Source organism: Pseudomonas xionganensis (genome assembly GCF_009763245.1).
Classification (GTDB): domain Bacteria; phylum Pseudomonadota; class Gammaproteobacteria; order Pseudomonadales; family Pseudomonadaceae; genus Aquipseudomonas; species Aquipseudomonas xionganensis.
This window is the reverse complement of sequence record NZ_WKJZ01000001.1, coordinates 506,225-562,431: the sequence shown is the minus strand read 5'-3', so window position 1 is coordinate 562,431 and position 56,207 is coordinate 506,225. Positions and strand designations below refer to the sequence as shown.

The following is a 56,207-nucleotide window of genomic DNA, read 5'->3' as shown; positions in this document are numbered from 1 at the left end:
CGCAAGGCCAAGGCCATCAACTTCGGTCTGATCTACGGCATGAGCGCCTTCGGCCTGGCCAAGCAGCTGGAAGTCGACCGCAAGCAGGCCCAGGCCTATATCGATGTGTATTTCGCCCGCTATCCAGGGGTGCTGGCCTATATGGAGCGCACCCGTGAGCAGGCCGCCAACCAGGGCTATGTCGAGACCCTGTTCGGCCGCCGCCTGTACCTGCCGGACATCCAGGCCAAGAACCAGGGCCTGCGCAAGGCCGCCGAACGCACCGCGATCAACGCGCCGATGCAGGGCACCGCGGCGGACATCATCAAGCGCGCCATGCTGGCGGTGGATCAATGGCTAAGCCAGTCCGGCCTGGATGCACGGGTGATCCTGCAGGTGCACGACGAGCTGGTACTGGAGGTACGCGAGGATCTGGTCGAGCAGGTGCGCGAGCAGATCAAGACACTGATGAGCAGCGCCGCCGAGCTGGATGTGCCGCTGCTGGTGGAGGTGGGCGTGGGGGATAACTGGGATGAAGCGCACTAAGCGTTTTTATAACCACTGCGTCTAAAACACACTGAACTTTGCCTGCACCGCCCAGTCAGAGGAGTTATGAACGGTCGCGCAAGCCCCTTTCATTGCTCCTTGTTGTGTTAAGTGTTGGCAGATTCTGAACCCCGCCCTAGCGGTTCAGACGTTAAACCTCGAATCTTTCTCCCCATAGAGATTCGAGGTTTTTTTTGCCCGCTACACCTGGCAACTCAGCCTTCAATGCCCTCGTCCTGCTCGCCGCCCAGTTGCAGCCATTGCGCCAGTACCGCCTGGGCTTCTTCAATACCCAGGCGCTTGGGCGCCGAGAACAGCTGGATGCTGACCCGCTCACCCCAACGCTTGCGAATATCCTGCTGCACTTTAAGCAGGGCATTCTTGGCGGCGCCAAAAGCCAGCTTGTCAGCCTTGGTCAGGAGGATATGCATGGGCATGTCGCTGGCCACCGACCAATCCAGCATCAGCACGTCGAATTCGGTCAGCGGGTGACGAATATCCATCATCAGCACCACACCGCGCAGGCTTTCGCGGCTGCCCAGGTAGGCTTCCAGGTGCTTCTGCCAGTGTTGCTTGAGCGGGATCGGCACCTTGGCATAGCCATAGCCGGGCAGATCGACCAGGCGACGCTCGTCGTCCAGGCGGAAGAAGTTGAGCAACTGGGTGCGCCCCGGGGTCTTCGAGGTACGCGCCAGACTGGCGTGGGTCAGGGTGTTCAGTGCGCTGGACTTGCCGGCGTTGGAGCGCCCGGCAAAGGCTACTTCATGACCGAAGTCGTCCGGGCACTGATCGACCTTGGCCGCGCTGATAAGGAAGGTGGCCTGTTGGCAGAGGCCGATAATGGGGTTCTTGAATGACATCCGGGTATCCGCTAAAGCGTGCGTAAAAATAAAGGAAAAGGGGCAGTTTGATCGCAAAAGCCCTTGCGACATTTGCGCGCAGTCTGGCGAGCACCAAGCAGCGTCGTTTCCGTTTCAGTGACGCCAGTATATAATGGCGCAGATTTTGTGTGCGCTTTCTCCCATCCGCTGGACAAGTGTTCACGGGAACGATTTAGATCATCTGCCCCTAGAAAGCAGGACGTTCCCCTCCCTGATGAGGTTGATCTGATGAAAAAATTGCTGATTGTGGCTGGTGCCATGCTGCTCTCCCTGAGTGCCCACGCGGCCCAGGACCCGGAAGCCGTGTATGCCCGCTCCTGTGGTGTTTGCCATAACGGACAGATCCCCACCGCTCCACAAAAGGGCGATGCCGCGGCCTGGGAACCCCGTTTGGCCAAAGGCATGGACGCGCTGGTACAGAGCGTGACCAATGGCCTGGGCGCCATGCCGCCGCGCGGTCTGTGCATGGATTGCACGGCCGAAGATTATCAGGCTGTCATCAAGCTGATGACCGAGTAATCTGCGCCCCTAACCTTCTCTCTTAGCCGTAAATTGGATTAGCTGATGAACAAAGTACTCGTGAGTCTGCTGTTGACCCTGGGCATCACCGGACTGGCCCACGCCGCCGGCGACGCCACTGCAGGTCAGGGTAAAGTGATAGTATGTGGCGCCTGTCACGGTGCCGACGGCAACAGCGCCGCGCCCAACTTCCCCAAGTTGGCCGGCCAGGGCGAGCGTTACTTGCTCAAGCAGCTGAAGGACATCAAATCCGGTGCCCGTCCGATTCTGGAAATGACCGGCATGCTGGATAACCTGAGCGATCAGGATCTGGCCGATATCGCCGCCTACTTCGCCAGCCAGCAGATGAGCGTGGGCGCCGCCGACCCTAATCTGGTAGAACGTGGCGAAGCGCTGTTCCGCGGTGGCAAGCTGGCCGAGGGCATGCCGTCCTGCACCGGTTGCCACTCCCCGGATGGCGCCGGCCTGGCTGCCGCAGGCTACCCCAAGCTGGGTGGCCAGCATGGCGCCTACGTGGCCAAGCAGCTGACCGATTTCCGCGAAGGCAACCGCACCAACGATGGCGACAGCATGATCATGCGCGGCATCGCGGCCAAGCTGAGCAACAAGGATATCGAAGCCCTGTCCAGCTTTATCCAGGGTCTGCACTGATCCCCGCAGCGGGTAACGTGCTGAATAAAAAAGGGTGGCTCAGGCCGCCCTTTTTCGTTTTCGTCCTCGTTACAATGCAGGAACCTTTATCCGGCCAAGGCAGTCAAAGGCCTGGCATTTCCTGCCCCTGTATGCAGCCTAGGAGTCACGCATGCGTAACCTGATTATCAGCGCCACCCTCGCCACCCTGAGCCTGCTGGGTGCCGCCAGCGTTCAGGCGCAAACCCTGGATATCCAGGCCGGCAAGCAGTATGTGGAGCTGAAGAACCCCGTGCCGGTGTCCAAGCCGGGCAAGATCGAAGTGGTTGAGCTGTTCTGGTATGGCTGCGGTCACTGCTACCAGTTCGAGTCGAGCATCAACCCCTGGGCCGAGAAGCTGCCGGAGGATGTCAACTTCGTGCGCATCCCCGCCCTGTTCGGCGGCATGTGGAACGTGCATGGCCAGCTGTTTATCACCCTGGAAGCCATGAAGGCCGATCACAAGGTGCATGCCGCAGTGTTTGACGGCATCCACAAGCAGGGCCGCAAGCTGGCCACCCCGGAGGAAATGGCCGATTACCTGGCTGGCCACGGGATCGACCGCGAAGCCTTCCTCAAGACCTTCAACTCCTTTGGGGTGAAGAGCCAGCTGGAGAAAGCCAAGAAGCTCGGTATGGCCTACCAGATCACGGGCGTACCGGTGCTGATCGTCAACGGCAAGTACCGCTTCGATATCGGCAGTTCCGGCGGCCCGCAACAAGCCTTGCAGGTGGCTGATCACCTGATCGCCAAGGAACGCGCCGCGCAGTAGGCGCTCGCCATGATCAGTCGCTGGCAACCGCGCCGCCTAGCCGGAACCTGTGCGCCACAGGTCAATGCGGGGGGCGCCAGCGACTGCCTGGATGACGGACGTATCCGTCTACTCAGTTTCAATATTCAGGTTGGCATCAACACCCAGCGTTATCACCACTATCTGACCCGCAGCTGGCAGCACCTGCTGCCCCACGCCGGCCGTGCCGGCAACCTGCAGCGTATCGGCGCACTGCTCAGAGACTACGATCTGGTGGCCCTGCAGGAGGCCGATGGTGGCAGCTTGCGCTCCGGCTATATCAATCAGGTCGAACATCTCGCCCACCTCGGCGAATTCCCCTATTGGTATCAGCAGCTCAACCGCAACCTTGGCCATCTCGCCCAGCACAGCAACGGCGTGCTAAGTCGCCTGCGCCCCAGCGCCATGGAAGACCACCCACTCCCCGGCCCGCCAGGGCGCGGCGCCATCCTGCTACGCCTGGGTGAAGATGAGGAGGCCATCGCCGTGGTCATCATGCACCTAGCCCTGGGCGCACGCACCCGCACACGGCAGCTGGCCTATATCCGCGAGCTGATTGGCGACTATCGCCATCAGATTCTGATGGGAGATATGAACACCCATGCCAGTGACCTGCTGCAGTACTCCCCCCTACGTGACCTTGGCCTGGTGGCCCCGCAAATCGCTGCCACCTTCCCCAGCTGGCGCCCGCAACGCTGCCTCGACCATATCCTGCTCAGTCCCGAGCTGCAGCTGGAGCGCTGCGAGGTGCTGAGCCAGCCGATTTCCGACCACCTGCCGGTGGCGGTACAGATTCGTCTGCCCACGTCGCTGAGTCGCGCCACAACGCCTATGCTGCATAAGCCGTGATTGTGGAAGTACGCCATGAGCGATGATGCCCAGCGCTGGAAAAGCAAATACCTGGAAAGCCTGGAACAGCAGGAACGACTCGAAGGTCGCTGGAATGAGCGCCTCGACCTGTTGCGCCGCAGCCTGGTACGCAGTTCCCTGGCCGCCGAGGGCAGCGACAAGGCGGTCGACCAGTGCATGCAGGAGCTGCGCGACATTCTGCGCCGCGACGATATCGATGAGGGCCTGGGCAAGCTGCTGCCGCGCCTGGAAAAGGCGGTGCTCAACTCCGAGCAGCGGCGCCAGGAACGCAGCGAACAAAGCCTAGGCGGGTTACTCCAGCTGACCGAACAGCTGCTGAACCTCGACCCACCACAGGACGTGCGCAAGGCCCTCAAGCATTTCATCCGGGATATCGAAGAACGCGCGGGCCAGCCTGGCCAACTGAGCGCCTTGCTGACCGATCTGGGGCGCCTGCAGCAGCAGACCCTCAGCAGCCTGGCCAGTCATGAAGCGGTCCGCCCGGGCCTGTTGCAACGCCTGTTCGGCGGCCAGGCCAACGCGCCCCAGACCAGCGCCGCACCTGCACCATCATCCCAGGCAGAGTCGGACAGTCCACTCGACGAGCAACAGCTGACCAGTTCCCCTCCACCCAGCACGGCCCCGACGACACCGACGCAAGCCAGCAATAGCCCTGCCCCCAGCGCCGCCGACCCGGACTACGCCCTGCCCGAGCTGCCGGAACCGGGCTACAGCGCCGTGGCCGAACATATCAACGCAAGCCTGCTGGGCCTGCTCGACGAACTGGAGCTGCCGACCCACCACCTGCCCCAGGGTGAAGCCCTGCGCCAGCGCTTGCAGGGCGGCCTGAACTGGTACGAACTGGTGGTGGTGCTGGACGATCTGGCGGTGCTGATTCTCGCCGTCACCGACAGCGGCCAACGTGAGTTCGCCAGCTACCTCAAGCAGCTCAACGAGCGCCTGGCCTCCTTTATCGGCACCCTGAGCGAAGCCCACGAGGGCTACAGCGAATCCATCGAAAGCGCGCGCAGCTTCAATCAGGAACTGCGCGAGCAGGTCAGCGGCCTGCAGGCCAGCGTGCAGACCGCAGTCGACCTGGACAGCCTCAAGCAGGCCCTGGAAGCGCGCCTGGACGGCCTGCTCGACACCGTCAGCGAGCACCAGAAGCTGCGCGACGGGCGCGAGGAGGAAGTGAGCCAGCGCCTGCAGGCCCTGACCCTCAAGGTGGCGGAGATGGAACAGGAAGCCCAGAGCTTCCGCGACCACCTGGAAGAACAGCGGCAAAAGGCCCTGATCGACCCGCTCACCGGCCTGGCCAACCGCGCCGGCTGGAGCGAACGCCTGGAACTGGAGGTGGCGCGCTGGAAACGCTACGGCGGCGAACTGCTGCTGGCAGTGCTGGATATCGACCACTTCAAGCGGATCAACGACGATTATGGCCACCTGGCCGGCGACAAGGTGCTGAAAATCATTGCCGGGGAGCTGAACAAGCGCCTGCGCAAGACCGACTTCATTGCCCGTTTTGGCGGCGAGGAATTCGTCCTGCTGATCCCCTCCACTCCCCTGGATGGCGGTCTGCAACTGCTGCAGACCCTGCGCGAAGGCATCGAGCAGTGCCCCTTCCACTTCCGCAACCAGCGCGTGACCATCACCATCTCGGCCGGACTCACCGCCTTCGCCCCGGAGGAAAGCCCGGATCAGGTCTTCGAGCGGGCCGACCAGGCCCTGTATCGGGCCAAGAACGGCGGGCGCAATCGAGTCGAGCTGGGCTGATCGCCGTTCAGGGCCGCATCAGGCCACATGCTCCAGATAAGGCTTCCAGCTTTCGGGTATCTGCTCCAGCTTCGGATAGTCGAGGCTGCGCAAATGTCCGCCGGCCATCAGGAACGGTGTGTGCCGCAACGCCTGCGGTACCTCGCGCAACTCCGGCAGCCAGAGGCTGACATAGGCCGCCTGGGGGTCGTACTCGCGGGCCTGACGCAGGGTGTTGAATACCCGCTTCTGCCGGGGGTCGTTGCCGACGCCGGCGAGGTAAGCCCAGTTGCCCCAGTTGCTGGCCGCCTCGTAGTCGATCAGGTGCGCCTCGAACCAGGCCGCGCCATGGCGCCAATCCTGTTGCAGATCGTTGATCAGGTAGCTGGCGGCGATCTGCCGAGCGCGGTTGGAGATAAAGCCGGTGGCCGCCAGCTCGCGCATCGCGGCATCCACCATGGGCATGCCGGTGCGTCCCTGACACCACCGGGTAAAACGCTGATCCACCTGCTGCGAGGCGCCGGCCGTGGCCTGCAGCCCGCCACTGCGAAACAGCGCGCTGCCATGGCGCACCAGGGTCCAGCGGAAAAAGTCGCGCCAGAGCAGTTCCAGCCACAACCAGTAGGTGGAATCGTTGCGCTGGTACTGCGCTTCATGGCGGCGCAACTCGGCCACCACCCGGCGCGGTGACAGGCTGCCATTGGCCAACCAGGGGGAGAACTTGGAGGAATATTCGGTGCCGATCAGACCATTGCGGGTGTCCTTGTACTGACGCACGCCCTGGGTCGTCCACAGGTAGTCACGCACCCGCGCCAGACCGGCCGGCTCACCACCGGAGAAGGGAAAGGCACTGGCGGCTACCTGCATCGGTTCACCCAGGCCCAGCTGCGACAGGCTGGGGATAGGCTGCAGCAGAGCCTCGGCGCCATCGGGCAAGGGCGGCACATGCTCCGGGGCACGGCGCGGCTGGAACACCTGCAGGCGTTCCTCCACCTGGGTGCGGAACTGACTGAACACCACCGGCAACTGTTCCAGGGCACAAGGCAATTCGCCGCGCTGCAGCAGGTTGTTGCCCGGCAGCTGCTGCAGGGGCACATCCACCAGCGCCCTGGCCACACGGCCGATCTGCGCCCGCTCCTGGGGGGCGATCTCCTCCAGGGTCAACACCTGCTGCAGGTCGAGCTTGCTCACCAGCTCGGGAATCACCTGCTCGGGCGACCCGGACAACACCAGCAAAGCCGAGCCGCGCCGGCGCAAGCCGCTGTCCAGGGCCGCCAGGCTTTCCAGCAAGAACCGCGCTCGGTGCACACCCAGGCGCGTCATGCCGAATTCATTGCTCTCGAACAGGGCAGGATCCAGAACATAGACGGGCAACAGCTGCCGGGCACTCAGGCCCGCCTGCAAGGCCGGGTGATCATCCAGCCGTAAGTCCTGTTTGAACCAGAGCAAGGTGCGCATAGTGGCCGCCTCTAAACCGTACAAAAGCTGTACAACAAATATGACCTGTACAGTCTAATCCTAGCAGCTTTGCAGCCTGATGTTCTGTCAGCCGACCAACGTTGAGCTTTGTTGATTCAAAGGTACTGCGCTTGCAATCCGCCTGGAATGTACAAGTTTCGTCCAAGGCTTGGTCTGCACAATCCAGCAGCAAGAATCGAACGACCGACTTAGACTATGCACATTCCCAAGGAGTGCAGCATGGACATCTTCGGCATCGCCGTTCTGATCTTTCTGGTCACCGACCCCTTCGGCAATATCGCCATCTACCTCGCCGCCCTGAAAAATGTCGCGGCCAAACGCCGCCTCTGGGTGGCCGGCCGCGAGCTGCTGTTCGCCCTGGCCCTGTTGCTGCTGTTCCTCACCTTTGGCGACAAGGCCCTCAGCGCCCTGGGCCTGTCGCGGGAAGCCATCGCCATCGCCGGCGGCATCATCCTGTTCGTGATCGCCATGCGCATGATCTTTCCCGGCCCCCAGGGCCTGCTCGGTGATACCCCCGACGGCGAGCCGATGCTGGTGCCCCTGGCCACCCCGGCGGTGGCCGGCCCCTCGGCCCTGGCGGTGCTGATGACCCTGCGCAATACCCATCAGGGCCCGCTGTGGGAGCTTTACGCCGCGGTGCTGCTGGCCTGGGCAGCGACCGCCTTTATCCTCTTGCAGGCCTCCTTCCTGCAGCGCTTCCTCGGCCCCCGCGGGCTGACCGCGGTGGAGCGCCTGATGGGCATGCTGCTGATCATGCTCAGCGTCGACATGCTGCTGGATAACCTGCAAAGCGTGCTGCATATCGAATGATCAGACTTCTTCTCCTATCCCTGTTGCTGGCACTGCTGGCCGGCTGTGCCAGCGGCCCGAGCATCAATACCCAGTACCAGGCCCAGGGCCAGAACAGCCGGGTGCAGTACATCATCCTGCACTACACCTCCACCGACCTGGCCCACTCCCTGGAGTTGCTGACCCGGGGCGAGGTGAGCAGCCATTACCTGATCGCGGAGAACCCGGCGACCGTTTACCGCCTGGTGGACGAGGACCGTCGCGCCTGGCATGCCGGTGTCAGCCAGTGGCAGGGGCGTACCTGGCTCAACGGCACCAGCATCGGTATCGAACTGGTCAACCAGGGTTTCTATGACGGGCCCAAGGGGCGTTACTGGCAGCCTTTCGCCCCGGCGCAGATCGAGGCGCTGATTGTGTTGCTCAAGGACATTATGCAGCGCCATGAGCTGGCACCGGGCAGCATCCTCGCCCACAGCGATGTGGCGCCGCAGCGCAAGGTCGATCCGGGCCCGCTGTTTCCCTGGCAGCGCCTGGCCGAGGAAGGCCTGATTCCCTGGCCGGAAGCCGGCGCGGTGGCGCGCCAGCAGGCCCTGTTCGAGGCGCAGTTGCCGGATGTGGCCTGGTTCCAGCAGCAACTGGCCGAACACGGCTACGAGGTGCCGAACCATGGCCAGCTGGATCAGGCCACGCGCAACGTGATCGCCGCCTTCCAGATGAAATACCGCCAGGCCAACTACGACGGCGAGCCGGACAGCGAAACCGCCGCCCTGCTCTGGGTGCTGAACAATAGCGCCAGCCGCTGATTGACCAGGCAGCTAGCGCGGCAGGCTGGCGATCAGCCGCGAGTCCACCAGAGCTGCCGTACGGTGCACAGTGGCGGCCTGGTACTCGGGATCGGCGAGCATGCCGAGAAAGGCCTCCCTGGACGGGTAGCGCACCAGCAGCAGCTCGTCCCAGCACTCCTCGGCCGGCGCGATCAGGGCCAGTTGCACGGCAGCCAGCACCTGCACCTCGCCTCCTACCCCGCGCACCTTGGCCAGGGCGGTGCGACTGTAACGGGCGTAGGCTTCACGGCCAGTGCAGGGCGCCTCGCCACTGTCGCTCGGGTAGGCGGCCTGCTCGCGATAACGCAACAGGTTGAGCATCAGGATCGGGATATTGCTCGGTACGTTGGCAGCGAAGGCGGCCAGTTGCTCGCGGCTCGGGTTGATACTGGACATGACGGGTTCCCATGGATGGCATCGACACTCAGCCTCTGCCATGTCCATGAGCCCTGCAAGCTTCATTCACTGAATGGATGGCCCAGATGCGGCGGGTAGATCCTTGAGCCAGCGACTCAGCAATACCGGCTCGTCGTAGCGGAGCCCCTCCGGGGCTTCGACCACGCGTTTGATCATGTTGTCACCAAACAGCTGCTTGCCCTGGATAAAGTGCTCACCCACCTGCTGATTGGGGTTGCTAACCTGCCAGCCGAGCCGCTGCGCCAGCCAGATCCCGGCTTCGTAGTGGCTGACCCAGCGCTCGTCGGCCAGGCTCTTCAGGCTGGATGCATCGCCCTCGCGGGCCAGCACCAGTATGGGTACTTCGGCCACCTCGGGCAGTAGGTCGTTGTGCCCCCAGCGCCCCTGCTCGCCGAGCAACTGGCCGTGGTCGCCGGTAATCAGCAGGTAGCGTTCGCCTTCCAGCTGCTCGAACTGCTCGATGATCTCGGCCAGTACATCATCCAGATAGCCCACGGCGTTGTCATAGGCATTGGCCTGGCGTTGCTCGCGGGGCAGTTGGCGCGCGGTGGGCCATAGAGGCAAGGGCTCAGGATGTTGGTCGTAGTTTTCTTCATAGGGCAGGTGCGCCGTGCGCAGGTTGAGCACCACAAAATTGCGCTCGGCCCATTCCTGACGTGCCAACAGGTCCACCAGGGCATGGTCGTGACGCTTGAAAAAGAGCAGCGGATGATCCTCGCGAGTGATGGAGACATCCAGGTGACGGCTACCCAGATGGCTAAGCAACTTGGACTCCTGAGCCGACAGCCAGTGAGTCCGGAAGCCCGCCTCGCGAGCCAGAGAAAAGAGGTTGTGTGGCTGGCTGCGCAGCAGCTCGGCCTGACCCGGCTCGCGGATCAGGTTGAGCAGGTTGGGCAGACTGACGGCTGTAGAGACCCCGGCCGCGATGCCGGGACGGGCCAGCAACTGCCCTTGCTCGGCCAGACGATTGAGGTTGGGTGTGGTATTGCGTTCATAGCCCAGGACACCCAGACGATCCGTGCGCAGTGAATCAGCCACCACCAGCCAGACATGACGCGCTTCGCTGGGCTGCTGTTTCAGTACATAGGGCAGGAAGGGCGCTGGCGGCAGTGCATCTGCAGGACGAAAGGCCAGGCGCACGGCGTAAAAGGCAAAGGCGTTGAAGCTGTTGTGCAGACCACTACGGGTCGGCCCCGGCATAAAGGAGCTGAGATCACGGTAGGTGGCGCGATAGGGCTTGGCGCCCAGCACCAGGATGATGATCAGCAGCGCCCAGCGGCTGCGTGGTAGATCCATACGCGACGGTACCCAGCGATGCAGCGTGATCAGCGCGGCGTAAGGCAACAGCACCGCGAGCAGCACATGCCAGTGGTCGGCAAAGCTGTGCCAGCCGGTTTCCCGCACCTCGGCAAAATCGCTGAACAGGCTGGCAATATCGGGCCCGCTCAGAGGCTCGCCAAAAAAGGAGATATGGCTGAGCTGAATCAGCTGCATGCCGCCCAACAGCACCAGCAGGGCGGTGACCAGCCTGGGCATGGCCACCAGCCACAAGGCCAGGCTGAACAGCCAGACCACCACTACAAAACGCAGCTCCAGCTCGGCCTGGTTGGCAGCAGTGAACAGCTGCTGGATGAAGTCGTCTGCCATCAGCAGCAGGCTGCTCAGGGTCGTGAGCGCCATTAGCCGCAGAATACGCTGGCGTGTATCGGATGACGGGTTGAAGGGATTCAGGGTGAAGGACGCAAGGGATAGGGACATACCTGACTGCTCGACTCGGTTTTGGGCGATGCTAGAGACTCAGGACCAACAAGGTAAGTTCCCGCGCTGTAAAAGAGTATGTCAGGCCCCGCCAAGTGTTTATCCTGCACGGCATCGGATTGACCATTGCGGGGGATAGGGAGCAATGCTGAACGGCCTGTGGCTGGGATTTTTCGTGGTGGCGGCAGTGGCTGCCCTGGCACGCTGGCTGCTGGGGGGCGACCCTGCCGTGTTCGGCGCCATGGTGGAAAGCCTGTTCGCCATGGCCAAGCTGTCGGTGGAGGTCATGGTGGTGCTGTTCGGCACCCTGACCCTGTGGCTGGGCCTGCTGCGCATCGCCGAACAGGCCGGCCTGGTGAACCTGCTCGGGCGTCTGCTGGGCCCGCTGTTCGCCCGCCTGATGCCGGAGGTCCCGCGCGGTCACCCGGCCCTCGGCCTGATCACCATGAACTTCGCTGCCAACGGCCTGGGCCTGGACAACGCCGCCACCCCCATCGGCCTCAAGGCCATGCGCGCCCTGCAGGAGCTCAACCCCATCCCCACGATGGCGAGCAATGCGCAGATTCTCTTTCTTGTGCTCAACACCTCGTCCCTGACCCTGCTGCCGGTGTCGATATTCATGTACCGGGTGCAGCAGGGCGCCGAGGACCCGACCCTGGTGTTTCTGCCAATCCTGCTGGCCACCAGCGCCTCGACCCTGGCCGGCCTGCTGGCGGTCGCCCTGGTCCAGCGTCTGCGTCTGAGGGACCCGGTGGTGCTGGCCTATCTGGTGCCCGGCGCGCTGCTCTTGGGCGGCTTTATGGCGCTGCTTGCCGGCCTTAGCGTCACAGCCCTCGGTGCGCTGTCCTCGCTGCTCGGCAACCTCACTCTGTTTGGCCTGATCCTGCTGTTTCTGCTGGTGGGCGCCGCGCGCCGGGTGCCGGTGTACGAGAGCTTTATCGACGGCGCCAAGGAAGGCTTCGACGTGGCCAAGAATCTGCTGCCCTATCTGGTGGCCATGCTCTGCGCCATCGGTGTGCTGCGCGCCTCGGGCGCCCTGGATTTCGGCCTGGACGGGGTGCGCTGGCTGATCGAGGCCCTGGGCTGGGACACGCGCTTTATCGACGCCCTGCCCACCGCACTGATGAAGCCCTTCTCCGGCAGCGCGGCGCGGGCCATGCTAATCGAAACCATGCAGAACTTCGGCGTGGACAGCTTCCCCGCCCTGCTCGCCGCCACCGTACAGGGCAGCACGGAAACCACTTTCTACGTGCTGGCGGTGTACTTCGGCGCGGTGGGCATCCAGCGCGCCCGCCATGCCGTGGGCTGTGCCCTGGTGGCCGACCTGGCCGGGATACTGGCCGCCATTGCCGTGTGCTACTGGTTCTTTGGCTGACAGCCACACCGGGCGCCTTGGCGCGTAGGGTGGACATGGCAAAGCCATGTCCACCACTGCCGGCCTGCATGACGGACAAGCCTGGCGGCATTCCTGCCCCACGCCTGATCGATCGCCACCTGGCACCTTAGGTCAGACTCTTTGGCAGCCCTTGCCACAGCCTGCCGGCGCGCCAGGGCCTAGGCTTGCCACATGGTGGTTGCTGCGCCATGGGCTGAAACACTGGGTAGGCTGCGCCGTGCGCACCACAGGTCAAACTGCGCGGTGCGCGCAGCGCACCCTGCCAATCCGCGGCCAGCAACCTGTGAATGCTTTGTGCCCGGAGTTCCCCATGCGTGTCCTGATTACCGGAGCGGCCGGCTTTATCGGTCGCCAACTGCTCGATCAACTGGCTGTCCAGCATCCGGACTGGAGCCTGATCGCCAGCGATATCCGCCCCCTGAACCGCGCCGGCCTGCCGAGCAATGTCGAGCCCGTGCAGCTGGACATGGGCCAGCCCCTGGCCGTGCAGCAGTGCGTGGCGCACTGGCAGCCCCAGGCCATCGTCCACCTGGCGTCGGTGGTCACCCCGCCGCCGGGCATGAGCGCGGCGCAGCTGCACGCCATCGACGTGGGCGGCACCCGGGCTCTGGTCGAGGCGGCAGCGCGCGCGGGCGTCGAGCAGCTGATCGTCACCAGCTCCGGCGCCGCCTATGGCTACCACGCCGAGAATGCCGAGTGGCTGGACGAGCAGCAGCCGCTGCGCGGCCATCCGCACTTCGCCTATGCCAAGCACAAGCGCGAGGTGGAGGAGTTGCTGAGCGCGGCGCGGCAGCAGCATCCGCAGCTGGGCCAGCTGATCCTGCGTCCCGGCACCGTGCTCGGCAAACGGGTCGATAACCAGATCACCGACATGTTCAAGAAGCCCCGGGTGTTGGGCATTCGCGGCCGCGACAGCCGCTTCGTGTTTATCTGGGATCAGGACGTGGTCAGCATCATCATCCGTGGCCTGGAGCGACGCGCCTGCGGCATCTACAACCTGGCCGGCGACGGCGCCCTGAGCCTGCGCGAGATCGCCGGGATTCTCGGCAAGCCCTACCTGCCCCTGCCCGCCGGCCTGATCCGTGGCCTGCTGGCCGTGCTCAAGCCCCTGCGCCTGTCCCAGTACGGCCCCGAGCAGGTGGACTTTCTGCGCTACCGCCCGGTGCTGGCCAACCAGCGGCTCAAGCAGGAGTTCGGCTATACGCCGCGCTACAGCAGCCGCGAAGCCTTTATCGCCTTTCTCGACGCCCAGGGGATGCAGCATGCGTAACACCCTTCTCAGCCTCACCCTGCTCGCCGTCAGCCTGCCGGCAGGCGCCCTGCAACTGCAGATCAGCGACGCAGGCGGCCAGCCCCTGGCGCAGGCCATGGTCAGCCTCAAGGCCGAACGGCCCTGGCGCGCCGCCGGTGACGACAACGGCTACCCGCGTGAACGCAGCGAGCAGCGCATCAGCCCGGAGATCACCGGCTTCAGCGGCGCCGACGGGCGCCTGCAGATCGACTACGCCGAGCCGGTCAGCCTCAACCTGCGGGTGCGCGTACCCGGCTACCGTGACCTGCAACAGAACGGCGTGGCCCACGACGCCGTGCTGACCCTGCGCCTGCAGGCGGAAACCGACCCGGCCGCCCTGGCCGCCCAGCAGCCAGCCAACGCCTGGTTCGCCGCCCTCGACTTCGGCGGCGACGAGGCCCTGCGCAAGACCGCCCTGGAGCAGTGCGGCTTCTGCCACCAGCAGGGCAGCTTCTTTATGCGCCGCGAGCGCAGCCTGGAGGAATGGCAGCAGGTGCTGGAGCGCATGATCGCCTACGGCGCGCGCCCGGCCAGCAAGCTGGAACAGCCGCTGCTGGAGGTGTTCCACAAGGGCTATGCCGATCTGCGCCAGAACCCGCACAAGGTGCCCCGGGCCAAGCCCTGGGAGGACCACCTGAGCAGCAGCCGGATTGTCGAATGGCCCCTGGGTGATGCCTTCTCGCAGATGCACGACCTGCTGCTGCATTCCAACGGCAAGGTCTATGTCGGCGACAACCTGCAGGACCGCCTGTGGGAGATCGACCCGCGCACCGGTCAGGCCGTGGTCTACAAGACCCCGGTGGATAAGGGCGACGAGATCGGCGGGCTGTTCAGCGGCCGCCTGAAGACCTACCCCAAGCTGGAAACCACCGCCGGCATCCACTCCTTCGCCGAATCGCCGAAGGACGGCCATATCTTTATCACCCCCTCGCTGCAGCGCCGCCTGTTCGAGTTCGACCCGGCCAGCAAGACCTTTACCACCCACTATTTCGACCAGGGCCTGTACCCGCACACGGTGCGGATCGACGCCCAGGACCGGGTCTGGTTCACCCTGGCGCTGTCCAATCAGGTGGCGCGCTTCGACCGGGCCAGCGGCGAGTTCCGCCTGTATGACCTGCCTGCGCGCAGCACCAAGGAGTCCATCGGCCTGGCCCTCAACGGCGTGGTGCGCAGGCTGATGAACTGGGGCCTGCCGATGCACTGGCTGCCGGTGGACGAGCGGGTCAGCGGCATGCCCATGCCCTATGGCATCGATATCGCCCCGGACGGCAAGGTCTGGTTCGCCCGCCTGCATGCCGACTCCATCGGCGTGATCGACCCGGCCGACGACAGCGTGCAGGTGATCGACACACCGTTCCAGGCGCCGCGACGCATGCGCGTGGATGCCGTGGGCGACCTGTGGATCAGCGCCTTCCCCGAGGGCAAGATCGTGCGCTATCGCCCCGCCGACGGCAGCTTTACCGACTTCCCCCTGCCCAGCGCGATCAATGACGTGGAAACCCCCTACTCGCTGAATGTCGACCGCCAGCGCCAGCAGGTCTGGGTCAACGGCACCAGCTCCGACACCCTGCTGCGCCTGGATATTGCCAGCGGCGAATGGCGCACCTACCCGCTGCCGCGCAAGGTCAGCTTTACCCGGGATGTGGAGATCGCCGCCGATGGCAGCATCTACACCAGCAACAGCGCCTTCCCCAGCTGGCAGATCGAAGACGGCCAGCCGACCCTGATCCGCCTGATTCCCGGCGAGTGATGGCAGCTTCGGCGGGTGCCCTGCGCCCGCCTGCCTTGTGGAGATTGCCGTGCCCGTCTACAGCCGCTGGGATCTGATCCGCTTCTTTATCGCCTGCCTGGCCGGCTTTCTCGCCGGGCACCTGACCAACTACACGGTGATCCTCTACGCCCAGGATGTCTGGGGCCGCGATGCCCTGGCCGGCGCCGGCTTCGCCCTGTGCTTCGGCGTGCCGCTGCTGCTGGGCTGGCCGGCCGGGGCCTGGTGCGACCAGCATTCGCCGCAGCGCATCGCCCAGCTGGCCCATGGCGCCTTCGCCCTGGCCCTGCTGGCGCTGGCCGCCGCCCACCGCTTCAACCAGTTTGGCGTGCCGCTGTACCTGCTCGGCGCCAGCTGCGCCGGGGTCGGCTGGGCCCTGCTGGCGCCGGCGCGCATGGCCCTGCTCGGTCGCCTGGCCGGCGCCGAGCAGGCCCGCCTGGCGGTGCTGTTCAATGCCCTGGTAATGCTCGGTTTTGGCCTGGCCCCGCTGCTGCTGGCCCTGGCCCGCCTGCAGGGCGGCTGGGAAGCGGTGCACGGCCTGGGCCTGGGCCTGTTTACCCTGGCCGCGCTGTTACTGCTGGGCCTGCGGGTGCCGGCCCTGGGCGGCGACGGCCATGTGCTGCAGCGCATCCGCCAGGGCCTGGGCTATGCCCTCGGCACCCCGCTGCTGGCCCAGGCGCTGCTCAGCGCCGTACTGATCTACCTGGCCATGGGGCCGATCCAGGTGATGCTGCCGCGCTTCGCCCAGCAGCACCTGCTGCTCGGTGAACTGGGCCGCGGCCTGTTTCTCGGCGCCCTGGCCCTGGCCCTGCTGCTGGGCGGCGCCCTGGCTTTGCCCCTGGCGCGGCGCTTCGGCCAGGGCCGGGTGCTGCTGGCCTGCGCCCTAGTCAGCGGTCTGGCTTTAAGTGCCCTGGGCGCCCAGAGCAGCCTGGCTGGCGCCTTGCTCTGCCTGGGCCTGAACGGCATGGGCGCCGGGATTGCGGTCAGCCTGATCGTCGCCCTGCTGCAGCAGGAAAGTGAAGCGCGGCTGCGCGGGCGCCTGCTCAGCCTCTACACCATCACCAGCCAGGTGGTGCCGGCCGCCGGCGGTCTGGGCGCCGGCCTGCTGCTGGAACAGCTGCCGGCCGACCAGGCCCTGCTCCTGTGCGGCGCCCTGCTCAGCCTGCTGTTCAGCCTGGCCGCCTGGCGCCTGGGGCGGTTAAGGGCCTATCGGCCGGCGTTGCCCGCTGCAGGTCTGGATATGGCCAGCTAAAGGCCCCAGGCTTGGCGCAGCGCCTGCAATGCCTCGGCGATACGCGCCTCCGGCACTGCGGCAAAGCCCAGCACCAAGCCGGCACGCTGGTCTTCCGGCTCGGCGCTATCGGCCAGCCAGTAGCCGCTCAGGGCATTCAACTCCACCCCCACCTCGGCCGCAGCGGCGATCAGCTCGCGTTCACGGGCCAGGCTGGTCACCCGCACGCACAGGTGCAGACCGGCCTCCACCGTCGGCAAGGGCGCGCAGCCCGGAATATTCTGCGGCCAACCGGCCAGCAGGGCATCGCGGCGACTGCGGGCGGCGCTGCGCATACGGCGGATATGTCGCTGAAAGTGGCCGGCGGCGATAAATTCGGCCATCACCGCCTGGCTGCCGATCTCCGAGTGGCGCATATCCAGGGCACGGCGGCGGGCGAAGGACTCAACCAGGGCCGGCGGCAACACCAGGTAGCCCAGGCGCAGCGCCGGGAAGGCGATCTTGCAGAAGGTGCCGACATAGAGCACCCGGCCCTGGCGGTCGAGGGCGGCCAGCGGGGCCAGGGGCGTTCCGCTGTAGCGGTACTCGCCATCGTAGTCGTCCTCGACTATCCAGCCGTCGTGGCCCTCGGCCCAGTCCAGCAGCTCCAGGCGCCGCGCCAGCGACAGAGTGACTCCGGTTGGATACTGGTGCGAGGGCGTGACATAGGCCAGGCGGCAATCCCCGGCACGCTCCAGCGCCGCGGTGTCCAGTCCCTCGCCATCCACCGGGATCCCCTGCAACTGCGCGCCGGCCACGGCGAAGGCATGGCCGGCGGCGCGATAGCCGGGGTTCTCGATGGCCACCCGATCGCCTGGCTCGACCAGCAATTGCGCACACAGGCTGATGGCCTGCTGGGCGCCGCAGGTCACCAGGATCTGCGCCGGATCGCAGTGCAGGCCGCGGCTGTTGCGCAGGTAGGCGGCGATCAGCTCGCGCAGCTGGGCGTCGCCGGCCGGATCGCCATAGCCCAGGCGCGCCGCCGAGGGCTTGCGCCAGAAGCGCGCGCTGAGCCGCGCCCAGGTCTCGAAGGGAAACAGGTCGAAGGCCGGCACGCCGACGCGAAAGGCCCGCGGCGCGCCCTCCAGCGGCTCGGGCAGATGGTGCCGCTGCAGGCGCTGCATGGCCGGGCGAACGGGTGTGGTGCCCACGGCGGCAGGCGCGCGCACCACCGCGGCCAGCTCGGCGACATAGGTGCCGGCACCGACACGGCCCTGCACATAACCCTCGGCATACAGCTGGTCGAAGGCGCGGGTCACGCTATTGCGGGAGATGCCCAGCAGTACGGCGAGGTCGCGGCTGGCCGGCAGGCGGGTGCCACCCACCAGGCGGCCATCGAGAATGCGCTCGCGCAGGGCCTGATACAGCTGGCGCGCCAGACCCTGGGCCGGGTCGAGGCGGATGCCGGAGAGGTCGACGGGAAGCGGCGTGGACAGCGGCATGGATTGGCCCCATGAAAGTCGCAAGAAGTGGATCTTACAACAGGCCAATCTTCTGCCTAGCATGGCCCCACCAGTTCAGGAGCCTACCCATGTACACACCCGCCGCCTTTCGCCAGGACGACCTCGGCGAGTTGCACCGGCAGATACTCGCCTGCCGCCTGGCCACCGTGGTCAGCCAGGGCCCGAGCGGCCTGCAGGCCAGCCATCTGCCGCTGCTGCTGGAGCCAGGCGAAGGCCAGTTCGGCACCCTCTACGGTCACTTCGCCCGGACCAACCCGCAGTGGCGCGACCTGGCCGAAGGTGCCGAGGCGCTGGTGATCTTCCAGGGCCCGGAGGCCTATATCAGCCCCAGTTGGTACCCAGCCAAGGCCGAGCACGGCAAGGTGGTGCCGACCTGGAACTATATCGCCGTGCATGCCCAGGGCCGCGCCGAGGTGTTCGAGGATGGCAAGCGCCTGCTGCAACTGGTCAGTCGCCTGAGCGATCACCATGAGGCCGGCCGCGCCCAGCCCTGGGCCGTCAACGAGGCACCGCGCGAATACCTCGACGCCATGCTGCGCGCCATCGTCGGCTTCGCCCTGCCCATCGAGCACCTACAGGGCAAATGGAAACTCGGGCAGAACCGCAGCGCCGCCGACCAGGCCGGCGTGCGCGCAGGCCTGGCCGCCAGCCTCGATCCCCGCGACCGCGAACTGGCCGCGCGGATATCCGCCGATCACTCAGCCGAGGCAGCCCCATGAATCCACGCCCCCTGACCGACTGGCAGCCCTGCCCGCTGCCGCAACACCAGCCCCTGGCTGGCCGCTTTGTGCGCCTGGAGCCGCTGGATGGCACGCGCCATGGCGATGACCTGTGGCTGGCCCTGCAGGGGCCGGGCAGTGATCCGGCGCTGTGGGACTATCTGCCCTATGGCCCCTTCGCCAGTCGCGAAACCTTCGACGCCTGGCTGACCGGCAATGCGCAAAGCTGCGACCCGCTGTTCTTTGGCGTGATCGACCTGGCCAGCCAGCGCGCAGTGGGTCTGCTGAGCTATCTGCGGATCACCCCCGGGGACGGCTGCATCGAAATCGGTCATATCGCCTTCGGCGCCGCCATGCAGCGCACCCCGGGCGCCACCGAGGCGGTCTGGCTGCTGGCCCGGCACGCCTTCGACGACCTCGGCTACCGCCGCCTGGAATGGAAGTGCAACGCCCTCAACGCCCGCTCGATGCGCGCCGCCGAGCGCCTGGGCTTCGTGTATGAGGGGCTGTTTCGTCAGCATATGCTGGTCAAGGGACAAAACCGCGACACCGCCTGGTTCGCCATGATCGACGGCGAATGGCCCGCGCGCCGCGCCGCCTTCGAACGCTGGCTGGCGGCGGATAACTTCGACGCTACGGGCCGCCAGCTGCGGCGCCTGGAGCAGCTGCGCAAAGGGCTCTAGACAGAGGACTGGTGGTGCGCACGGCGCACCCTACGGGGTTATTCGATTTCGAATAGACCGTGGCGGATCTGCGCGCCGGCCAGGCGCTGGCGGATATCGGCGTCGATGCGCGGATCGTCCGGGCTGTAGAGCATCACCTGGCGGTAGGCATTGACCCGGTTGATCTCCGTGCCCAGGTACTCCCACACCACGCGGGTGCAGGCCGGAGTGCGCAGGTCGCCGCTGGACACGCCGGTCTTGATGCCATTGAGGCGGGTGATACGACTCTTGTAGCTGGGGATCAGGATGGTCTGGCTCATCTCGTTGCCGGTCAGCGACTCGTAGTCCACCAGAAACAGCCGGTCCTGCAGGTAGAAGGCCGCGCCCAGGTAGCGGCAGCGCACCCAGTCCTCGGCCTTGCCCGTATCGGCGCGGGACGGCTCCTGGCGCTCCTGACGCTCGAACAGGTAGCTGCCGCGCTCCTCGCGCAGCTGCACCAGCGACAGCAGGATCTGCCCAGGCACCGACATGCAGTTGGAGTATTCGAAGTAGTAGCCGCAGTAACGCTCCAGGCTGCGCGAGTGTTCGCCCAGGGGCTGGAACAGCTCCAGCAGCGGGTCGACCCGGGGCCGCGCACCCTGGCCACTGCGGGCGCCGATCAGCTCGGCGAACTGCTCCTGCGGCAGGCTCAGCTCATAGGCTTCGACCCCGAAGAAATCGCAGATGCGCTTGAGGTTATGCGCCGTGGGCCGGCTCTGCCCGGCCAGGTAGCGATTGAACTGGGCGCGGTTGATCGACAGCGTGCGACAGACCTCGGCAATCGAGCGGTAGTGACTGCACAGCAGCTTGAGGTTGGGGCCGAAGTGATCGGACATATGACCATTCCAATTGACGCGGGTGACGCGATTCTAGCATCAACTCGCGCCAACTCGCCGCGACCTGCGAAATTGTCCGACCGGGCGCCTTGGCCAACTATTCGCCCCCCGCATTAATTCCTACCAGAACAACAAGAGAGACTCGCCTGCCATGCTCGATATTCTCAATGACCTGATCTGGAGCAAGCTGCTGATCGTGATGCTGATCGGCCTTGGTCTGTACTTCACCCTCGCCTCGCGTTTCGTCCAGTTCCGCTACTTCGGCCGCATGTTCCGCATCTTCAGCGAAGCCTTCCAGCGCCAGCCCGGCCAGCTCAGCTCGTTCCAGGCGCTGATGCTGTCGGTGGCCGGCCGCGTCGGCGCCGGCAATATCGCCGGGGTGTCGGTGGCCATCATGCTCGGTGGGCCCGGCGCGATCTTCTGGATGTGGATCGTGGCCCTGGTCGGCATGGCCACCAGCTACTTCGAGTGCTCCCTGGCCCAGCTGTACAAGCGCCGCGAGGCGGATGGCACTTACCGTGGCGGCCCGGCCTTCTACATCCAGCACGGCCTCGGCCAGCGCTGGCTGGGCATCGTGGTGTCGATCCTGCTGCTGGTGACCTTCGGCTTCGGCTTCAACGCCGTGCAGTCCTACACCGTGGCCACTTCGCTGCATGACACCTTCGGCCTGCCGACCCTGGTCAGCGGCCTGGCACTCACCGCCGTGATCGGCCTGATCATCTTCGGCGGCATCCAGCGCATCGCCAAGTTCGCCGACGTGCTGGTGCCGGTGATGGCCTTCTCCTATATCGCCATGGCCATCTTCGTCATCGGCAGCAATGTCGAGGCCATCCCGGCCACCTTCGCCCTGATCTTCAACAGCGCCTTCGGCCTGGAGCCGGCCTTTGCCGGTGGTATCGGCGCGGCCATCATCATGGGCGTCAAGCGCGGCCTGTTCTCCAACGAAGCGGGCCTGGGCAGCGCGCCCAACGTCGCCGCGGTGGCCGAGGTCAAGCACCCGGTGGCCCAGGGCATCGTGCAGTCGCTCAGCGTGTTTATCGACACCCTGATCCTGTGCAGCTGCACCGCCCTGATCATCCTGCTGTCGGGCGTCTACCAGCCGGGCACCGAGATGGCCGGCGTGGTCCTGACCCAGACCGCCGTGGCCAGCGTGGTCGGCGAGTGGGGCCGGGTGTTTATCAGCCTGGCGTTGCTGCTGTTCGTCTTCACCACCCTGATCTACAACTACTACCTGGGTGAAAACGCCTTGGGCTTCTTCAGCCAGAAGCGCGGCCCGGTGGTGGTCTACCGCCTGCTGGTGGTGGCCCTGGTGCTGTGGGGGTCGGTGCAGGATCTGGGCACGGTGTTCGCCTTTGCCGACGTGACCATGGGCCTGCTGGCCATCGCCAACCTCATCGCCCTGGCCCTGCTGTTCAAGGTCGGCCTGCGCCTGATGCGCGACTATGACAGCCAGATCAAGGCCGGGGTCGAGTCGCCGGTGCTGGACGCCAAGCAGTTCGCCGATCTGGATCTGGACCCGGCTGTCTGGGGCAGCCAGAACAGCCAGCCGGCCGAGCTGGATCGCGCGGAAATCGGCAACAGCGTCTATCAGCGGTAAGCTGCTGGCTATTGCCGTGAAGCAGGGGGCCTAGGCTCCCTGTTTTTTTAATAAGAACAATCAATCGAGACTTTTCCCATGGGTTGCACAAAACTCCTGGTGCTCTACACCGGCGGCACCATCGGCATGCAGGCCAGCGCCAACGGCCTGGCGCCGGCGTCCGGCTTCGAAGCGCGCCTGCGCGCCCGCCAGGCCGAGGAAAACCGGACGCTGCCGGAGTGGATCTTTCGCGAACTGCTGCCGCCGATCGACAGCGCCAATATGAACCAGCACAACTGGCTGGCCATGGTCGCGGCCATTCGCGCCGGCATCGAGCAGGACGGCTGCGACGCCGTGCTGCTGCTGCACGGCACCGACACCCTGGCCTACAGCGCCGCCGCCCTGAGCTTTCTCCTGCTGGGCCTGCCGGTACCTGTGGTGCTGACCGGTTCCATGCTGCCGGCAGGAAGCCCGGGCAGCGACGCCTGGGGCAATCTGTTCGGCGCAATGACCGCGCTGCAGGGTGGCCTCGAACCCGGTGTGCGCCTGTACTTCAACGGCAAGCTGCTGCACGGCGCCCGGGTCAGCAAGCTGCGCAGCGATGCCTTCGACGCCTTCCATGAACTGCCGCGCCAGCGCCAAGGCCAGCGCGCCGAGCAGATCCCCCTGCAGATCGATTACTGCCAGAGCCGGCAGCCGGTCAATCTGGCGGCGCTACCGCTCTACCCCGGCATCCAGGCCGCCCAGGTGCGCGCCCTGCTCGACAGCGGCGTGCAGGGCCTGCTGCTGGAGTGCTACGGCAGCGGAACGGGGCCGGCGGACGATGCCGAATTGCTGGGCGCACTCAAGGCCGCCCACGATCGAGGAGTCGTGCTGGCCGCCATCAGCCAGTGTCCCCATGGCCATATCGACTTCGGCGTATATGCCGCCGGCAGCGCCCTGGCCAGTGCCGGCCTGGTCAGCGGCGGCGGCATGACCCGCGAGGCGGCCCTGGGCAAGCTGTTCGCCTTGCTCGGTGCCGGCCTGAGCCAGGCCGAGGTGGAACGCTGGTTTGCCCTGGACCTGTGTGGCGAACGTGCCGATTGAAGCCTGCGCCTTTGCAGCTAGGCTGTAGGGGTCAGCCACTTAACAGAGGAGAACTGTCATGCCCGTGCGCATTCCCGTCGAGATACGCCCGATCACGAATGCCGACCACGCCGCCTGGCTGCCACTGTGGCAGGGCTATCAGCGTTTCTATATGACCGAGATTGACGCCGCCACCAGCGACACCACCTGGCAGCGCTTTCTCGACCCGGCCGAGCCGATGCACGCCGCCCTGGCCTGGCACGAAGGCCAGGCCATCGGCCTGGTGCACTGGATCTACCATCGCTCGACCTGGACGGTGGGTGACTACTGCTACCTGCAGGACCTGTTTATCGCCAAGGACGTGCGCAGCAGCGGCGCCGGCCGCCAACTGATCGAGCATGTCTACCAGGCCGCCCGCGCCCACGGCTGCTCACGCACCTACTGGCTGACCCACGAGAGCAACAGCCGCGCCATGCTGCTCTACGAGCGCATCGCCGAACGCTCGGGCTTTATCCAGTACCGCAAGCTGTTTTAAGCGGCGGGCGGTTATCGATCCACCTAATGTCACGGTGGATGTAAAAAGCGACATCCACCCTACGATCGCGCCGCATTTAGAACATGGATCAGCAGGCTTCCGTAGGGTGGATGGCGCTGTATCCATCCACCAAATGCCACGGTGGTCGTAAAGAGCACCATCTACGGCCAACTCAAGCCCGTAGGGTGGATCGCGCCTTATCGATCCACCGGATGCCAGGGTGGATTTAAAGCGCGATATCCACCCCAGGCCCCGACCGCTAGAACACCGACCAGCCAATCCGCTCGCTCAGCAGCTCCAGGGCCTTGATCCCGGCCAGGGAGTTGCCGGCGGCATTCAGCTCCGGTGACCACACACACACGCTGAAACGACCCGGCACCACCGCGACGATACCGCCGCCCACGCCGCTCTTGCCGGGCAAACCAACGCGGTAGGCGAAGTTGCCGGCCTCGTCGTACAGGCCGCTGGTGGCCATGATGGCGTTCACCTGCTTGGTCTGGCGTGGCGACAGGATCTGCTCGCCGCTGTGCTTGCAGTAGCCCTGGTTGGCCAGAAAGCAGAAGGCCCGGGCCAGGTCGACGCAGCTCATGCGCAGGGCGCAGCAGCTGAAGTAGCTGCGCAGCACCGCCTCCACCTCGTTATGGAAATTGCCGAAGGACTGCATCAGGTAGGCCGCCGCCGCATTGCGCGCACGGTGCTGGTACTCGGACTCGGCCACCCGGTTATCCACCAGCACCTCGGGGTTGCCGGCCAGGCGGCGGACAAAGTCGCGCATCGACAGTGCCGGGGCGGCGAAGCGCGACTGGTTGATATCACAGATCACCAGGGCGCCGGCATTGATAAAGGGATTGCGCGGCCGCCCACGCTCGAACTCCAGCTGCACCAGGGAATTGAACGGCTGCCCGGAGGGCTCATGGCCCAGGCGCTGCCAGATGGCCTCGCCGCTATGGCCGATGGCCTGCACCAGGCTGAACACCTTGGAAATGCTCTGGATGGAAAAGGCCGTGCGCGCATCGCCGGCGCAGAACAGCTGGCCGTCATTGCTGTACACCGCAATGCCCAGCTGACTGCCCGACACAGTGGCCAGGGCGGGGATATAGTCGGCCACCTTGCCCTGACCGAGCAGTGGGCGGACTTCATCGAGGATTTCATTCAACAGCGCTTGCATGCTCAGGCTCGCCACAAGGTCCGAGCGCGCCTCGGACGATGGCAGGTAGACGCCAACGCGGCACAGCGGATCACACCGCAATGGCTTCCCGGATGCCTTGGCAGCTAGATTCTCTGTCAACGAGCCGTAGGGTGGATGACGCTTTATCCATCCACCAAATTGCGACGGTGGATGAGAAAAGCGTCATCCACCCTACAAATCCCTGGCGTAGCGGAAGGTGCCTGTTAGAACTTTTCCGGGCGTAGCACTTCCACCTGAGCCAGGTAGCAGACCATGGCGAAGTTGGCGTAGTAGCGCGCCTGCAGATGCTCGGCGATGCGTTCGGCCAGATCGCGAGCGCAGATGATCTCCACGCGGATATTGCCCTCGGTGTCCCAGCCGGCGCTGCGCACGCCACGGCCACCACGACCACGGGCGTCGGAGATGGTCCAGCCGGGGGCGCCGAGCTGCTCCAGATCGGTGACCAGTTTCTTCTCCAGCGCTGCCTCGCAGATCACGGTCAGCAGGGTGCGGGTATGTGCGTCCATTTCAGAGCCCCCAGGCGATCAGTTGCTCGGCCAACAGCAGGTACAGCGGTATGCCGATCAGGATATTGAAGGGAAAGGTGATGCCCAGCGAGGCGGTCAGCGACAGCGACGGATTGGCCTCGGGCAGGGCCAGGCGCATGGCCGCCGGCACGGCGATATAGGACGCCGAGGCGGCCAGGGTGGCCAGTACCGCCGTGCCGCCCAGGCTCAGGCCCATAAAGCGCGCCAGCAACGCCCCCACTAGGGCGCCCACCAGCGGCATCAGCAGGGCAAACCCGAGCAGGCGCAGGCCGAACTGCCGGAGCGCACCGAGCTGACCGGAGGCGATCAGGCCCATCTCCAGTAGGAAGAACGCCAGTACCGGCTTGAACATGCTGGTGTACAACGGCTCCAGAGGCTTGATGCCCTCCTTGCCGGCAATCGCGCCAATCACCAGGCCACCGAGCAGCAGCATGATGCTCTTGCCGAGGAAGATTTCCCGGCCCAGCTCGCGCCAGTCGGTGTCCCGGGCCATGCCCTTGGCCAGCAGGATGCCGACCAGGATCGCCGGAATCTCCAGAATGGCCACGAACAGCGGCATATAGCTCTCGAACTCGATGCCCTTGGCCAGCATATAGGCCACCACCACGGCGAAGGTACCGGCGCTGACCGAACCATAGTGGGCCGCTACCGCCGCGGCGTTGATCCGATCGAAGCCCAGGCCGCGCAGCACGGCGAAGGCCAGCACCGGCAGGGCCACGCCCAGGCCCAGCACCAGCACCGACTGGCCGAGCAGCTGCCAGCTGCCCTGCTCGGCCAGCTCCACCCCGCCATGCAGACCGATAGCCAGCAGCAGGATGATCGACAGCGTTTCATACAGCGCCGGCGGCAGCTTCAGCTCGCTTTTCAGCAAACCGGCGGTCAGGCCGAAGACGAAGAACAGCACCACCGGATCCAGACCCACCGCGCACCTCCCCTGCTATTGGTTTCACCATAGACGCCCGCCGCGTCACATGGCCGTGAAGAAAAGGTTATGCCCCCAGCCCAGGCTGTGCTGAAACCCGGACCGTGCACCCTGCACACCAGCGGGGGGAGCTGGCGTATCAGGCTGCGCGGGGCATAACCGGAAAAAAGGGAGCCTTGCGGCTCCCAAGGGACTCAACCCATTACAGCGGGCTATTGCCACTGCGTCTGCAGGGTGCGCCATGCGCACCGCTGCTTCCTCGCCTGGGTTGGTGTGCACGGCGCACCCTACGGAGATGCGCGCGGCGCACGCCGCCCATCAATAAAAAAGAAGCCCCGGCAATCTGTTCAAATGCCTGTTCAACCAGCCCGGGGCTTCGAGGTTAACCTTCGATTTCCACCAGCACGTCACCGGGATTGACCCGGTCGCCCTTGGCCACATGCACCGCTTTGACCGTACCGGCAATTGGCGCCTGCACTTCGCTTTCCATCTTCATCGCTTCGCTGATCAGCACCGCCTGACCGGCCTTGACCACATCGCCGACCTTGACCAGCACCTCGACGATATTGCCCGGCATGCTGGTGCTGACATCCCCCGGCGCGCTGGCCTGCTTGCGCTTGCTGCCGCTACCGGCGACAAAGTCATTCAGCGGCTCGAACACCACCTCTTCCGGCATGCCGTCGATGGACAGGTAGAAGTGGCGCTTGCCGTCGCTCTTCACGCCGACCCCGGTGATATCCACGCGGTAGCTCTCGCCATGCACATCCACCACGAACTCGGTGGGCACACCCTCGCCACCGGCCGGGGCCACGCCACCGGCTTCGGGAATGGGCAGCAGGGCCTCGGGCTTCAGATTGCCGGCGGCGCGCTCTTCGAGGAACTTGCGCCCGATATCGGGGAACATGGCGTAGGTCAGCACATCCTCTTCGCAGGCGGCCAGGGCACCGATCTCTTCACGCAGCTTGGCCATTTCCGATTTGAGCAGGTCGGCCGGGCGCACTTCGATGACTTCTTCGCTGCCGATCGCCTGCTTGCGCAGCTGCTCGTTGACCTTGCCCGGCGCCAGGCCATAGCGGCCCTGCAGGTACAGCTTCACCTCGTTGGTGATGGTCTTGTAGCGCTCGCCGGCCAGCACGTTGAACACCGCCTGGGTGCCGACGATCTGCGAGGTGGGCGTGACCAGGGGCGGGAAGCCGAGGTCTTCACGCACCCGCGGGATCTCGGCGAACACTTCGTTGATGCGGTTGAGCGCGCCCTGCTCCTTGAGCTGGTTGGCCAGGTTGGACATCATCCCGCCCGGCACCTGATTGATCTGCACGCGGGTATCCACCGCGGTGAATTCGCTCTCGAACTGGTGGTACTTCTTGCGCACGGCGTGGAAGTACAGGCCGATCTCCTGCAGCAGGGCCAGGTCCAGGCCGGTGTCGAAGGGCGTGCCGCGCAGCGCCGCGACCATCGACTCGGTACCCGGGTGGCTGGTGCCCCAGGCGAAGCTGGAGATGGCCGTATCGATATGGTCGGCGCCGGCTTCGATGGCCTTGAGCTGACACATGGCGCCAAGCCCTGCGGTGTCGTGGCTGTGCACAAATACCGGCAGGTCGACTTCGGCCTTGAGGGCCTGAACCAGCTCGAAGGCGGAATAGGGGGTGAGCAGGCCGGCCATGTCCTTGATGGCGATCGAATCGATGCCCATGGCCTGCATGGCGCGGGCCTGCTCGACATAGGCCTTGACCGTATGCACCGGGCTGGTGGTGTAGGCGAGGGTGCCCTGGGCATGCTTGCCGGCGGCCTTGACCGCCTCGATGGCCACGCGCAGGTTACGCACATCATTCATCGCATCGAAAATGCGGAACACGTCGATGCCATTGACCGCCGCCTTGGCCACAAAGGCGCGCACCACATCGTCGCTGTAATGGCGGTAGCCAAGCAGGTTCTGCCCACGCAGGAGCATCTGCAGGCGGGTATTGGGCAGCGCCGCCTTCAGCTTGCGCAGGCGCTCCCAGGGGTCTTCCTTGAGAAAGCGCACACAGGCGTCGAAGGTCGCGCCGCCCCAGACTTCCAGGGACCAGTAGCCGACCTGATCGAGCTTGGGACAGATCGGCAGCATGTCGTCCAGGCGCATGCGCGTGGCGATGATCGACTGGTGGGCATCGCGCAGGATGGTATCGGTGACGGTGATTTTCTTGGGCTTGCTCATGGTCTGATTCCTTCCCCTACAGGCCGGCGTGGGCGGCGATGGCGGTGGCGATGGCGATGGCCAGGTGCGACGGGTTGCGCTTGATCGAGTAATCCAGCAGCTCCGGGTGGCTGTCGACGAAACTGGTGTTGAACTGGCCGCTGCGGAACTCCGGGTTGCGCAGGATTTCCTGGTAGTAGGGCGCGGTGGTCTTGACCCCCTGCACGCGCATGTCATCCAGGGCGCGCAGGCCGCGGTCCAGGGCCTCCTCCCAGGTCAGCGCCCAGACGATCAGTTTCAGGCACATGGAGTCGTAGTAGGGCGGAATGCTGTAGCCGGTGTAGATCGCCGTATCAGTGCGCACACCGGGGCCGCCGGGGGCGTAGTAGCGGGTGATCTTGCCGAAGCTGGGCAGGAAGTTGTTCTTCGGGTCCTCGGCGTTGATACGGAACTGCAGGGCAAAGCCGCGGTGGATGATGTCGCTCTGCTGCACCGACAGCGGCAAGCCGCTGGCGATGCGGATCTGCTCGCGGACGATATCCAGCCCGGTGATTTCCTCGGTGATGGTGTGCTCCACCTGCACCCGGGTGTTCATCTCCATGAAGTACACCTCGCCTTCGGCGAGCAGGAACTCCACGGTGCCGGCGTTCTCGTAGCCCACCGCTTTCGCCGCGCGCACCGACAGATCACCGATATAGGCGCGCTGCTCGGGGGTCAGCTGGGGGCTGGGGGCGATCTCGATCAGCTTCTGGTTGCGCCGCTGGATCGAGCAGTCGCGCTCGAACAGGTGCACGGTGTTGCCGAAGCTGTCGGCGAGAATCTGCGCCTCGATATGCTTGGGATTGACGATGCACTTTTCCAGAAAGACTTCCGCACTGCCGAAGGCCTTGGTCGCCTCGGAGATCACCCGCGGAAACGCCTGCTCCAGCTCCTCGCGCGAGTTGCAGCGACGGATGCCACGGCCGCCACCGCCGCTGGTGGCCTTGAGCATCACCGGGTAGCCGATACGCTCCGCCTCGCGCAGAGCCTCGGCGATATCCGCGACATTGCCTTCGGTGCCCGGCGTCACCGGCACACCGGCCTTGATCATGCTGCGCCGCGCCTCGGTCTTGTCGCCCATACGGCGAATCACTTCGGCCGACGGGCCAATAAACTTGATCCCACGTTCGGCGCAGATCTCTGCCAGTTCGGCGTTTTCCGAGAGAAAGCCATAGCCCGGATGCAGGGCGTCGCAGCCGGTTTCCACCGCCAGGTTGACCAGCTTGCGCGGGTTCAGATAACCGGCCAGGGGATCATCACCCACGCTGTGGGCCTCGTCGGCACGCTTGACGTGCAGGGCATGGCGATCGGCTTCGGCATACACCGCCACCGAGCGAATTCCCATCTCGGCACAGGCGCGCACGATGCGCACGGCGATCTCACCGCGGTTGGCAATCAGGATTTTCTTGATCACGGGCCAGCTCCCTCCGCTCAACGGGCAACCGCGCCAGGGCGTGCGGTCATGTCTTCACGCTACGCCTGGTAGCTGAATAACAAAAATTAATCTTTATTAGATTGAGCATTAGTAAAAGCTTATATTTGCCCACAAAGCCCCAGCCCAGACGGTTGCGCCATGCGTAAAGCCCTGTTGCGAATGACCCTGCGCCAGCTCCAGCTGTTCCGTGCGGTCTGCGCCCACCGCTCCTACAGCCGTGCCGCCGAGGAGGTGGCCCTGACCCAGCCGGCGGTCAGCCTACAGATGCGCCAGCTGGAAGAACTGATCGGCCAGCCGCTGTTCGACTATGTGGGCAAGAAGCTACATCTGACCGAAGCCGGCGACGCCCTGCTGCGGGCCAGCGGCGATCTGTTCGGCCGCCTGGAGAGCCTGGACATGCAGCTGGCCGACCTCAGGGGCTCGCTGCAGGGGCAGCTGAGCCTGGCGGTGGAATCCAGCGCCAAGTACTTCGTTCCCCACCTGTTCGCCGCATTTCGCCAGCAATACCCAGAAGTCAGCCTGCAGCTGGTGGTCACCAACCATGCCCAGGTCCTGCGCCGCCTGAGCGCCAACCGCGACGACCTGCTGATCATGTCCCAGGTGCCGAGCGATCAGGACCTGGAGTTCCTGCCCTTTCTCAACAACCCGATCATCGCCGTGGCGCCACCCGAACATCCGCTGTGCAGCTGCGGCAGCCTGAGCCTGCAGGAGCTGACCGCCTGGCCATTGCTGATCCGCGAAGCCGGCTCCGGCACCCGCCAGGCCTGCGAAGACTACTGCCACCAGAAGCGCGCCCACTTCCCCCAGACCCTGGAAGTGGGCTCCATGGAAGGCCAGTGCGAAGGGGTGCTGGCCGGCCTCGGCCTGGCCCTGCTGCCGCGCCACGCGGTGCGCCGCGAACTGGCCTGCGGCGCCCTGCACGAACTGCCGGTAGCCGAGCTGCCGCTGCTGCGCAGCTGGTGCCTGGTGCACCCGCGCAGCAAGCACCTGTCACCGGTGGCCCAGGCCTTCTTCGCCTTCGTGCGCGATCAGCGCAGCCTGATCAACCAGCTGGCGCAGCGCTTCGCCGAACCAACTGCCTGATCAGCGCCTGCCATGCCACGCGGGAATTGCGTATATGATATTCGCGTCCGTCCAGCCGCCCGGTACAGCAGCGTGCCCCTACCCAAGTTCAATGCGCCCAACCTCGGCATCACCCCGACCGCCTCGGAGGTGATCGCCACCCATCTGCGCGAGGCCATCGTCTCCGGGCATTTCGCCGAGGACGAGCCGATTCGCCAGGACGATATCGCCAAGCTGTTCAACGTCAGCAAGATCCCCGTGCGCGAGGCCCTCAAGCGCCTGGAGGCCGAGGGCCTGGTGCTGTTCCAGCGCAACAAGGGCGCCGTGGTCACGCGCATTTCCGAGCCGGAACTGGCGCAGATGTTCGAGGTGCGGGTGCTGCTGGAAGTCCAGGCGATTCGCCTGGCCGTGCCGAACATGAGCGAGGCCACCTTTGCCGAGGCTGAACGCATCTGCGCCGCCTTTCTCGGCGAGGACGACGTGGGCCGCTGGTCCGAGCTCAACTGGCAACTGCACGCCTGCCTCTACGAGCCGGCGCAGCGCCCCTTTCTGCTCAACCTGATCCGCTCCATCCACGACAAGCTGGAACGCTACCTGCGCATGCAGATGAGCCTGTCCGAAGGCAAGCAACGCGCCGACCAGGAACACCGCGAGATCATCGCCGCCTGCCGCGCCGGCGACGCCGAACGCGCCGCCGCCCTGATCGCCGAGCATATCAACGGCGTGTGCCAGACCCTGTACGCCCATCTGCCCAACCGGCTGACGCCGGGCTAGGCGGGAAGCGCATTACAGGCGGCTGTGCTTGTCTTTGGTGCAGGGAGGGTGAGGGACTGCTAAAGGCCAGAGCGGACGGTGATCCCAATAAATAAATCGGTCCCCTTTCCGCTCATGCAGCTTGCTGGAGAGTCTCTGCGGAAGGGGCAGGGCTCACTACCAACCCCCTTGAAAAGTCTCTCGTTTGAAAGCGCACACGCACGGCCATATTGGCCTGGCGTGCATTTCCTTAATCGATAGCGAGTTCTGCACCAAGAATTCAATATCACTCAGCGAAATCTCTATGCCCCTGAACTACTCACAGATGAATTTATCAATTAAACGGCGAGAGCGCATTTCAATATCACCAACAGCATCAAGCTTTGTCTCATCGAAGGAAATCTCATATCTGACTCCATTCCCGTAATAGTTCTCCAAACTACATCTTGCCCCAGAATTGCAGCCTATTATATATGAGTAGTCAACAGCCCCTTGAGGCACCAAGTAGTACTTAAACATTGAGGCTTTCAACGGCATTAGCCGTATATACTTCCCACTGTTTTCCTCCTGCACCCCAGTCACACCAAGAAGAATCTTCCATCGATTATCAATTGAACGCGAACCTTCCTTGGAGTAAGCAATTTTAAGCCCTAACTTCTTCGCTTCAATTTGATTAACCTCATCTCTTGAGAGACTATTTCGCGACTTAGAAAAGCCAACCCTCTCATCGTATAGAGACCAAGGTTCAAGATCCTCAAGATTCACGCTTAAAATAATCCCTATACTACTATCCGGATCCAGTGAATTAGCATAAACAAAATAGGCTTCAGGAACGCAAAAACTCGCCTCCCCAACCGTAACCTCATGCACTTTCATGCTTATCGAATTATTAAAAATAGCCCCGCCCCCATAAAAATAAAATACGCTTTCTCCCAAGCGCAATACAAAAACCACTAGCAGCGACAACACTAAAAGCACGAATAAAATTGCTTTTCTTTTCCCCAGAACGAAGCTCATCTCTTCCTCCAGAATATTATCCAAAAAAATATATACAAACCAAGAAGCACACAGCAAAAATCTCAAACCAACAAAATCCAAAGATTCAATCAATAATATCTGAACAATTCAAATAAATTCCCTCATTCTGGTAAACCACCCCATCGCAGGGCGCGACAGATCACCACTAGCTCCAGCCAAGACCATACGAAGATAGTCATTATTTCCACCCTCAACCGAATAATGTCGCGCATTCATATAAGCCACCTTTCGCAACCGATTAAATGCCTCTAACCGCCCCTGATTTTCTAGAGATCTATCCGCCTCGGAGCTGAGAACCTGAAAGGCCTGCTTCTGGCCGATTGCTGCTCGCCATGACAAAGGGCAATCGACTGCTCCCCCTGCCGGCTTTCGAGCTATGCCGATTTCGTCATCACCCTGAGTTAAACTCATCAAGCCGCCGGGCCCTCCCCGGCGGCACCCTTGCTGCATCTTCAGGGGTTCATGGGGCAGCACAGCATGCAGCGTATCCGCATTCTCGACTCACACACCGGCGGTGAACCGACGCGCCTGGTTCTAAGCGGTTTTCCTGAACTCGGCCGAGGCAGCATGGCCGAACGCCGGCAACACCTGGCGGCCGATTTTGATCAGTGGCGCGCCACCTGCATGCTGGAGCCGCGCGGCAGCGAGGTAATGGTCGGGGCGCTGCTGTGCGAGCCGGTCGATCCCAGCGCCTGTGCCGGGGTGATCTTCTTTAACAACAGCGGCTACCTGGGCATGTGCGGTCACGGCACCATTGGCCTGGTGGTATCCCTGGCTTATCTGGGCCGTATCGGGCCGGGCGAGCATCGGATCGAAACCCCGGTGGGTACCGTCAGCGCCACGCTGCACGAGGATCGCTCGGTCAGCGTGCGCAATGTGCCGGCCTACCGCTATCGCCAGGCGGTCGAGGTGCAGGTGCCGGGCTATGGGCGGGTGGTTGGCGATATCGCCTGGGGCGGCAACTGGTTCTTTCTGATCAGCGAGCATGGCCTACGCGTAGCCGGTGACAATCTGCCTGCCCTTACCGCCTACGCGGCGGCCGTGCAGCAGGCCCTGGAGGATCAGGGCCTGCGCGGTGACGACGGCGGCCTGATCGACCATATCGAGTTATTCGCCGATGACGATGTAGCGGATAGTCGCAACTTTGTGCTCTGCCCAGGCCTGGCCTACGACCGCTCGCCCTGCGGCACCGGCACCAGCGCCAAACTGGCCTGCCTGGCCGCCGACGGCAAGCTGCAGCCCGGGCAGATCTGGCGTCAGGCCAGCGTGATTGGCAGCCAGTTCGAAGCCAGCTACGAGTGGGCCGATAACGGCCGCATCATCCCCAGCATCCGCGGCCGCGCCCACTTGAGTGCCCAGGCCGAGTTGCTGATCGAGGCCGACGACCCCTTCGCCTGGGGCATTCGCCTGTGAGCCAGTCGGCTGACATCATCATCATCGGTGCGGGCATCATCGGCGCGGCCTGTGCCCATGAACTGGCCAGGCGCGGCCTGCGGGTGCTGGTACTGGATGCCGGGCGACGCGCGGCCACGGCCGCCGGCATGGGCCATCTGATCGTACTGGACGACAACCCGGCGGAACTGGCCCTCAGCCAATACTCGCTGCAGCGCTGGCGCGACTGGGGCCGAGACATGCCGGCAGACTGCGCCTACCGGCAGAACGGCACCCTGTGGCTGGCCGCCAATGCCGAGGAAATGGCCGTGGCCGAGGCCAAGTACCAGGTACTGCGCGAGCAGGGCCTGGACTGCCAGCTGCTCGGCGCCGCAGCCCTGCAGGCCGCCGAACCCGAGCTGAGCCAGACCCTGCATGGCGCCCTCAAGGTCGGCGGCGACGGCATCCTCTACGCGCCCAATGCGGCGCGCTGGCTGCTGCAGCATGCGCAAATCGAACTGCGCATGGCCAGGGTGGTGGAGATCGACCACCGGCGCGTGCGCCTGGACGATGGCGCCTGGCTCAGCGCCGAGGTCCTGATCCTGGCCAACGGCGTGTATGCCCGCGAGCTGTGCCCGGAGCTGCCGCTCCAGGCCAAGAAAGGCCATCTGCTGATCACCGACCGCTACCCGGGTCGGGTTAACCACACTCTGGTCGAGCTGGGTTATGTCACCAGCGCCCACAACGCCAGTGGCCCTTCGGTGGCCGCCAATATCCAGCCGCGCCCCACCGGCCAGCTGCTGATCGGGGCCTCGCGCCAGTTCGACAGCGAGGCCCCCGAGGTGGAACCCTGGATGCTGGGCAAGATGTTGCGCCGCGCGGTGGACTATATGCCGGGCCTGGCCGGGCTCAACGCGATCCGCGCCTGGACCGGCCTGCGCGCCGCCAGCCCTGATGGCCTGCCGCTGCTGGGTGAGCACCCGCAACGCCCGGGCCTGTGGCTGGCGGTCGGCCATGAGGGGCTGGGCGTCACCACCGCGCCGGGCAGCGCCGATTTGCTGGTCGCCCAACTGTTTGGCGAGACTGCGCCACTGGCGCCGGACGCCTACCTGCCGCAACGCTTTCTCGGAGTCGCCGCCCATGCCTGAACTACTCCTCGATGGCCAGCCGCTCAAGGTTGACGAGGGCACCACGGTGGCCGCCGCGCTACTGCTCGGCGGCGACGGCAGCAGCCGCACTTCGGTGAGTGGCCAGCGCCGTGCGCCCTTCTGTGGCATGGGCGTGTGCCAGGAATGTCGCGTGAGCACCGACGGCCAGCGCCGCCTGGCCTGCCAGACCCTGTGCCGCGATGGCATGCGTGTGGAGAGCCGACCATGAAGGTGGATATTCTGATTATCGGCGCCGGCCCCGCCGGCATGGCGGCCGCACTGGCGGCTGCGCCGAGCGGCGCGCGTATCGCCCTGCTCGACGACAACCCCGCCGTCGGCGGGCAGATCTGGCGCGACGGCCCCCAGGCCCATCTGCCGCCCCAGGTTCACGAGCAGCGCCGACGCCTTGCCGCCCAGAGCACTATCCAGCTGCTGACGGCCAGCCGGGTGATTGCCCAGGCCGGGCCCAAGCAGCTGCTGGTGGAAGACGCCGCCTGTGCCCGGGTGATCGAATACGACAAGCTGATCCTCTGCACGGGCGCGCGCGAACTGCTGTTGCCCTTCCCCGGCTGGACCCTGCCTGGGGTGACCGGTGCCGGCGGTTTGCAGGCGCTGATCAAGGGCGGCCTGCCGGTGGCCGGCGAGCGCCTGGTCATTGCCGGTAGCGGCCCCTTGCTGCTGGCCAGCGCCGCCACCGCCCAGGCCAACGGCGCCCGCGTGCTGCAGATCGCCGAACAGGCCAGCTGGGCCGCCGTGGCCGGCTTCGCCGCGCAGCTGCCGCGCTGGCCGCACAAGCTGCTGCAGGCCCTTGGCCTGTGGCATCCCGGTTACCGGGCCAGCAGCCATGTCATCGCGGCCCTGGGCGATAGCCACCTGCAAGCGGTGCGCCTGAGCATCAACGGGCAGGTCAAGGAAGTCCCCTGTGAGCGCCTGGCCTGTGGCTTCGGCCTGATCGCCAATACCCAGCTGGGGCAGGCCCTCGGCTGCCGTATCGAGCACAACAGCATCGCCGTGGATAACTGGCAGGCCAGCAGCCAGGTGGATATCTATGCCGCCGGCGAGTGTACCGGTTTCGGTGGCAGCGAGAAGGCCCTGGTGGAAGGTGCCATCGCCGGCCACGCGGCGGTCGGCGACCTCGCCGCGGCCCGCCACCTGTGGCCACAACGCCAGCGCTGGCAGGGTTTTGCCCGCGCCCTGCAACACAGCTTTGCCCTGGGCGAGCCGGTCAAGCAGCTGGCCACGCCCGACACCCTGATCTGCCGCTGCGAGGATATCGCCCTGGCCGATCTGCGCGAGCATGGCGGCTGGACCCCGGCCAAGCTGGCCAGCCGCTGCGGCATGGGCGCCTGCCAGGGTCGCATCTGTGGCGCCGCCACTCAGGTACTGTTCGGTTGGCAGCCGCCGGCACCCCGCCCACCCTTCAGCCCGGCGCGCATCGATACCTTGCTGCAACTGGGGCAACCCGAGTAAGCCGGCCGCCGCCTGTTCAGGCTGGCGGCCAGGCCTTATCCTGCGGGCAATTGCGGAGCCTGCCCATGTCCAACCCGAGCCACCCACTCGCCCTGCTACCCAGTAGCACCGCCACGGATATAGCCAGCCTGGTGAGCAGCCTGCAGGGCATCGCGCCGCTGCTCGACGCCCTGGCCGGCGTGGTGTTCTTTATCAAGGATCGCCAGGCCCGTTACCTGCTGCTCAACCAGACCCTGGTGCAGCGCCTGGGCTGCAAGGACAAGCAGCAGCTGCTCGGGCGCACCGCCGAAGAAGTCTTCCCCAGCCGCCTGGGTCCGCTGTACACCGCGCAGGATCTGCAGGTACTCAGCGCCGGTCAGCGCCTCGACAATCAGCTGGAGCTGCATCTCTACCCCGGCCGCCAGCCCGGCTGGTGCCTGACCCACAAGCTGCCGCTGCGTGATGCCCAGGGCGCCATCATCGGCATGGCCGGGGTGTCCTGCGACCTGCCCCACGCCAATGCCCAGCACCCGGCCTACCCCAAGGTGGCGGCAGTTGACGCGCATATCCGCCAGCACTTCGCTCGCCCCATCAGCCTGAATGAACTCACCGCCATTGCCGGGCTCTCGGTGGCCCAACTGGAGCGCCACTGCCAGCGCATCTTTCAGCTGAGCCCACGGCAGATGATCCACAAGGCCCGCCTCGGTGCGGCGACCCAGTTGCTGAGCGAGAACCTGGCCATCACCGAGATCGCCCTGCGCTGCGGCTACACCGACCACAGCGCCTTCAGCCGTCAGTTCAAGGCCCATACCGGCATGTCCCCCAGCCAGTACCGTGAGTCCCTGCAGCGACGCTGAGTGCGCCGCGCTTGTGCAGTCTTGCCACAGCCTGCTCCCTTAGGTAACACCGCCGTCACCCCGCTTCACAGCCGCGCCTGATCGACCGTTCTGCGCGCATCCCGCCCATTGGCCTTCAAGCCCCGTTTTTAAAGCCTTGCAGCCCCCATAAGAGCGCCAGGGGAGAAATGGCACGGCATTCGCATATCTAATATCGTATACGAAATCCGTAATACTCAAGCATCACTCCTAATCTGCCCCACGCACGAGAGAAGAGAGATACCCATGAAAAACCCGCTGATTCCCGCAGTCACTTTTGCCCTTCTGAGCAGCACACTCATCAGTAACGCCTATGCCGACAAGCTCGATGACATCATCGGCTCCGGCAAGCTGCGCTGTGCCGTGACCCTGGACTTCCCGCCCATGGGCTTTCGCGACGAGCAGAACCAGCCCGCCGGCTTCGATGTGGATTACTGCAATGACCTGGCCGGTGTGCTGGGGGTCAAGGCCGAAGTGGTCGAGACACCCTTCCCCGACCGCATCCCGGCCCTGGTGTCCGGGCGCGCCGACGTGATCGTCGCCTCCACCTCCGACACCCTGGAGCGGGCCAAGACTGTGGGCATGACCATGCCCTACTTCGCCTTCCAGATGGTGGTGCTGACCCGCGAGGACACCGGCATCGACAGCTATGCCGACCTCAAGGGGCGCCCGGTGGGCAACACCAGCGGCACCTATGAGGCCATCGCCCTGGAAAAGGACGTGAAGGGCTGGGACGGTGGCAGCTTCCGCGCCTACCAGAACCAGAACGACACCATCCTCGCCGTGGCCCAGGGTCATATCGACGCCACCGTGGTGACCAACACCGTGGCCGCTGCCACGCTCAAGTCCGGCAAGTACAAGGGCCTGAAGGTCGCCGGCGACGCGCCCTATGTGGTCGATTACGTATCCCTGGCGGCCAAGCGCAACGAGTACGGCCTGCTCAACTACCTCAACCTGTTCGTCAACCAGCAAGTGCGCAACGGCCGCTATCACGAGCTGTGGGCCAAGTGGGTGGGTGATGAAATCAGCCCGGCGACCCTGACCGTTCCTGGCGTGTACTACTGATCGAGCGCGCTCGGGAGCGATAGATATGACGGTGACAAGAATCCAGGGCCGCAGTCTTGTGGCCGGTCGCGGCCAGGGCAGCCTGCTCTGGGCCGACCAGGGCCTGAGCTTCTGGGGTGGCGTCGACCCGTTCAGCGCGGAGGTGATCGATCGACACCATCCGCTGAGCGGGCAATCCCTGGCCGGGCGCGTACTGGCCATTCCCAGCGGACGCGGCTCCTGCACTGGCAGCAGCGTCTTGCTGGAACTGATCCTAAACGGTCCGGCACCGGCGGCACTGGTGCTGGCCGAACCCGACGAAATTCTCACCCTCGGCGCGTTGGTCGCCGAGCAGGTATTCAACGTGCAACTGCCGGTGCTGTGCATCGGCCATGCCGCCTTCGCCGAGCTTGAACAGCATGCCGGGAGCAGCGTGCACATAGATGGTGAGCAGCTATTGCTGGCTGCCGATGCAGCGGCTGCCCCCTGGCAGCCCGAGCCCCTGGCGCCCGCCCAGCAGCGGCAAAGCTCACTGTCGTTGAATGCGCGCGACCGCGCCCTGCTCGCCGGCGAATACGGCCAGGCTGCCCAGGTGGCCATGCAGCTGGTGCTGCGCATGGCGGAACTGATGGGCGCCACCGAGTTGCTGGATATCAGCCAGGCGCATATCGACGGCTGCATCTACACCGGCCCGGCCTGCCTGCGTTTTGCCGAGCAGCTGCGCGACTGGGGTGCGCAAGTCTGCGTCCCCACCACCCTCAACGCCATCTCGGTGGACCAGCGGCGCTGGCGCGCCCTGGGCATCGAGCCGCGCTTCGGCGAGCCGGCCAGCGCGCTGGGCGATGTCTATATGGCCATGGGCGCCCAACTCAGCTTCACCTGCGCGCCCTACCTGCTGGACAGCGCCCCGGCGCTGGGCGAGCAGATCGTCTGGGCCGAATCCAACGCCGTGGTGTACGCCAACAGCGTGCTGGGCGCGCGCACCCTGAAGTACCCGGACTACCTGGATATCTGCATCGCCCTGACCGGCCGTGCGCCGCGCTGCGGAGCGCATCTGGACGAGGGTCGGAGAGCGGCCCTGCTGATCGAGGTGCAGTACCCGCCGGAGCCGGACGACAGCTTCTGGCCCCTGCTCGGCTACCACGTGGGCCTGCTCGCCGGGCGCAACATCCCGCTGCTCACGGGCCTGGAGCGCAGCGCCGCCAGCAGCGACGACCTCAAGGCCTTCGGCGCCGCGTTCGCCACCACCTCGGCGGCGCCCATGTTCCACATCGCCGGGGTCACCCCCGAGGCAGCGGATGTAACCCACAACCTCGGCGACCAGGCGCCGGCCCGGCAGCTGCAGGTGACCCTCGCCGACCTGCTGAACAGCTGGCGGGAGCTCAACAGCGCTGACTCGGCCGAGGTCAGCCTGGTTGCCTTGGGTAACCCACATTGCTCGGCCAGCGAGCTGGCGCGCCTGGCCGAGCTCTGCGAAGGCCAGCGCAGCCATCCGGACACCGTCCTGGTGGTGACCTGCGGCCGCGCCGTGCACGAACAGGCCATGGCCGCCGGCCATGTGACCACGCTGGAGCGCTTCGGCGCACGCCTGATCACCGACACCTGCTGGTGCATGCTCGGCGAGCCGGTGGTGCCTCCGGGCACCCGCAACCTGATGACCAACTCCGGCAAGTACGCCCACTACGCCCCCGGCCTGGTGGGTCGCCAGGTGCATTTCGGCAGCCTCGCCGCCTGCGTGGAGGCGGCCTGCAGTGGACGCAACGCCAGAGTGCTGCCCGCCTGGCTGGGCAGCCACCAACCCCTAGGGAGTCACTGATGTTCGATTACAGCTTCCACTGGCGCATCGCCTTCAAGGCCCTGCCGGATATGCTCAATGGTGCCTGGGTGACCCTGGAGACCGCCGCCCTGTCGATGCTGCTGGGCACCCTGATCGCCCTGCTGCTGACCCTTCTGCGCCAGCAGCAGAACCCGCTGCTGCGCGGGTTCGCCGAAACCTGGGTATCGATTGCGCGCAACACTCCCTCGCTGTTTCAGATCTACATCCTGTATTTCGGTCTGGGCGCCTTTGGCCTGCATGTCAGCTCCTGGCTGGCGCTGCTGGCCGGCATCACCTTCAACAACGCCGGCTACCTGGCGGAGAACTTCCGCGGCGGCCTCAAGGCGGTGCCCGATACGCAGATGCGCGCGGCCCGCTCGCTGGGCATGAATGCCTTCCAGGCCTATCGCCTGATCATCGTCCCGCAGCTGCTGCGCATCGTCTTCCACCCCCTGTCCAACCAGATGGTCTGGGCGGTGCTGATGACCTCACTGGGGGTGATCGTCGGCCTGAACAACGACCTGACCGGGGTGACCCAGGACTACAACGTCAAGACCTTCCGTACCTTCGAGTACTTCGCCCTGGCGGCGGTGCTCTATTACCTGATCGCCAAGACCATTGTGCTCAGCGCCCGGCTGATGGCCTGGCGGCTGTTCCGCTACTGAGGGCCACGCCATGTTTTCCACCAGTCTGACCGCCAGCGATCTGCTGTTTATGCTCCAGGGCGCCTGGGTGACCCTGCAGCTGACCGCCGCCGCCATGCTTATCGGCACCCTGTCCGGGGTGCTCTGCGGCCTGCTGCGCGCCGCCCTGCCACGGGCCAGCCTGCCCCTTGCCTGGGTGCTGGATGTGTTTCGCAGCGTGCCGCTGCTGATCCAGTTCGTCCTGTTCAACTCGCTGAAAAGCATCGCCGGCCTGGATATCAGCGCCTTCGCCGTCGGCTGCCTGGTGCTCGGCATCTACGCCGCCGCCTTCTGCAGCGAGATCGTGCGCAGCGGCATCCAGGCGGTGCCGGCCAACCTGCGCCGCGCCGCCCGCTCCCTGGGCATGAGCTACTGGCAGGACCTGCGCTTCGTGGTCCTGCCCCTGGCCACCCGGGTGGCCTTCCCCGGCTGGCTGAACCTGGTGCTGAGCGTGATGAAGGACACCGCCCTGGTCATGTGGATCGGCATCTTCGAACTGCTGCGCACCTCGCAAAGCGTGGTCACGCGCATCCAGGAACCACTGCTGGTGCTGTGCATCGCCGGCCTTATCTATTACCTCATGAGTCTGATGGTGGCCCAGCTGGGCAACCGCCTGGAAAAAAGGTGGCAGGAAAATGATTGAAATCGACAAGGTGCATAAATCCTTCGGCGACCTGGAAGTGGTCAAGGGCGTCAGCCTGACGGTGAACAAGGGCGAGGTGGTGTCGATCATCGGCGGCTCCGGCTCCGGCAAGTCCACCCTGCTGATGTGCATCAACGGCCTGGAGCCGATCCAGCGCGGCAGCATCCGCGTCGACGGCACCGAGGTGCATGCCCCGGGCACCGACCTGAACAAGCTGCGGCAGAAGATCGGCATCGTCTTTCAGCAGTGGAACGCCTTTCCCCACCTCACCGTGCTGGAGAACGTGATGCTGGCGCCGCGCAAGGTGCTCGGCCTGAGCAAGCAGGACGCCGAGGCCATGGCGGTCAAGCAGCTGACCCACGTCGGCCTGGCGGACAAGCTCAAGGTGTTCCCCGGCAAGCTTTCCGGCGGCCAGCAACAGCGCATGGCCATCGCCCGCGCGCTGGCCATGAGCCCGGACTACATGCTGTTCGACGAGGCCACCTCGGCGCTCGACCCGCAGCTGGTGGGTGAGGTACTGGACACCATGCGCCTGCTCGCCGAGGAGGGCATGACCATGATCCTGGTCACCCACGAGATCCGCTTCGCCCGTGATGTGTCCGACCGCGTGGCCTTCTTCCGCAATGGCCTGGTGCACGAGATCGGCTCGCCCGATCAGGTGATCGGCAACCCGCAGATGGCGGAAACCGCCGACTTCCTCAAATCGGTACTTTGATATGCGCTCGAGCAAAGTCATTCATATAGTCAGCTGCCACGCCGAAGGCGAGGTGGGCGACGTGATAGTTGGCGGCGTCGCTCCACCACCCGGCGACACCCTGTGGGCCCAGTCGCGCTGGATCGCCGAGGACCAGCGCCTGCGCAACTTCGTGCTGAACGAGCCGCGCGGCGGGGTGTTCCGCCACGTCAACCTGCTGCTGCCGGCGAAGAACCCGCTGGCGCAGATGGGCTGGATCATCATGGAGCCGGCCGACACCCCGCCGATGTCCGGCTCCAACTCGCTGTGCGTGGCCACCGTACTGCTGGAGACCGGCATCCTGCCGATGCAGGAACCGCTGACCCGGCTGTGTCTGGAAGCCCCCGGCGGGCTGATCGAGGTGCTGGCCGAGTGTCGCGATGGCAAGGTGCAGCGGGTCGAGGTGCGCAACCTGCCGTCCTTCGCCGACCGCCTGGACGCCCTGCTCGAAGTCGAAGGCCTGGGCACGCTCAAGGTGGACACCGCCTACGGCGGCGACAGCTTCGTGATCGCCGACGCCCGGACCCTGGGTTTTGCCCTGAGCGCCGACGAGGCCGCCGACCTGGCCGCCACCGGCCTGCGCATCACCCGCGCGGCCAATGAGCAGCTGGGCTTCGTTCACCCACTGAACAAGGACTGGGACCATATCTCCTTCTGCCAGCTGGCCGGCCCGCTGCAACGGGAAAACGGCGTGCTTTCGGCGGCGGGCGCGGTGGTGATCCGTCCCGGCAAGGTCGACCGCTCGCCCACCGGCACCGGCTGCTCGGCGCGCATGGCGGTACTGCAGGCGCGCGGCCAGCTGCAGGTGGGCGAGGCCTTTTTCGGCCGCTCGATTATCGGTTCGCAGTTCCACTGCCGGATCGAAGGGCTGACCGAGGTCGCCGGGCGTCCGGCCATCCTGCCGAGCATCGCCGGGCGCGCCTGGATCACCGGCACCCACCAGCACCTGCTCGACCCGGACGACCCCTGGCCCGAGGGCTATCGCCTGAGCGATACCTGGCCGGTCGAGCCCTGACAGCTGTTTTTCACGATTAGCTAACCGCGCTCTGAGCGGTGCGATAAACCGGGCCCAGGAGCCTGTCGGGCTTGACCGTTCGTAGCGAGGGAAAGCTCGGTTTGAGTCAGTTTTGTTGGTCTTTCGAGGCGAATAGCGAGCTATTAAACGAGAAAGAGCAGCAAAAATGGCCCCCTCCATCTAGAAGAGCGGCTTTTCCGCAGTAGAACAGTGTTAAGTCCGGCAGGCTCCCAGGCCTATCCCATGGAACCAAGGGCCGAATACGGCCATTTATCTTCGTATACGAAATACGTTTAATCTGCCCAGGAGGCAACAGCATGAGCAGCAACATCTTCACCGGCACCATCCCCGCCCTGATGACCCCTTGCACCGCCGAGCGCAAGCCGGACTTCGACGCCCTGGTGCGCAAGGGCCGAGATCTGATCCAGGCCGGCATGAGCGCCGTGGTCTACTGCGGCTCCATGGGCGACTGGCCGTTGCTCACCGAGGCCGAGCGCCAGGAAGGGGTGGCGCGCCTGGTCGCCGCCGGCATCCCGACCATCGTCGGCACCGGCGCGGTGAACAGCCGCGAAGCCGTGTCCCACGCCGCCCACGCCGCCAAGGTCGGCGCCCACGGCCTGATGGTCATTCCACGCGTGCTGTCCCGTGGGGCCTCGCCGGCCGCCCAGGAAGCGCACTTCGCCGCCATTCTGGAAGCGGCGCCGCAGCTGCCGGCGGTGATCTACAACAGCCCCTACTACGGCTTCGCCACCCGCGCCGAGCTGTTCTTCAAGCTGCGCCGCCAGTACCCCAACCTGATCGGCTTCAAGGAGTTCGGCGGCGCCGCCGACATGCGCTACGCCGCCGAACACATCACCTCGCAGGATGACCAGGTGATCCTGATGGCCGGGGTCGATACCCAGGTGATGCATGGCTTCGTCAATTGCGGGGCGACCGGCGCCATCACCGGCATCGGCAACGTCCTGCCGCGCGAAGTGCTGCAGCTGGTCGAGCTGAGCAAGCAGGCAGCCCAGGGCGACGCCATCGCCCGTCGCCGCGCCCTGGAGCTGTCCGAGGCGCTCAACGTGCTGTCGTCCTTCGACGAAGGCTGCGACCTGGTCCTCTACTACAAGCACCTGATGGTGCTGGGCGGCGATCCGGAATACAGCCTGCACTTCAACCCCAGCGATGCGCTCAGTGACGCCCAGCGCCACTACGCCGAGACCCAGTACAGGCTGTTCCGCCAGTGGTACGCCAACTGGTCGGCCGAACACAACCTCGCCTGATCGCCGAACCTCGGCCGACTGCGCCCGCGCTGCCGGCCGATCCGCCACGCCGGGTCGATCCGATCACCGGCCCCGCCAGGAGCTAAGCATGCCCACCATCACCGGCCACAACTTTATCGCCAGCGGCCGCAGCGCCGCCGGCGAGACTCTCCTGCACAGCCTCGACGCCAGCACCGGCGAGGCCCTGCCCTACAGTTTCCACCAGGCCAGCGAGGCCGAGGTGGACGCCGCCGCCCGCGCCGCCGAGGCCGCCTACCCGGCCTACCGCCAGCTGAGCCCGGAACAGCGCGCCCAGTTCCTCGACGCCATCGCCGAGGAGATCGATGCCCTCGGCGATGACTTCGTGGCCATCGTCTGCCGCGAAACCGCCCTGCCGCCGGCACGCATACAGGGCGAACGGGCGCGCACCAGCGGCCAGCTGCGCCTGTTCGCCCGGGTGCTGCGCCGCGGCGATTTCCTCGGCGCGCGCATCGACCGCGCCCAGCCCGAGCGCCAGCCCCTGCCCCGCGCCGATCTGCGTCAGTGCAAGATCGGCGTCGGTCCGGTGGCGGTATTCGGCGCCAGCAACTTTCCACTGGCCTTCTCCACCGCCGGCGGCGACACCGCCGCGGCCCTGGCCGCCGGCTGTCCGGTGGTGTTCAAGGCCCATAGCGGCCATATGGCCACCGCCGAACTGGTGGCGCTGGCGATTATCCGCGCCGCCGAGCGGACCGGCATGCCGGCCGGGGTATTCAACATGGTCTACGGCGGCGGGGTCGGCGAGTGGCTGGTCAAGCACCCGGCGATCCAGGCAGTCGGTTTTACCGGCTCGCTCAAGGGCGGCCGTGCCCTGTGCGACATGGCCGCCGCGCGGCCGCAGCCGATCCCGGTGTTTGCCGAGATGAGTTCGATCAACCCGGTGTTCCTCCTGCCGGCGGCGCTCAAGGCCCGCGGCGAGCAGATCGCCCGCGAACTGAGCGCCTCGGTGGTCCTGGGCTGCGGCCAATTCTGCACCAACCCAGGCCTGATCATTGGCCTGAGTTCGCCGGCATTCGGCGCCTTTACCCGCGAGTTCGCCGCGCGCATGGCTGATCAACCGGCGCAGACCATGCTCAACGCCGGCACCCTGAGCAGCTACGCGAACGGCGTGTCTGCACTGCATGGCCACCCCGGCGTGCGTCATCTGGCCGGCCAGCCGCAGCAGGGGCGCCAGGCCTGGCCGCAGTTGTTCCAGGCCGATGTCAGCCTGCTGCTGGGGGGTGACCCGCTGCTCCAGGAGGAGGTCTTCGGACCCTGCACGGTGCTGGTCGAGGTGGCCGATCTGCATGAGCTGCAACGCGCCGTGCAGGCGCTGCACGGCCAGCTCAGCGCCAGCCTGATCGCCGAAGCGGAAGACCTTGCCCAGTGTGCGACGCTGCTACCGCTGCTGGAACACAAGGCCGGGCGCCTGTTGCTCAATGGCTACCCCACCGGCGTGGAAGTCTGCGATGCCATGGTCCACGGCGGTCCCTACCCGGCCACCTCGGATGCCCGCGGCAGCTCGGTGGGCAGCCTGGCCATCGAGCGTTTTCTGCGCCCGCTGTGCTACCAGAACTATCCGGACGCCTTGCTGCCCAAGGCCCTGCAAAACGCCAACCCCCTGGGCCTCGAACGCCTGGTGGACGGGCAACAGACACGGGCGCCGCTGCTCTGATTTCGTGTCGGCACGGATAGGCGGTGCCTGTGATTTCAACCCGGCTTCGGCCGGGTTTTTTATGACGACCGGCTAATCCAGCAGCGCCTGCAGATCGTCATACAGCGTCTGCGTGATTTCCACGCCCTGCTCCAGGCTGTTAGCCCGGGCGGCATAACGACGCTGCGAGGGCAGGCGTGCGCCTTGCGCCTGCATGGCCATAAACAGGGCCTCGGCCCGGGCCAGATGCTGGGCGGCCTGCTCGCCAAGAAAGCGCTGCGGATCCAGGGCGATCAGCAATTCCCCGTGGTAGGGCAAGGCCTTGGAGCCCGCATCATGGGCGCTGGATTCGAGGCTGGTCAGATCGCCGATCAAGGGCCCTGCGATCAGCTCGATCATGGTCGACAGGGCCGAGCCCTTGTGCCCGCCGAAGGTCAGCATGGCGCCCTGGTCCAGCACCTCGGTGGCATCCGTGCTAGGCCGACCCTGGCGATCCACGCCCCAGCCGGGCGGCAAGGGCTCGCCCGAACGGCGGTGCAGTTCGATATCACCCCGGGCAATGGCGCTGGTGGCAAAGTCGAAGATAAAGGGCGGCTGCCCGGCACGCGGCCAGCCAAAGGCAATGGGGTTGGTGCCGAACAGCGGCCGACTGCCACCGGCCGGGGCCACATAGGCCTGGGTCGGGTTGCAGGCCAGGGCCACCAGCCCCAGCTCGGTCAGCGCCTCCAACTCGATCCAGAGGGCGGAAAAGTGCACGCAGTGATTGATCGCCAGGGCTGCGATGCCGTTGGTCCGGGCCTTGTCCGCCAGCAGCGGCAGGCCGGCGGCAAAAGCCAGCTGGGAAAACCCGCCCCGGGCATCCACCCGCACCACACCAGGCGCCTGGTCATGCACCTGCGGCTCGGCGCAAGGCTCGACTCTGCCAGCCTTGAGCGTCTGCACAATGCCGAGCAGACGCCACAGGCCATGGGAGCTGCAGCCATCGCGCTCGCCGGCCAGCACCGTGGCGGCGATGCTCTGCACATAAGCCTCACTAAACCCATGGCGGCGCAGTATGGCCTGCGCCAGTTGCTCGGCCTGGGGCAATGTCAGTCGCGGCATCAGCACACTCCTTGAGAACAATGCCCTCAAGCCTGGCTTATCGCGCAGCGTCCGACTTGATGCCTTTGCCCCGCTCCTATGCCGAATTCGGCACAGCCTGGGCCAGCCTGGGCTGCAGGCTACGGCTCATGTCCAGGTAATTGGCGGCGATCAGCTCCGGGTAGTCCACCAGCTCATGCTGCAGCTGGCGCTGCTCGGCGTAGCTCTCGATGGCGCGGCGGTATTCCATGCGGCGCTGGTCCAGCAACTTGCGCCGGGCCTTGGCATCGCCAAGTTCGCGGGATGGGGATTTATCCGAATAGCCAGACATAGGGGCAACTCCCAGGCTGAATAAGGGAGTACCAGCATCTGCCTGGGATATGACGCTTTGATGGCGCGCGCCAAGCGGGAGAAAATCTGCGGTGCCAAACCTGATTCAGGATTTTGCGAGCTAGAGTCCTGCAAGGCAAAAACAGGCGAGGAAGCGGAGTGTACTTTTGTACATGAGCATTCCGAGCCTGTTTTTAACGCAGCAGGGCCGACGCGCAGCAGATCCTGAACAGGTTTCAGTCCTCGGCGCTCTTATGCGACTTGGGCGACAGGCGCAGGCTGCGCAGGCTGCGCTTGACGCTCTTGAGGTGGTTGACCAGGCTCGGCCCGCGGGCCATGGCCACGCCCATGGCCAGCACGTCGATCACCACCAGATGGGCGATACGCGAGGTCAGCGGGGTGTAGATTTCGGTATCTTCCTGCACGTCGATGGCCAGGTTGACCGTGGCCAGGTCGGCCAGCGGGGTCTGGCTGGGGCACAGGGTAATCAGGGTGGCGCCGGATTCGCGCACCAGGTTGGCGGTGATCAGCAGGTCCTTGGAGCGCCCCGACTGGGAGATGCAGATGGCCACATCGCCGGGCTTGAGGGTCACCGCACTCATGGCCTGCATATGCGGGTCGGAATAGGCCGCGGCGGTGAGCAGCAGGCGGAAGAACTTGTGCTGGGCATCGGCGGCCACCGCGCCGGACGCACCAAAGCCGTAGAACTCCACGCGCTGGGCCTGGGCGCAGGCATTGATGGCGCGCTGCAGGGCCTCGGGGTCGAGCTTCTCGCGCACCTCGATCAGGGTGTGCAGGGTGGTGTCGAAGATCTTCAGGCTGAAGTCGGCCACCGAATCGTCTTCATGGATGGCGAACTGACCGAAGCTGGCGCCGGCGGCCAGGCTCTGCGCCAGCTTGAGCTTGAGGTCCTGAAAGCCGGTGCAGCCGATGGCCCGGCAGAAGCGCACGATGGTCGGCTCGCTGATGCCGACGCTATGGGCCAGGTCGGCCATGGAGCTGTGCATCACCGACGCGGGGTCGTGCAGGACGTGATCGGCCACCTTGAGTTCGGACTTGCGTAACAGGGGGCGCGACTGGGCGATATGCTGCAACAGGTTCACAGGCTTAGGCTCGGCATTGGGCTAACGAATCCATCAAGCACGCCGCATTGGCGCCATGACTCGGTTATGATCGGTGCACCACGGGTTGTAGTGGCCTTGTAGTTATACTACATGGACGCACTCACCGCACGGCTAAACCGAGTCGGAGTTCCCACCTTGAGCATCCCCTGCGACATGCTGGTGTTCGGCGGCACCGGCGACCTGGCCCTGCACAAGCTGCTGCCAGCGCTCTACCACCTGCACCGCGCCGGCCGCCTGCATCGCGACATGCGCATTATCGCCCTGGCCCGCAGCGCCCACAGCCGCACCGCCTTTCAGGCCCTGGCCGAGCGGCATTGCCGCGCCCAGGTGGCCCGTGCCGACTTCGACATGCAGACCTGGCAGGGCTTTGCCGACCGCCTCGATTACTTCGCCATGGACGCCAGCCAGAGTGCCGACTTCGGCCGCCTGGCCCGCCACCTGGGCGCCGCCCCCGAGCGGGTGCGCATCCACTACCTGGCCACCGCGCCAGACCTGTTCGAGGATATCGCCGCCTACCTGCACACAGCCGGGTTGGCCGGCGACAACGCGCGGATCGTGCTGGAAAAACCCATCGGCCATTCGCTTGAGTCGGCCCAGGCGATCAACGCCGCCATTGGCGCGGTGTTCGACGAGTCCCGGGTCTTCCGCATCGACCACTACCTGGGCAAGGAGACGGTGCAGAACCTGATGGCGCTGCGCTTCGCCAACGCCCTGTTCGAACCGATCTGGCGCGCCGGGCATATCGACCATGTGCAGATCAGTGTGTGCGAAAGCCTCGGCGTGGAAAACCGCGGCGCCTACTATGAAAAGGCCGGGGCCATGCGTGACATGGTGCAGAACCACCTGCTGCAGCTGCTCTGCCTGGTGGCCATGGAAGCGCCGGTGCGTTTCGACGCCGAGTCGGTGCGCAACGAGAAGGTGAAGATCCTCGAAGCGCTCAAGCCGATCAGCGGCCTGGACGTGCGCGACAAGACCGTGCGCGGCCAGTACAGCGCCGGCCGCATCGGCGGCCACGACGTGCCGGCCTACTACTTCGAAAAGAACGTGGATAACGACAGCGACACCGAAACCTTTGTCGCCGTGCAGGCCGAGATCGACAACTGGCGCTGGGCCGGCGTGCCCTTCTACCTGCGCACAGGCAAGCGCCTGGCGAAGAAAACCTCGGAAATCCTTATCCAGTTCAAGCCGGTGCCGCACCAGCTGTTCGGCGAAGGCGAAGCCAACCGTCTGCTGATCCGCCTGCAACCGGAGGAGCGCATCAGCCTGCAGCTGATGAGCAAGAGCCCGGGCAAGGGCATGCACCTGCAACCGGTGGAACTGGACCTCAACCTGGCTGACGCCTTCCACAAACAGCGCCGCTGGGATGCCTACGAACGCCTGCTGCTGGACGTGATCGAGGGCGACTCGACGCTGTTTATGCGCCGCGACGAAGTGGAAGCGGCCTGGCGCTGGGTCGACCCCATCCTCCAGGGCTGGCACCAGCACTATCAGAGCCCGCGCCCCTACCCCGCCGGCAGCAATGGCCCGGAACAGCTGCAGCACCTGCTGGAACGCCATGGCCGGCAGTGGATGGAATAGCCCACCACGCCCCTACGCCAGCTGCGCCTCGAACGCCTGCAGCACCGCCTCCGGCAGCTGCTGGCGCAAGCCCTCACCGCTGACCAGCAGCAACAGCGGCAGCAGGTGGCGCAGGGTACTGGGCTGCAGGCCGGCGCAGACGTCGGCCTGGCGTGCCAGAGGCAGGCCACCCAACACCTGGGCGGCGACGGTGAGGTTGCGGTCGGCGGCGGCCGCTTCGGTCAGCTTGCACAGGTAGCCGGTGGAAAAGCTGCGCAGGCTGTCGCTGATCAGCGGCATGTCGACGATATGCCGGGCGATCTGCAGCACATGCCGGGCATCGTTGATGCCGTAGATCAGCACGCGAATCTGCTTGGCCGACAGGCACTCGGCATAGCGCGCGGCGGTGGCGAAGGCGCCGTCGGCGCAGAGCTGACGGGCCACCTCCAGGTGCAGGCTGTCCGGCAGGCTGAGGTAGGTGTCGAGGATCAGCCGCGGGTCGAGATGGCGGGTCACCTGGGCGGCGAAGGCCACCGGCATGGCCAGGATCAGTTCGCGCAGCTGTCCGGCCGGCATATGCGGTGCGAGCTGCGCGGCTTTTTCCGGCCCCAGCTGCTGCACCAGGCTCAACTTGACCGCCAGCGGCGCCATGGCCTGGGAGGCCAGCAGCAGGCGCAGGCCGACACTCAGGTTCGCGGGTTTGGGCATTGCAACCTCCATCGCTCTGATCCAGACGCAAGCATTGCCCCTGGCGCTCGGCAAGACAGCCATCTTTGATTGGGTTGCAACAGCGGCCCGCGTCTGGGACTAGGAAGGGAGGAAACAGCTCAGTTGCTGTAGCGGTAGATGATCGGCTCAAACAGGCCGCTGGCATGGCCCTGGGCCAGGCACTGATTGAAGCGCTGGAGAAACCAGCCCATCTTCAGGCTCTTGGCGATACCCAGGTACTTGCTGTCGGTCTTGAACGGCACCGGCAGCGTACTGAAGGCCGCGCCCTGCAGAGTCGGGTTGCCCTCGGCCAGTGTGCGCACATCCACGCTGGAGCCGAGCAGGATGGCATCGATGCGCTTGCGTTCCAGCATGGCCAGGCCATTGCGCACGTCGTTGAAGCCGACGATGGTCAGGCGGCCATCGGCCACCGCCTGGTCGAAGGCGGTGCCGTAACTGGTGCCGATGCTGACTCCCACCAGCCTGTCACGCAGATCATCGAGGGTCTGGTAGGCAAACTCACGCCCCTGCTTGACCAGCAGCACGATGCGCTCGGTAAAGATCGGCTCGGAAAAGTCGAACAGCGCCTCGCGCTCCTGACTCCTGGACAGACCGATCACCCCACCGCCGCCACGCTCGGCATGGGTATAGGCGCGCATCCAGGGCAGCAGTTTGATCTGATAGGGCAGTTGCATCTCATCCAGGCAGTAGCGCGTGATCTCCACCACGATGCCCTTGGCCTGGCCGTTTTCCTCGTAGTACTTGGGGAAGCCATCGTAGGCCCCATAGACCATAAAGGTGTCGGCGCGGACAGGCATTCCAGCCAGGACCAGCAGCCCCAGAAGCAGGCGCAACAGCCGTGTAGCGCACATGAAAAGACCTCAGGCGAGGTGACAGGTCAGTTCACTCTAGCAGGCTGGCGCCCGTAGCGCCGGAAGTACAGCAGCACCAGCGGCAGCGCCAGCAGGCCCAGCAGGCCAGCCCAGGTAAACAGCCCGGCAAAGCCCAGTTGCTGGGCCAACCAGCCGCTGGACGCCCCCACCAGGCCGGCCAGCAGCAGTTGCACACTGGCCTGCAGGGTGAAGTCGGCGCCCTCGTGCTCGGCGCGGCACTGACGCATCATCGCCGCAAACAGCGCCACGGTGGACAGGCCATCGGCGATTTGCTCGAACAGGCTGACGCCATACACCAGCCCGACCTGAGCCCCCTGGCCCACCAGCAGGGCCATGGCGGCGATGCCAATGGCCTGCAGCAGCCCGCCCAGCAGCAGCGCGCGCAGGGCGCCGAGGCGCGCATAAAGCAGACCACCCAACAGGGCGCCGCCGATACCGGCCAGGCTGCTGAGCAGGGTCAGCTGGCCCAGGGCCGCATTGCTCCAGGCCTGGTCCACCAGCATCGGCTTGATCATCGGCGAGCCCAGGGCATCGCCCAGCTTGAATGCCAGCAGCACCGCCAGCCACAGGCCCATGCCCGGCTGCAGCAGCAAGCCGCGGTAATGCCGCAGGAGCAATCCGGGGCCGGCGGGTTCGGCCAGAGCCGGCTGGAACGGCAGGCGACGGCGCTCGTCGAAACGGGCGATGGGCAGGGTCATCAGCACCAGCAATCCGGCCACTAGGCCCAGGCTCAGGGCCCAGCCCAGCTGGTCGACAAACAGCAGCAGGCCGCTGCCGCTGACCAGCATGCCGATCTTGTAGCCGCCCACCTGCAGGCTGTTCCCCAGGCCGCGCCAGCGCTCCGGCAGCAGGCGCACGGTGAGGCCATCGGTGGCGATGTCCTGGGTGGCGGCGGCCAGGTTGATCAGCAGCAATAGCCCCAGCAGCAGCCACAGGCCGCTGCCGAACAGCCACTGCGGGCCGAGCAGGGCCAGGCCGGCGAGGATGCCGATCACCGTCAGCTGCAGCGGCAAGATCCAGCCGCGGTGATGGCCCAGACGCCTGGAGGCCATGCGGTCGATCCAGGGCGCCCACAGGGCCTTGAGCAGCCAGGGTAGGGCCAGCAGCTTGAGCAGGCCGATCAGCGCCAGGTCGACACCGTGCTGGCGCAGCAGCACCGGCAGGGAGTGGGCCAGCAACCCGGAAGGCAGGCCCTGGGCGCAGTAGAGCGAAGCCAGCAGGATCAGGGTGGCGTTGGCCGGACGGCGATCGACGGGCGACATGCAGAGCTCTCGCGGCAGATTAGGCGGCGACAGTAGCGGCTCAGGCCAACGCAGGACAAGCCTGAGTGCACGTCTCAGGATCGGTGCGCACGGCGCACCCTACGGAGCGCCGCGAGCTATAGAGGGAGCCCGGCCGACGCTGTCAGCGCGCCGGGGGCGGCAGCGGCAGAAAGGCGAAGGGCACCGGCAGCTTAAGCTGGCCATCGGCGGGCAGGTGTTCGCGGGTGAGCGCGACCATGGCGCGGATATTCTGCAGGCGCAGGCCCTGGGGCTGGTGCGGGTCGTTGCCGAAGAAGTCTTCCCAGTGGCCGAGCACCGCCAGGCGCGGCTGCAGGCGCTGCAGCAGTACCCGGGGATAGGCCGCAGCCTGGTTCCAGGCACCGACGCAGAGTACCGCCACATCCACCCGCTTGCTGTCCGGCAACTGCGGCGGCAGGCCCAGGGGCGGGCTGCTGGCGGCGTCCTGGTAATGGATGCGATAGACCGGCTGGCCCTGTTCGTCGAGCAGGTCCACCAGCCAGGCCAGGGTCTGGCCCTCGCGCCAGCCGAAGGTGCTACGCGGCAGTTCAGTCAGGTCCTGGTCATAGCGGCCGGTAAGCAGCTTGATGCCGAACAGGTGCGGCGCGTGCTCGCTCTCGATGGCCATGGCGCGGATGCGCCGCTGGGGCGAATGGAACCACTGCCCAGGCTCGGCGCCCCGGGCCATGGCCGCCTCGGCATCGACGATGCGCGAACGCGGGATCACGGCGGCGAGGATATGGCCCATGGTCTTGGAGCCATAGACCCGCGCCTCGGGGCTGTGGGTCTGGAGGATATGCGGCACATCCAGCAGGTGGTCGTAGTGGGCGTGGCCCACCAGCAGCATGCTGACATCGGCGGCCGGCGGCATCAGGCGGTCGATCCTGGCCGTGTCGGCCTCTACCCGCAGCGGCGGCTGGCCGAGGCTGGCGGGGTTGCTGAAGGACGGCGCAAACAGCAGCGCCTCACCTTGCCAGCGCAGCAGATAACCGCCCACCCCCAGGTATTGCAGGCTGGGCGGCGCCTGTTCGGCACTGCGCCAGAGCGGCAGATCCGCGGGGTTTTGCGCGCAACCGGCAAGCAACAACAGGGCAGCCAGAACCAGGGGGCGCAGCATGGGCAGACTCCGAGAGCAAAGCGCCCAGCCTAGGCCGGGGGTCGCGACGGGTCACCCAACTTAGGGCCGGTCATGCCCCCCCCATAAGCGGCCGCGCTACTGCGCATGCTCGCGCAGCAGCAGGGCGAACTGCTCGGCCGGCACCGGTTTGCTGATCAGGTAGCCCTGCAGCTCGTCGCACTGCTGGCTCTTGAGAAAGTCCATCTGCTCCTGGGTTTCCACGCCCTCGGCCACCACCTTGAGTTCCAGGCTGTGGGCCATGGCGATAATGGCGCGGGTGATGGCGGCGTCCTCGCTGCCCGGCGACAGGTCGCGGATAAAGGTCTGGTCGATCTTCACGTAGTCCACCGGGAAGCGCTTGAGGTAGCTCAGCGAGGAATAGCCGGTGCCGAAGTCGTCGATCGCCAGCTTGACCCCCAGGTTGCGCAGCTGGTGGAAGGTGGCAATCACGCTCTCGACATTGTCCAGCAGCTGGCTTTCGGTCAGCTCCAGCTCCAGGAACTGTGGTGCCAGGCCGGTCTCATCCAGCACCAGGCGCACCAGGCTGACCAGATTGCCCTGGCGCAGCTGATGCACCGAGAGGTTCACCGACACGCGGATCTGCGCCAGGCCCTGCAGCTGCCAGGCACGGGCCTGCTGGCAGGCCTGGCGCAGGACGAATTCGCCGATGGGGGCGATCAGCCCGGTTTCCTCGGCCAGGGCGATAAAGTCGCTGGGCGGCACCAGGCCCAGTTGCGGGTGGCGCCAGCGCACCAGGGCCTCGGCGGCGCCCAGGCGATCATCGGCCAGGCACAGCTTGGGCTGGTAGAACACCTCCAGCTGGCCCTCGTCGATGGCCTTGCGCAGCTGGTTTTCCAGCTGCAGGCGCTCCAGGGTGCAGGCCTGCAGGTTGTCGGTGAAGAACTGGAAGGTGTTGCCGCCCAGGTGCTTGGCGTGCTGCATGGCCATGTTCGCCTGGCTGACCAGGGCCGAGACTTCCCGGGCATTGTCCGGCAGCAGGCTGATGCCGACCGAGGCCGACACCACCAGCTCGTGGCCGCCCACGGTCATGGGCACGCGCAGCTTGGTCAGCAGGCGGCTGGCAAGCCGCGCCAGGCTGGACAGGCTGCCGTAGGAATCGAGGAGGATGGCGAATTCGTCGCCGGACAGGCGGGCCAGGGTGTCGGCCTCGGGCACCGCCTGGGTCAGACGCCGGCTGGTCTGGCGCAGCAGCTGGTCGGCCACCTCATGACCAAGGCTGTCGTTGAGCAGCTTGAAGCGGTCCAGGTTGACGTGCAGCAGGGCGATGCTGCGCCCACTCTGGCGGGCGCGCTGGCCGGCCTCGTGCAGGCGCTCCTTGAACAGGGTGCGGTTGGCCAGGCCGGTCAGCTCGTCGTAATGGGACAGGTAGCGCAGGCGCTCCTCGGCCTCGC

At 65.6% G+C, this 56,207-nt stretch carries 53 protein-coding genes (2 of these 53 running past the window's edge); 33 read left to right on the top strand and 20 right to left on the bottom strand.

What is annotated here, in order from left to right; all coding sequences use genetic code 11:
- Positions 1–525, top strand: partial view of a DNA polymerase I gene (polA, locus tag GJV18_RS02565; protein WP_160343157.1) — the final stretch only. Its footprint begins 2,316 nt before the window's first position; the window shows 525 of its 2,841 coding nt (coding positions 2,317–2,841); the start codon falls outside the window, past its left edge; it ends in the stop codon at positions 523–525.
- Positions 526–740: 215 nt separating this feature from the next.
- On the opposite strand, the gene yihA is transcribed toward polA, so the two are convergent.
- Positions 741–1,385 carry a ribosome biogenesis GTP-binding protein YihA/YsxC gene (yihA, locus tag GJV18_RS02560; RefSeq protein WP_160343156.1) on the bottom strand — a complete coding sequence of 215 codons (645 nt, stop codon included), beginning with the start codon at positions 1,383–1,385 and terminating at the stop codon, positions 741–743.
- Between the two features lie 249 nt (positions 1,386–1,634).
- Between yihA and GJV18_RS02555 the strand changes: the two genes are divergently transcribed.
- From GJV18_RS02555 to GJV18_RS02535, 5 genes are all read left to right on the top strand, one after another.
- Positions 1,635–1,925: a c-type cytochrome gene (locus GJV18_RS02555; protein ID WP_160343155.1), complete on the top strand. Its 291-nt coding sequence runs from the start codon at positions 1,635–1,637 to the stop codon at positions 1,923–1,925.
- Positions 1,926–1,970: 45 nt separating this feature from the next.
- Positions 1,971–2,576 (top strand): c-type cytochrome, encoded by a 606-nt coding sequence (locus GJV18_RS02550; RefSeq protein WP_160343154.1) that lies wholly within the window; start codon positions 1,971–1,973, stop codon positions 2,574–2,576.
- 151 nt (positions 2,577–2,727) lie between these two features.
- Positions 2,728–3,366 carry a thiol:disulfide interchange protein DsbA/DsbL gene (locus tag GJV18_RS02545; protein WP_160343153.1) on the top strand — a complete coding sequence of 213 codons (639 nt, stop codon included), beginning with the start codon at positions 2,728–2,730 and terminating at the stop codon, positions 3,364–3,366.
- Positions 3,367–3,375: 9 nt separating this feature from the next.
- Complete coding sequence (locus GJV18_RS02540; protein WP_160343152.1) at positions 3,376–4,233, top strand: endonuclease/exonuclease/phosphatase family protein; 858 nt, start codon at positions 3,376–3,378, stop codon at positions 4,231–4,233.
- A gap of 15 nt (positions 4,234–4,248) precedes the next feature.
- Positions 4,249–6,006: a GGDEF domain-containing protein gene (locus GJV18_RS02535; RefSeq protein WP_160343151.1), complete on the top strand. Its 1,758-nt coding sequence runs from the start codon at positions 4,249–4,251 to the stop codon at positions 6,004–6,006.
- Positions 6,007–6,024: 18 nt separating this feature from the next.
- On the opposite strand, the gene GJV18_RS02530 is transcribed toward GJV18_RS02535, so the two are convergent.
- Positions 6,025–7,443, bottom strand: a complete 1,419-nt coding sequence (locus GJV18_RS02530; protein WP_160343150.1) for a DASH family cryptochrome — start codon at positions 7,441–7,443, stop codon at positions 6,025–6,027.
- 240 nt (positions 7,444–7,683) lie between these two features.
- Here GJV18_RS02530 and GJV18_RS02525 point away from each other — a divergent pair, with 240 nt between their 5' ends.
- A complete protein-coding gene (locus GJV18_RS02525; RefSeq protein ID WP_160343149.1) occupies positions 7,684–8,274 on the top strand; it encodes a MarC family protein in 591 nt (196 codons plus the stop codon).
- Positions 8,271–9,056 carry an N-acetylmuramoyl-L-alanine amidase gene (locus GJV18_RS02520; protein ID WP_178113406.1) on the top strand — a complete coding sequence of 262 codons (786 nt, stop codon included), beginning with the start codon at positions 8,271–8,273 and terminating at the stop codon, positions 9,054–9,056. The genes GJV18_RS02525 and GJV18_RS02520 overlap by 4 nt, the downstream gene beginning before the upstream one ends.
- A 12-nt stretch (positions 9,057–9,068) precedes the next feature.
- Here GJV18_RS02520 and GJV18_RS02515 read toward each other — a convergent pair whose 3' ends face one another.
- The gene (locus GJV18_RS02515) at positions 9,069–9,473 is read right to left on the bottom strand and encodes a DUF1330 domain-containing protein (protein WP_160343148.1); all 405 of its coding nucleotides are present in this window, start codon (positions 9,471–9,473) and stop codon (positions 9,069–9,071) included.
- A gap of 66 nt (positions 9,474–9,539) precedes the next feature.
- On the bottom strand, positions 9,540–11,252 hold the full coding sequence (locus GJV18_RS02510) for a phosphoethanolamine transferase (protein WP_160343147.1): 1,713 nt from the start codon (positions 11,250–11,252) through the stop codon (positions 9,540–9,542).
- A gap of 145 nt (positions 11,253–11,397) precedes the next feature.
- On the opposite strand from GJV18_RS02510, the gene GJV18_RS02505 reads away from it, so the two are divergent.
- The 4 genes from GJV18_RS02505 to GJV18_RS02490 all read left to right on the top strand — a co-directional run bounded on the left by GJV18_RS02505 (position 11,398) and on the right by GJV18_RS02490 (position 16,959).
- Positions 11,398–12,627 carry a nucleoside recognition domain-containing protein gene (locus GJV18_RS02505; protein WP_160343146.1) on the top strand — a complete coding sequence of 410 codons (1,230 nt, stop codon included), beginning with the start codon at positions 11,398–11,400 and terminating at the stop codon, positions 12,625–12,627.
- A 331-nt stretch (positions 12,628–12,958) separates the two neighbouring features.
- Positions 12,959–13,918: an SDR family oxidoreductase gene (locus GJV18_RS02500; protein ID WP_160343145.1), complete on the top strand. Its 960-nt coding sequence runs from the start codon at positions 12,959–12,961 to the stop codon at positions 13,916–13,918.
- Complete coding sequence (locus GJV18_RS02495; protein ID WP_160343144.1) at positions 13,911–15,689, top strand: Vgb family protein; 1,779 nt, start codon at positions 13,911–13,913, stop codon at positions 15,687–15,689. Before GJV18_RS02500 ends, GJV18_RS02495 begins: the two co-directional genes overlap by 8 nt.
- Before the next feature lie 49 nt (positions 15,690–15,738).
- Entirely contained in the window at positions 15,739–16,959 is a 1,221-nt protein-coding gene (locus GJV18_RS02490; RefSeq protein WP_218571956.1) for an MFS transporter, read from the top strand.
- Here GJV18_RS02490 and pdxR read toward each other — a convergent pair.
- Entirely contained in the window at positions 16,956–18,419 is a 1,464-nt protein-coding gene (gene pdxR / locus GJV18_RS02485) for a MocR-like pyridoxine biosynthesis transcription factor PdxR (RefSeq protein ID WP_160343143.1), read from the bottom strand. The two genes, GJV18_RS02490 and pdxR, sit on opposite strands and share 4 nt — an antisense overlap.
- Before the next feature lie 89 nt (positions 18,420–18,508).
- Between pdxR and GJV18_RS02480 the strand changes: the two genes are divergently transcribed.
- Together GJV18_RS02480 and GJV18_RS02475 are read left to right on the top strand one after the other, a co-directional pair.
- Positions 18,509–19,159, top strand: coding sequence for an FMN-binding negative transcriptional regulator (locus GJV18_RS02480; RefSeq protein ID WP_160343142.1), 651 nt, complete (start codon positions 18,509–18,511; stop codon positions 19,157–19,159).
- Complete coding sequence (locus GJV18_RS02475) at positions 19,156–19,842, top strand: GNAT family N-acetyltransferase (protein WP_160343141.1); 687 nt, start codon at positions 19,156–19,158, stop codon at positions 19,840–19,842. The genes GJV18_RS02480 and GJV18_RS02475 overlap by 4 nt, the downstream gene beginning before the upstream one ends.
- Before the next feature lie 38 nt (positions 19,843–19,880).
- On the opposite strand, the gene GJV18_RS02470 is transcribed toward GJV18_RS02475, so the two are convergent.
- Positions 19,881–20,696 carry a helix-turn-helix domain-containing protein gene (locus GJV18_RS02470; protein ID WP_160343140.1) on the bottom strand — a complete coding sequence of 272 codons (816 nt, stop codon included), beginning with the start codon at positions 20,694–20,696 and terminating at the stop codon, positions 19,881–19,883.
- 151 nt (positions 20,697–20,847) lie between these two features.
- On the opposite strand from GJV18_RS02470, the gene GJV18_RS02465 reads away from it, so the two are divergent.
- The 3 genes from GJV18_RS02465 (at position 20,848) to GJV18_RS02455 (ending at position 23,872) form a co-directional block, all read left to right on the top strand.
- Entirely contained in the window at positions 20,848–22,293 is a 1,446-nt protein-coding gene (locus GJV18_RS02465) for an alanine/glycine:cation symporter family protein (protein WP_160343139.1), read from the top strand.
- Between the two features lie 78 nt (positions 22,294–22,371).
- The gene (locus GJV18_RS02460) at positions 22,372–23,358 is read left to right on the top strand and encodes an asparaginase (RefSeq protein WP_160343138.1); all 987 of its coding nucleotides are present in this window, start codon (positions 22,372–22,374) and stop codon (positions 23,356–23,358) included.
- Positions 23,359–23,416: 58 nt separating this feature from the next.
- Positions 23,417–23,872, top strand: coding sequence for a GNAT family N-acetyltransferase (locus tag GJV18_RS02455; RefSeq protein ID WP_178113405.1), 456 nt, complete (start codon positions 23,417–23,419; stop codon positions 23,870–23,872).
- A gap of 259 nt (positions 23,873–24,131) precedes the next feature.
- Here GJV18_RS02455 and glsB read toward each other — a convergent pair whose 3' ends face one another.
- The 5 genes from glsB to GJV18_RS02430 form a co-directional block, all read right to left on the bottom strand.
- On the bottom strand, positions 24,132–25,040 hold the full coding sequence (gene glsB, locus GJV18_RS02450) for a glutaminase B (protein ID WP_160343137.1): 909 nt from the start codon (positions 25,038–25,040) through the stop codon (positions 24,132–24,134).
- 224 nt (positions 25,041–25,264) lie between these two features.
- Positions 25,265–25,567: a DUF3240 family protein gene (locus GJV18_RS02445; RefSeq protein ID WP_160343136.1), complete on the bottom strand. Its 303-nt coding sequence runs from the start codon at positions 25,565–25,567 to the stop codon at positions 25,265–25,267.
- A 1-nt stretch (position 25,568) separates the two neighbouring features.
- Positions 25,569–26,510, bottom strand: a complete 942-nt coding sequence (locus GJV18_RS02440; RefSeq protein WP_160343135.1) for a sodium-dependent bicarbonate transport family permease — start codon at positions 26,508–26,510, stop codon at positions 25,569–25,571.
- A gap of 382 nt (positions 26,511–26,892) precedes the next feature.
- A complete protein-coding gene (gene oadA, locus GJV18_RS02435) occupies positions 26,893–28,707 on the bottom strand; it encodes a sodium-extruding oxaloacetate decarboxylase subunit alpha (RefSeq protein ID WP_160343134.1) in 1,815 nt (604 codons plus the stop codon).
- A gap of 16 nt (positions 28,708–28,723) precedes the next feature.
- Entirely contained in the window at positions 28,724–30,139 is a 1,416-nt protein-coding gene (locus GJV18_RS02430; protein WP_160343133.1) for an acetyl-CoA carboxylase biotin carboxylase subunit, read from the bottom strand.
- Between the two features lie 159 nt (positions 30,140–30,298).
- Here GJV18_RS02430 and GJV18_RS02425 point away from each other — a divergent pair, with 159 nt between their 5' ends.
- A complete protein-coding gene (locus tag GJV18_RS02425) occupies positions 30,299–31,243 on the top strand; it encodes a LysR family transcriptional regulator (RefSeq protein WP_160343132.1) in 945 nt (314 codons plus the stop codon).
- Positions 31,244–31,315: 72 nt separating this feature from the next.
- Positions 31,316–31,996, top strand: coding sequence for a GntR family transcriptional regulator (locus GJV18_RS02420; protein WP_325065235.1), 681 nt, complete (start codon positions 31,316–31,318; stop codon positions 31,994–31,996).
- Positions 31,997–32,290: 294 nt separating this feature from the next.
- Here GJV18_RS02420 and GJV18_RS02415 read toward each other — a convergent pair whose 3' ends face one another.
- Positions 32,291–32,992: a hypothetical protein gene (locus GJV18_RS02415; RefSeq protein WP_160343130.1), complete on the bottom strand. Its 702-nt coding sequence runs from the start codon at positions 32,990–32,992 to the stop codon at positions 32,291–32,293.
- 498 nt (positions 32,993–33,490) lie between these two features.
- On the opposite strand from GJV18_RS02415, the gene GJV18_RS02410 reads away from it, so the two are divergent.
- From GJV18_RS02410 to GJV18_RS02350, 13 genes are all read left to right on the top strand, one after another.
- Positions 33,491–34,426 (top strand): 4-hydroxyproline epimerase, encoded by a 936-nt coding sequence (locus tag GJV18_RS02410; protein ID WP_160343129.1) that lies wholly within the window; start codon positions 33,491–33,493, stop codon positions 34,424–34,426.
- Positions 34,423–35,532, top strand: a complete 1,110-nt coding sequence (locus GJV18_RS02405; protein WP_160343128.1) for an NAD(P)/FAD-dependent oxidoreductase — start codon at positions 34,423–34,425, stop codon at positions 35,530–35,532. The genes GJV18_RS02410 and GJV18_RS02405 overlap by 4 nt, the downstream gene beginning before the upstream one ends.
- Positions 35,525–35,761 (top strand): (2Fe-2S)-binding protein, encoded by a 237-nt coding sequence (locus GJV18_RS02400; protein WP_160343127.1) that lies wholly within the window; start codon positions 35,525–35,527, stop codon positions 35,759–35,761. Before GJV18_RS02405 ends, GJV18_RS02400 begins: the two co-directional genes overlap by 8 nt.
- Entirely contained in the window at positions 35,758–37,002 is a 1,245-nt protein-coding gene (locus GJV18_RS02395) for an NAD(P)/FAD-dependent oxidoreductase (RefSeq protein ID WP_160343126.1), read from the top strand. The genes GJV18_RS02400 and GJV18_RS02395 overlap by 4 nt, the downstream gene beginning before the upstream one ends.
- A gap of 65 nt (positions 37,003–37,067) precedes the next feature.
- Entirely contained in the window at positions 37,068–37,838 is a 771-nt protein-coding gene (locus GJV18_RS02390; RefSeq protein WP_160343125.1) for an AraC family transcriptional regulator, read from the top strand.
- A gap of 264 nt (positions 37,839–38,102) precedes the next feature.
- Positions 38,103–38,921: an ABC transporter substrate-binding protein gene (locus GJV18_RS02385; protein ID WP_160343124.1), complete on the top strand. Its 819-nt coding sequence runs from the start codon at positions 38,103–38,105 to the stop codon at positions 38,919–38,921.
- A 25-nt stretch (positions 38,922–38,946) separates the two neighbouring features.
- On the top strand, positions 38,947–40,716 hold the full coding sequence (lhpI, locus tag GJV18_RS02380; protein WP_160343123.1) for a cis-3-hydroxy-L-proline dehydratase: 1,770 nt from the start codon (positions 38,947–38,949) through the stop codon (positions 40,714–40,716).
- Positions 40,716–41,381, top strand: coding sequence for an amino acid ABC transporter permease (locus tag GJV18_RS02375; protein WP_160343122.1), 666 nt, complete (start codon positions 40,716–40,718; stop codon positions 41,379–41,381). The genes lhpI and GJV18_RS02375 overlap by 1 nt, the downstream gene beginning before the upstream one ends.
- Positions 41,382–41,391: 10 nt before the next feature.
- A complete protein-coding gene (locus GJV18_RS02370) occupies positions 41,392–42,042 on the top strand; it encodes an amino acid ABC transporter permease (RefSeq protein WP_160343121.1) in 651 nt (216 codons plus the stop codon).
- Positions 42,035–42,757, top strand: a complete 723-nt coding sequence (locus GJV18_RS02365; RefSeq protein ID WP_160343120.1) for an amino acid ABC transporter ATP-binding protein — start codon at positions 42,035–42,037, stop codon at positions 42,755–42,757. The genes GJV18_RS02370 and GJV18_RS02365 overlap by 8 nt, the downstream gene beginning before the upstream one ends.
- Position 42,758: 1 nt before the next feature.
- On the top strand, positions 42,759–43,790 hold the full coding sequence (locus GJV18_RS02360) for a trans-3-hydroxy-L-proline dehydratase (protein WP_160343119.1): 1,032 nt from the start codon (positions 42,759–42,761) through the stop codon (positions 43,788–43,790).
- Positions 43,791–44,107: 317 nt separating this feature from the next.
- On the top strand, positions 44,108–45,055 hold the full coding sequence (locus tag GJV18_RS02355; protein WP_160343118.1) for a dihydrodipicolinate synthase family protein: 948 nt from the start codon (positions 44,108–44,110) through the stop codon (positions 45,053–45,055).
- Between the two features lie 88 nt (positions 45,056–45,143).
- On the top strand, positions 45,144–46,727 hold the full coding sequence (locus tag GJV18_RS02350) for an aldehyde dehydrogenase (NADP(+)) (RefSeq protein WP_160343117.1): 1,584 nt from the start codon (positions 45,144–45,146) through the stop codon (positions 46,725–46,727).
- 72 nt (positions 46,728–46,799) lie between these two features.
- On the opposite strand, the gene GJV18_RS02345 is transcribed toward GJV18_RS02350, so the two are convergent.
- The 3 genes from GJV18_RS02345 to hexR form a co-directional block, all read right to left on the bottom strand.
- Complete coding sequence (locus GJV18_RS02345) at positions 46,800–47,807, bottom strand: Ldh family oxidoreductase (protein ID WP_160343116.1); 1,008 nt, start codon at positions 47,805–47,807, stop codon at positions 46,800–46,802.
- A 76-nt stretch (positions 47,808–47,883) separates the two neighbouring features.
- Positions 47,884–48,117: a PA3496 family putative envelope integrity protein gene (locus GJV18_RS02340; protein ID WP_160343115.1), complete on the bottom strand. Its 234-nt coding sequence runs from the start codon at positions 48,115–48,117 to the stop codon at positions 47,884–47,886.
- A 235-nt stretch (positions 48,118–48,352) separates the two neighbouring features.
- Complete coding sequence (hexR, locus tag GJV18_RS02335) at positions 48,353–49,219, bottom strand: transcriptional regulator HexR (protein ID WP_160343114.1); 867 nt, start codon at positions 49,217–49,219, stop codon at positions 48,353–48,355.
- Between the two features lie 111 nt (positions 49,220–49,330).
- Here hexR and zwf point away from each other — a divergent pair, with 111 nt between their 5' ends.
- Positions 49,331–50,818 (top strand): glucose-6-phosphate dehydrogenase, encoded by a 1,488-nt coding sequence (gene zwf / locus GJV18_RS02330; protein WP_160343113.1) that lies wholly within the window; start codon positions 49,331–49,333, stop codon positions 50,816–50,818.
- A 12-nt stretch (positions 50,819–50,830) separates the two neighbouring features.
- On the opposite strand, the gene GJV18_RS02325 is transcribed toward zwf, so the two are convergent.
- The 5 genes from GJV18_RS02325 to GJV18_RS02305 all read right to left on the bottom strand — a co-directional run.
- Entirely contained in the window at positions 50,831–51,505 is a 675-nt protein-coding gene (locus tag GJV18_RS02325) for a hypothetical protein (protein WP_160343112.1), read from the bottom strand.
- 119 nt (positions 51,506–51,624) lie between these two features.
- A complete protein-coding gene (locus GJV18_RS02320) occupies positions 51,625–52,323 on the bottom strand; it encodes a substrate-binding periplasmic protein (protein ID WP_160343111.1) in 699 nt (232 codons plus the stop codon).
- A gap of 80 nt (positions 52,324–52,403) precedes the next feature.
- The gene (locus tag GJV18_RS02315) at positions 52,404–53,660 is read right to left on the bottom strand and encodes an MFS transporter (protein ID WP_160343110.1); all 1,257 of its coding nucleotides are present in this window, start codon (positions 53,658–53,660) and stop codon (positions 52,404–52,406) included.
- 142 nt (positions 53,661–53,802) lie between these two features.
- On the bottom strand, positions 53,803–54,795 hold the full coding sequence (locus tag GJV18_RS02310) for an MBL fold metallo-hydrolase (RefSeq protein WP_233280062.1): 993 nt from the start codon (positions 54,793–54,795) through the stop codon (positions 53,803–53,805).
- Positions 54,796–54,891: 96 nt separating this feature from the next.
- A protein-coding gene (locus GJV18_RS02305) for a putative bifunctional diguanylate cyclase/phosphodiesterase (protein WP_160343109.1) crosses the window boundary here: on the bottom strand, positions 54,892–56,207 show its end. Its footprint extends 1,561 nt past the window's final position; the window shows 1,316 of its 2,877 coding nt (coding positions 1,562–2,877); its start codon lies beyond the right edge, outside the window — the gene reads right to left on this strand; the stop codon is at positions 54,892–54,894.

What these genes read in the sequence shown, in the direction of transcription:
- yihA (WP_160343156.1), bottom strand. Translation starts at nt 1,385, where the DNA reads ATGTCATTCAAGAACCCCATTATCGGCCTCTGCCAACAGGCCACCTTC.
- GJV18_RS02555 (WP_160343155.1), top strand. Translation starts at nt 1,635, where the DNA reads ATGAAAAAATTGCTGATTGTGGCTGGTGCCATGCTGCTCTCCCTGAGT.
- GJV18_RS02550 (WP_160343154.1), top strand. Translation starts at nt 1,971, where the DNA reads ATGAACAAAGTACTCGTGAGTCTGCTGTTGACCCTGGGCATCACCGGA.
- GJV18_RS02545 (WP_160343153.1), top strand. Translation starts at nt 2,728, where the DNA reads ATGCGTAACCTGATTATCAGCGCCACCCTCGCCACCCTGAGCCTGCTG.
- GJV18_RS02540 (WP_160343152.1), top strand. Translation starts at nt 3,376, where the DNA reads ATGATCAGTCGCTGGCAACCGCGCCGCCTAGCCGGAACCTGTGCGCCA.
- GJV18_RS02535 (WP_160343151.1), top strand. Translation starts at nt 4,249, where the DNA reads ATGAGCGATGATGCCCAGCGCTGGAAAAGCAAATACCTGGAAAGCCTG.
- GJV18_RS02530 (WP_160343150.1), bottom strand. Translation starts at nt 7,443, where the DNA reads ATGCGCACCTTGCTCTGGTTCAAACAGGACTTACGGCTGGATGATCAC.
- GJV18_RS02525 (WP_160343149.1), top strand. Translation starts at nt 7,684, where the DNA reads ATGGACATCTTCGGCATCGCCGTTCTGATCTTTCTGGTCACCGACCCC.
- GJV18_RS02520 (WP_178113406.1), top strand. Translation starts at nt 8,271, where the DNA reads ATGATCAGACTTCTTCTCCTATCCCTGTTGCTGGCACTGCTGGCCGGC.
- GJV18_RS02515 (WP_160343148.1), bottom strand. Translation starts at nt 9,473, where the DNA reads ATGTCCAGTATCAACCCGAGCCGCGAGCAACTGGCCGCCTTCGCTGCC.
- GJV18_RS02510 (WP_160343147.1), bottom strand. Translation starts at nt 11,252, where the DNA reads ATGTCCCTATCCCTTGCGTCCTTCACCCTGAATCCCTTCAACCCGTCA.
- GJV18_RS02505 (WP_160343146.1), top strand. Translation starts at nt 11,398, where the DNA reads ATGCTGAACGGCCTGTGGCTGGGATTTTTCGTGGTGGCGGCAGTGGCT.
- GJV18_RS02500 (WP_160343145.1), top strand. Translation starts at nt 12,959, where the DNA reads ATGCGTGTCCTGATTACCGGAGCGGCCGGCTTTATCGGTCGCCAACTG.
- GJV18_RS02495 (WP_160343144.1), top strand. Translation starts at nt 13,911, where the DNA reads ATGCGTAACACCCTTCTCAGCCTCACCCTGCTCGCCGTCAGCCTGCCG.
- pdxR (WP_160343143.1), bottom strand. Translation starts at nt 18,419, where the DNA reads ATGCCGCTGTCCACGCCGCTTCCCGTCGACCTCTCCGGCATCCGCCTC.
- GJV18_RS02480 (WP_160343142.1), top strand. Translation starts at nt 18,509, where the DNA reads ATGTACACACCCGCCGCCTTTCGCCAGGACGACCTCGGCGAGTTGCAC.
- GJV18_RS02475 (WP_160343141.1), top strand. Translation starts at nt 19,156, where the DNA reads ATGAATCCACGCCCCCTGACCGACTGGCAGCCCTGCCCGCTGCCGCAA.
- GJV18_RS02470 (WP_160343140.1), bottom strand. Translation starts at nt 20,696, where the DNA reads ATGTCCGATCACTTCGGCCCCAACCTCAAGCTGCTGTGCAGTCACTAC.
- GJV18_RS02465 (WP_160343139.1), top strand. Translation starts at nt 20,848, where the DNA reads ATGCTCGATATTCTCAATGACCTGATCTGGAGCAAGCTGCTGATCGTG.
- GJV18_RS02460 (WP_160343138.1), top strand. Translation starts at nt 22,372, where the DNA reads ATGGGTTGCACAAAACTCCTGGTGCTCTACACCGGCGGCACCATCGGC.
- GJV18_RS02455 (WP_178113405.1), top strand. Translation starts at nt 23,417, where the DNA reads ATGCCCGTGCGCATTCCCGTCGAGATACGCCCGATCACGAATGCCGAC.
- glsB (WP_160343137.1), bottom strand. Translation starts at nt 25,040, where the DNA reads ATGCAAGCGCTGTTGAATGAAATCCTCGATGAAGTCCGCCCACTGCTC.
- GJV18_RS02445 (WP_160343136.1), bottom strand. Translation starts at nt 25,567, where the DNA reads ATGGACGCACATACCCGCACCCTGCTGACCGTGATCTGCGAGGCAGCG.
- oadA (WP_160343134.1), bottom strand. Translation starts at nt 28,707, where the DNA reads ATGAGCAAGCCCAAGAAAATCACCGTCACCGATACCATCCTGCGCGAT.
- GJV18_RS02425 (WP_160343132.1), top strand. Translation starts at nt 30,299, where the DNA reads ATGCGTAAAGCCCTGTTGCGAATGACCCTGCGCCAGCTCCAGCTGTTC.
- GJV18_RS02415 (WP_160343130.1), bottom strand. Translation starts at nt 32,992, where the DNA reads ATGAGCTTCGTTCTGGGGAAAAGAAAAGCAATTTTATTCGTGCTTTTA.
- GJV18_RS02410 (WP_160343129.1), top strand. Translation starts at nt 33,491, where the DNA reads ATGCAGCGTATCCGCATTCTCGACTCACACACCGGCGGTGAACCGACG.
- GJV18_RS02400 (WP_160343127.1), top strand. Translation starts at nt 35,525, where the DNA reads ATGCCTGAACTACTCCTCGATGGCCAGCCGCTCAAGGTTGACGAGGGC.
- GJV18_RS02395 (WP_160343126.1), top strand. Translation starts at nt 35,758, where the DNA reads ATGAAGGTGGATATTCTGATTATCGGCGCCGGCCCCGCCGGCATGGCG.
- GJV18_RS02390 (WP_160343125.1), top strand. Translation starts at nt 37,068, where the DNA reads ATGTCCAACCCGAGCCACCCACTCGCCCTGCTACCCAGTAGCACCGCC.
- GJV18_RS02385 (WP_160343124.1), top strand. Translation starts at nt 38,103, where the DNA reads ATGAAAAACCCGCTGATTCCCGCAGTCACTTTTGCCCTTCTGAGCAGC.
- lhpI (WP_160343123.1), top strand. Translation starts at nt 38,947, where the DNA reads ATGACGGTGACAAGAATCCAGGGCCGCAGTCTTGTGGCCGGTCGCGGC.
- GJV18_RS02375 (WP_160343122.1), top strand. Translation starts at nt 40,716, where the DNA reads ATGTTCGATTACAGCTTCCACTGGCGCATCGCCTTCAAGGCCCTGCCG.
- GJV18_RS02370 (WP_160343121.1), top strand. Translation starts at nt 41,392, where the DNA reads ATGTTTTCCACCAGTCTGACCGCCAGCGATCTGCTGTTTATGCTCCAG.
- GJV18_RS02365 (WP_160343120.1), top strand. Translation starts at nt 42,035, where the DNA reads ATGATTGAAATCGACAAGGTGCATAAATCCTTCGGCGACCTGGAAGTG.
- GJV18_RS02360 (WP_160343119.1), top strand. Translation starts at nt 42,759, where the DNA reads ATGCGCTCGAGCAAAGTCATTCATATAGTCAGCTGCCACGCCGAAGGC.
- GJV18_RS02355 (WP_160343118.1), top strand. Translation starts at nt 44,108, where the DNA reads ATGAGCAGCAACATCTTCACCGGCACCATCCCCGCCCTGATGACCCCT.
- GJV18_RS02350 (WP_160343117.1), top strand. Translation starts at nt 45,144, where the DNA reads ATGCCCACCATCACCGGCCACAACTTTATCGCCAGCGGCCGCAGCGCC.
- GJV18_RS02345 (WP_160343116.1), bottom strand. Translation starts at nt 47,807, where the DNA reads ATGCCGCGACTGACATTGCCCCAGGCCGAGCAACTGGCGCAGGCCATA.
- GJV18_RS02340 (WP_160343115.1), bottom strand. Translation starts at nt 48,117, where the DNA reads ATGTCTGGCTATTCGGATAAATCCCCATCCCGCGAACTTGGCGATGCC.
- zwf (WP_160343113.1), top strand. Translation starts at nt 49,331, where the DNA reads ATGGACGCACTCACCGCACGGCTAAACCGAGTCGGAGTTCCCACCTTG.
- GJV18_RS02325 (WP_160343112.1), bottom strand. Translation starts at nt 51,505, where the DNA reads ATGCCCAAACCCGCGAACCTGAGTGTCGGCCTGCGCCTGCTGCTGGCC.
- GJV18_RS02320 (WP_160343111.1), bottom strand. Translation starts at nt 52,323, where the DNA reads ATGCCTGTCCGCGCCGACACCTTTATGGTCTATGGGGCCTACGATGGC.
- GJV18_RS02315 (WP_160343110.1), bottom strand. Translation starts at nt 53,660, where the DNA reads ATGTCGCCCGTCGATCGCCGTCCGGCCAACGCCACCCTGATCCTGCTG.
- GJV18_RS02310 (WP_233280062.1), bottom strand. Translation starts at nt 54,795, where the DNA reads ATGCTGCGCCCCCTGGTTCTGGCTGCCCTGTTGTTGCTTGCCGGTTGC.